General features: G+C 64.3%; 53 protein-coding genes and 1 pseudogene (1 of these 54 running past the window's edge). 38 read left to right on the forward strand and 16 right to left on the reverse strand.

Annotation, left to right across the window (positions count from 1 at the left end; genetic code table 11):
- Positions 1–961: the 5' portion of a 2-isopropylmalate synthase gene (leuA, locus tag PSEWESI4_RS11735; RefSeq protein WP_187671388.1), read on the reverse strand. The gene continues 710 nt to the left of window position 1, outside the view; the window shows 961 of its 1671 coding nt (coding positions 1–961); its start codon is at positions 959–961; its stop codon lies off the left edge, out of view.
- A 380-nt stretch (positions 962–1341) separates the two neighbouring features.
- On the opposite strand from leuA, the gene PSEWESI4_RS11740 reads away from it, so the two are divergent.
- Positions 1342–1716, forward strand: coding sequence for a DUF2946 family protein (locus PSEWESI4_RS11740; RefSeq protein WP_187671389.1), 375 nt, complete (start codon positions 1342–1344; stop codon positions 1714–1716).
- A gap of 70 nt (positions 1717–1786) precedes the next feature.
- On the forward strand, positions 1787–3874 hold the full coding sequence (locus PSEWESI4_RS11745; protein ID WP_187671390.1) for a TonB-dependent copper receptor: 2088 nt from the start codon (positions 1787–1789) through the stop codon (positions 3872–3874).
- Between the two features lie 73 nt (positions 3875–3947).
- Here PSEWESI4_RS11745 and PSEWESI4_RS11750 read toward each other — a convergent pair whose 3' ends face one another.
- Entirely contained in the window at positions 3948–5210 is a 1263-nt protein-coding gene (locus PSEWESI4_RS11750; RefSeq protein ID WP_235978921.1) for a mechanosensitive ion channel family protein, read from the reverse strand.
- Positions 5211–5366: 156 nt separating this feature from the next.
- Between PSEWESI4_RS11750 and PSEWESI4_RS11755 the strand changes: the two genes are divergently transcribed.
- The gene (locus PSEWESI4_RS11755) at positions 5367–5777 is read left to right on the forward strand and encodes a DUF6491 family protein (protein ID WP_187671392.1); all 411 of its coding nucleotides are present in this window, start codon (positions 5367–5369) and stop codon (positions 5775–5777) included.
- Positions 5778–5780: 3 nt separating this feature from the next.
- On the opposite strand, the gene PSEWESI4_RS11760 is transcribed toward PSEWESI4_RS11755, so the two are convergent.
- The 3 genes from PSEWESI4_RS11760 to PSEWESI4_RS11770 all read right to left on the reverse strand — a co-directional run bounded on the left by PSEWESI4_RS11760 (position 5781) and on the right by PSEWESI4_RS11770 (position 8584).
- Positions 5781–6599, reverse strand: a complete 819-nt coding sequence (locus tag PSEWESI4_RS11760; protein ID WP_187671393.1) for a M23 family metallopeptidase — start codon at positions 6597–6599, stop codon at positions 5781–5783.
- 224 nt (positions 6600–6823) lie between these two features.
- Positions 6824–8203 (reverse strand): exodeoxyribonuclease VII large subunit, encoded by a 1380-nt coding sequence (gene xseA, locus PSEWESI4_RS11765; RefSeq protein ID WP_187671394.1) that lies wholly within the window; start codon positions 8201–8203, stop codon positions 6824–6826.
- Between the two features lie 15 nt (positions 8204–8218).
- Entirely contained in the window at positions 8219–8584 is a 366-nt protein-coding gene (locus tag PSEWESI4_RS11770; protein ID WP_187671395.1) for a YggL 50S ribosome-binding family protein, read from the reverse strand.
- Between the two features lie 179 nt (positions 8585–8763).
- Between PSEWESI4_RS11770 and guaB the strand changes: the two genes are divergently transcribed.
- The 3 genes from guaB (at position 8764) to PSEWESI4_RS11785 (ending at position 13442) form a co-directional block, all read left to right on the forward strand.
- A complete protein-coding gene (gene guaB, locus PSEWESI4_RS11775; protein WP_187671396.1) occupies positions 8764–10233 on the forward strand; it encodes an IMP dehydrogenase in 1470 nt (489 codons plus the stop codon).
- Between the two features lie 118 nt (positions 10234–10351).
- Positions 10352–11932, forward strand: a complete 1581-nt coding sequence (gene guaA / locus PSEWESI4_RS11780) for a glutamine-hydrolyzing GMP synthase (protein WP_187671397.1) — start codon at positions 10352–10354, stop codon at positions 11930–11932.
- Between the two features lie 307 nt (positions 11933–12239).
- On the forward strand, positions 12240–13442 hold the full coding sequence (locus PSEWESI4_RS11785; RefSeq protein WP_011805741.1) for a tyrosine-type recombinase/integrase: 1203 nt from the start codon (positions 12240–12242) through the stop codon (positions 13440–13442).
- Between the two features lie 124 nt (positions 13443–13566).
- Here PSEWESI4_RS11785 and PSEWESI4_RS11790 read toward each other — a convergent pair.
- Together PSEWESI4_RS11790 and PSEWESI4_RS11795 are read right to left on the reverse strand one after the other, a co-directional pair.
- A pseudogene (locus tag PSEWESI4_RS11790) lies at positions 13567–13779 on the reverse strand (helix-turn-helix transcriptional regulator); the annotation flags it as partial.
- A gap of 79 nt (positions 13780–13858) precedes the next feature.
- Positions 13859–14839, reverse strand: a complete 981-nt coding sequence (locus PSEWESI4_RS11795) for a LuxR family transcriptional regulator (RefSeq protein WP_210768844.1) — start codon at positions 14837–14839, stop codon at positions 13859–13861.
- 91 nt (positions 14840–14930) lie between these two features.
- Between PSEWESI4_RS11795 and PSEWESI4_RS11800 the strand changes: the two genes are divergently transcribed.
- The 10 genes from PSEWESI4_RS11800 (at position 14931) to PSEWESI4_RS11845 (ending at position 22093) form a co-directional block, all read left to right on the forward strand.
- Positions 14931–15164, forward strand: a complete 234-nt coding sequence (locus PSEWESI4_RS11800) for an SPRY domain-containing protein (protein ID WP_033996783.1) — start codon at positions 14931–14933, stop codon at positions 15162–15164.
- A 3-nt stretch (positions 15165–15167) separates the two neighbouring features.
- Complete coding sequence (locus tag PSEWESI4_RS11805) at positions 15168–16046, forward strand: helicase RepA family protein (RefSeq protein ID WP_162524634.1); 879 nt, start codon at positions 15168–15170, stop codon at positions 16044–16046.
- Positions 16036–16905 carry a replication protein C, IncQ-type gene (gene repC / locus PSEWESI4_RS11810; protein WP_011805736.1) on the forward strand — a complete coding sequence of 290 codons (870 nt, stop codon included), beginning with the start codon at positions 16036–16038 and terminating at the stop codon, positions 16903–16905. The genes PSEWESI4_RS11805 and repC overlap by 11 nt, the downstream gene beginning before the upstream one ends.
- 719 nt (positions 16906–17624) lie before the next feature.
- Positions 17625–17891: a TraK family protein gene (locus PSEWESI4_RS11815; RefSeq protein WP_187671399.1), complete on the forward strand. Its 267-nt coding sequence runs from the start codon at positions 17625–17627 to the stop codon at positions 17889–17891.
- Positions 17892–18222: 331 nt separating this feature from the next.
- A complete protein-coding gene (gene traJ, locus PSEWESI4_RS11820) occupies positions 18223–18594 on the forward strand; it encodes a conjugal transfer transcriptional regulator TraJ (RefSeq protein ID WP_187671400.1) in 372 nt (123 codons plus the stop codon).
- A 265-nt stretch (positions 18595–18859) separates the two neighbouring features.
- Positions 18860–19645, forward strand: coding sequence for a P-type conjugative transfer protein TrbJ (trbJ, locus tag PSEWESI4_RS11825; protein WP_033996778.1), 786 nt, complete (start codon positions 18860–18862; stop codon positions 19643–19645).
- Between the two features lie 15 nt (positions 19646–19660).
- Positions 19661–19930: an entry exclusion lipoprotein TrbK gene (gene trbK / locus PSEWESI4_RS11830; RefSeq protein ID WP_026437069.1), complete on the forward strand. Its 270-nt coding sequence runs from the start codon at positions 19661–19663 to the stop codon at positions 19928–19930.
- Positions 19927–21525: a P-type conjugative transfer protein TrbL gene (gene trbL / locus PSEWESI4_RS11835; protein WP_187671401.1), complete on the forward strand. Its 1599-nt coding sequence runs from the start codon at positions 19927–19929 to the stop codon at positions 21523–21525. Before trbK ends, trbL begins: the two co-directional genes overlap by 4 nt.
- A complete protein-coding gene (locus tag PSEWESI4_RS11840) occupies positions 21522–21800 on the forward strand; it encodes a hypothetical protein (RefSeq protein WP_047350574.1) in 279 nt (92 codons plus the stop codon). The genes trbL and PSEWESI4_RS11840 overlap by 4 nt, the downstream gene beginning before the upstream one ends.
- Before the next feature lie 62 nt (positions 21801–21862).
- Positions 21863–22093, forward strand: a complete 231-nt coding sequence (locus PSEWESI4_RS11845) for a type I toxin-antitoxin system ptaRNA1 family toxin (RefSeq protein WP_010378963.1) — start codon at positions 21863–21865, stop codon at positions 22091–22093.
- Positions 22094–22338: 245 nt separating this feature from the next.
- On the opposite strand, the gene PSEWESI4_RS11850 is transcribed toward PSEWESI4_RS11845, so the two are convergent.
- Entirely contained in the window at positions 22339–22698 is a 360-nt protein-coding gene (locus PSEWESI4_RS11850) for a helix-turn-helix domain-containing protein (RefSeq protein WP_187671402.1), read from the reverse strand.
- Positions 22695–23063 (reverse strand): helix-turn-helix domain-containing protein, encoded by a 369-nt coding sequence (locus tag PSEWESI4_RS11855; protein ID WP_090336144.1) that lies wholly within the window; start codon positions 23061–23063, stop codon positions 22695–22697. The genes PSEWESI4_RS11850 and PSEWESI4_RS11855 overlap by 4 nt, the downstream gene beginning before the upstream one ends.
- A gap of 329 nt (positions 23064–23392) precedes the next feature.
- Here PSEWESI4_RS11855 and mads1 point away from each other — a divergent pair, with 329 nt between their 5' ends.
- The 9 genes from mads1 to tadA all read left to right on the forward strand — a co-directional run bounded on the left by mads1 (position 23393) and on the right by tadA (position 36065).
- Positions 23393–23593, forward strand: a complete 201-nt coding sequence (gene mads1, locus PSEWESI4_RS11860) for a methylation-associated defense system helix-turn-helix domain-containing protein MAD1 (protein ID WP_010378957.1) — start codon at positions 23393–23395, stop codon at positions 23591–23593.
- Positions 23594–23651: 58 nt separating this feature from the next.
- The gene (locus tag PSEWESI4_RS11865) at positions 23652–26432 is read left to right on the forward strand and encodes a class I SAM-dependent DNA methyltransferase (RefSeq protein WP_187671403.1); all 2781 of its coding nucleotides are present in this window, start codon (positions 23652–23654) and stop codon (positions 26430–26432) included.
- Between the two features lie 12 nt (positions 26433–26444).
- Entirely contained in the window at positions 26445–27479 is a 1035-nt protein-coding gene (locus PSEWESI4_RS11870) for a phospholipase D family protein (RefSeq protein WP_147308957.1), read from the forward strand.
- A 43-nt stretch (positions 27480–27522) separates the two neighbouring features.
- Entirely contained in the window at positions 27523–29580 is a 2058-nt protein-coding gene (locus PSEWESI4_RS11875; RefSeq protein ID WP_187671404.1) for a DEAD/DEAH box helicase, read from the forward strand.
- Positions 29573–30757 (forward strand): GIY-YIG nuclease family protein, encoded by a 1185-nt coding sequence (locus tag PSEWESI4_RS11880; RefSeq protein WP_187671405.1) that lies wholly within the window; start codon positions 29573–29575, stop codon positions 30755–30757. The genes PSEWESI4_RS11875 and PSEWESI4_RS11880 overlap by 8 nt, the downstream gene beginning before the upstream one ends.
- A gap of 62 nt (positions 30758–30819) precedes the next feature.
- The gene (locus PSEWESI4_RS11885; RefSeq protein ID WP_187671406.1) at positions 30820–31053 is read left to right on the forward strand and encodes a transcriptional regulator; all 234 of its coding nucleotides are present in this window, start codon (positions 30820–30822) and stop codon (positions 31051–31053) included.
- The gene (locus tag PSEWESI4_RS11890) at positions 31050–33656 is read left to right on the forward strand and encodes an AAA family ATPase (RefSeq protein WP_187671407.1); all 2607 of its coding nucleotides are present in this window, start codon (positions 31050–31052) and stop codon (positions 33654–33656) included. The genes PSEWESI4_RS11885 and PSEWESI4_RS11890 overlap by 4 nt, the downstream gene beginning before the upstream one ends.
- A gap of 446 nt (positions 33657–34102) precedes the next feature.
- A complete protein-coding gene (locus PSEWESI4_RS11895; protein ID WP_187671408.1) occupies positions 34103–35473 on the forward strand; it encodes a multicopper oxidase family protein in 1371 nt (456 codons plus the stop codon).
- A gap of 115 nt (positions 35474–35588) precedes the next feature.
- Complete coding sequence (gene tadA / locus PSEWESI4_RS11900) at positions 35589–36065, forward strand: tRNA adenosine(34) deaminase TadA (protein ID WP_187671409.1); 477 nt, start codon at positions 35589–35591, stop codon at positions 36063–36065.
- 59 nt (positions 36066–36124) lie between these two features.
- Here tadA and mltF read toward each other — a convergent pair whose 3' ends face one another.
- Positions 36125–37588 (reverse strand): membrane-bound lytic murein transglycosylase MltF, encoded by a 1464-nt coding sequence (gene mltF, locus PSEWESI4_RS11905; protein WP_187671410.1) that lies wholly within the window; start codon positions 37586–37588, stop codon positions 36125–36127.
- Positions 37589–37748: 160 nt separating this feature from the next.
- Here mltF and purL point away from each other — a divergent pair, with 160 nt between their 5' ends.
- The 3 genes from purL (at position 37749) to PSEWESI4_RS11920 (ending at position 42692) form a co-directional block, all read left to right on the forward strand.
- Positions 37749–41645, forward strand: coding sequence for a phosphoribosylformylglycinamidine synthase (gene purL / locus PSEWESI4_RS11910; protein ID WP_187671411.1), 3897 nt, complete (start codon positions 37749–37751; stop codon positions 41643–41645).
- Between the two features lie 298 nt (positions 41646–41943).
- A complete protein-coding gene (locus PSEWESI4_RS11915) occupies positions 41944–42216 on the forward strand; it encodes a CDGSH iron-sulfur domain-containing protein (protein WP_187671412.1) in 273 nt (90 codons plus the stop codon).
- A 158-nt stretch (positions 42217–42374) separates the two neighbouring features.
- Positions 42375–42692, forward strand: coding sequence for a Nif3-like dinuclear metal center hexameric protein (locus tag PSEWESI4_RS11920; RefSeq protein ID WP_187671413.1), 318 nt, complete (start codon positions 42375–42377; stop codon positions 42690–42692).
- 83 nt (positions 42693–42775) lie between these two features.
- Here the strand turns inward: PSEWESI4_RS11920 and PSEWESI4_RS11925 are convergent, their stop codons facing one another.
- Together PSEWESI4_RS11925 and PSEWESI4_RS11930 are read right to left on the reverse strand one after the other, a co-directional pair.
- Entirely contained in the window at positions 42776–43279 is a 504-nt protein-coding gene (locus tag PSEWESI4_RS11925) for a L,D-transpeptidase family protein (RefSeq protein ID WP_187671414.1), read from the reverse strand.
- A gap of 41 nt (positions 43280–43320) precedes the next feature.
- Positions 43321–43884 carry an NUDIX hydrolase gene (locus tag PSEWESI4_RS11930; protein ID WP_187671415.1) on the reverse strand — a complete coding sequence of 188 codons (564 nt, stop codon included), beginning with the start codon at positions 43882–43884 and terminating at the stop codon, positions 43321–43323.
- 171 nt (positions 43885–44055) lie between these two features.
- On the opposite strand from PSEWESI4_RS11930, the gene PSEWESI4_RS11935 reads away from it, so the two are divergent.
- The 5 genes from PSEWESI4_RS11935 to PSEWESI4_RS11955 are packed head-to-tail and all read left to right on the forward strand — an operon-like array spanning position 44056 to position 47401.
- On the forward strand, positions 44056–44658 hold the full coding sequence (locus PSEWESI4_RS11935; protein WP_187671455.1) for a CoA pyrophosphatase: 603 nt from the start codon (positions 44056–44058) through the stop codon (positions 44656–44658).
- A gap of 45 nt (positions 44659–44703) precedes the next feature.
- Entirely contained in the window at positions 44704–45228 is a 525-nt protein-coding gene (locus tag PSEWESI4_RS11940; protein ID WP_187671416.1) for a gamma carbonic anhydrase family protein, read from the forward strand.
- The gene (locus tag PSEWESI4_RS11945) at positions 45228–45419 is read left to right on the forward strand and encodes a DUF1289 domain-containing protein (protein WP_187671417.1); all 192 of its coding nucleotides are present in this window, start codon (positions 45228–45230) and stop codon (positions 45417–45419) included. Before PSEWESI4_RS11940 ends, PSEWESI4_RS11945 begins: the two co-directional genes overlap by 1 nt.
- A gap of 42 nt (positions 45420–45461) precedes the next feature.
- A complete protein-coding gene (gene purT, locus PSEWESI4_RS11950; RefSeq protein ID WP_187671418.1) occupies positions 45462–46643 on the forward strand; it encodes a formate-dependent phosphoribosylglycinamide formyltransferase in 1182 nt (393 codons plus the stop codon).
- Positions 46640–47401, forward strand: a complete 762-nt coding sequence (locus PSEWESI4_RS11955) for an SGNH/GDSL hydrolase family protein (protein WP_408004302.1) — start codon at positions 46640–46642, stop codon at positions 47399–47401. The genes purT and PSEWESI4_RS11955 overlap by 4 nt, the downstream gene beginning before the upstream one ends.
- A 41-nt stretch (positions 47402–47442) precedes the next feature.
- Here the strand turns inward: PSEWESI4_RS11955 and PSEWESI4_RS11960 are convergent, their stop codons facing one another.
- Together PSEWESI4_RS11960 and PSEWESI4_RS11965 are read right to left on the reverse strand one after the other, a co-directional pair.
- Entirely contained in the window at positions 47443–48276 is an 834-nt protein-coding gene (locus PSEWESI4_RS11960; protein ID WP_187671419.1) for a transporter associated domain-containing protein, read from the reverse strand.
- Positions 48273–49073 carry a cytochrome C assembly family protein gene (locus PSEWESI4_RS11965; RefSeq protein ID WP_187671420.1) on the reverse strand — a complete coding sequence of 267 codons (801 nt, stop codon included), beginning with the start codon at positions 49071–49073 and terminating at the stop codon, positions 48273–48275. Before PSEWESI4_RS11965 ends, PSEWESI4_RS11960 begins: the two co-directional genes overlap by 4 nt.
- A gap of 310 nt (positions 49074–49383) precedes the next feature.
- Between PSEWESI4_RS11965 and ffh the strand changes: the two genes are divergently transcribed.
- The 5 genes from ffh (at position 49384) to rplS (ending at position 52851) form a co-directional block, all read left to right on the forward strand.
- Entirely contained in the window at positions 49384–50757 is a 1374-nt protein-coding gene (gene ffh, locus PSEWESI4_RS11970; RefSeq protein WP_187671421.1) for a signal recognition particle protein, read from the forward strand.
- Between the two features lie 134 nt (positions 50758–50891).
- Positions 50892–51143, forward strand: coding sequence for a 30S ribosomal protein S16 (rpsP, locus tag PSEWESI4_RS11975; protein WP_187671422.1), 252 nt, complete (start codon positions 50892–50894; stop codon positions 51141–51143).
- Positions 51144–51148: 5 nt separating this feature from the next.
- Positions 51149–51685: a ribosome maturation factor RimM gene (gene rimM / locus PSEWESI4_RS11980; RefSeq protein WP_187671423.1), complete on the forward strand. Its 537-nt coding sequence runs from the start codon at positions 51149–51151 to the stop codon at positions 51683–51685.
- A 20-nt stretch (positions 51686–51705) separates the two neighbouring features.
- Positions 51706–52458, forward strand: coding sequence for a tRNA (guanosine(37)-N1)-methyltransferase TrmD (gene trmD, locus PSEWESI4_RS11985; protein ID WP_187671424.1), 753 nt, complete (start codon positions 51706–51708; stop codon positions 52456–52458).
- A gap of 42 nt (positions 52459–52500) precedes the next feature.
- Positions 52501–52851 carry a 50S ribosomal protein L19 gene (gene rplS, locus PSEWESI4_RS11990; RefSeq protein WP_187671425.1) on the forward strand — a complete coding sequence of 117 codons (351 nt, stop codon included), beginning with the start codon at positions 52501–52503 and terminating at the stop codon, positions 52849–52851.
- Between the two features lie 157 nt (positions 52852–53008).
- Here rplS and PSEWESI4_RS11995 read toward each other — a convergent pair whose 3' ends face one another.
- Both PSEWESI4_RS11995 and PSEWESI4_RS12000 read right to left on the reverse strand, forming a co-directional pair.
- A complete protein-coding gene (locus PSEWESI4_RS11995; RefSeq protein WP_187671426.1) occupies positions 53009–53692 on the reverse strand; it encodes a hypothetical protein in 684 nt (227 codons plus the stop codon).
- Positions 53693–53790: 98 nt separating this feature from the next.
- Positions 53791–55626, reverse strand: a complete 1836-nt coding sequence (locus PSEWESI4_RS12000; RefSeq protein WP_187671427.1) for a cation:proton antiporter — start codon at positions 55624–55626, stop codon at positions 53791–53793.
- Positions 55627–55639 lie beyond the last annotated feature (13 nt).

Consider the following 55639-nt stretch of genomic DNA (forward strand, 5'->3'; position numbering starts at 1 on the left):
CCGGCAACTGGTTGCACTCCTCGACCACCTTGCGCACGCCGTCGATGTCGGAGAAGTCCAGGCCCGGGTGCAGGCCCTGGGTGTACATGTTCAGCGCCACGGTCACCAGGTCGACGTTGCCGGTGCGTTCGCCGTTGCCGAACAGGCAGCCTTCGACGCGGTCGGCGCCGGCCATCAGGCCCAGTTCGGTGGCGGCCACGCCAGTGCCACGGTCGTTATGGGTGTGCAGGCTGACGATCACGCTGTCGCGACGGCTGATGTGGCGGCAGAACCACTCGATCTGGTCGGCGTAGACGTTCGGCGTGGCGACTTCCACGGTGGCCGGCAGGTTGAGGATGACCTTCTTCTCCGGAGTCGGTTGCCAGACGTTGAGCACGGCCTCGCAGACCTGCACGGCGAAGTCCAGTTCGGTGGAGGTGAAGATTTCCGGCGAGTACTGGAAGGTCCAGTCGGTTTCCGGCTGCTGGGCGGCCAGCTTCTTGATCAGCTTGGCGGCGTTCACCGCGATGTCGATCACACCCTGCTTGTCCTGGTTGAAGACGATGCGGCGGAACGACGGGGCGGTGGCGTTGTAGACGTGGACGATGGCTTTCCTGGCGCCTTTCAGCGACTCGAAGGTGCGGGTGATCAGGTCCTCGCGGGCCTGGGTCAGCACCTGGATGGTGGTGTCGTCGGGGATGTGGTTGCCTTCGATCAGCTCGCGGACGAAGTCGAAATCGGTCTGCGAGGCGGAGGGGAAGGCTACCTCGATCTGCTTGACGCCGACCTGCACCAGGGTCTTGAAGAAGCGCATCTTCTTCTCCGGGTCCATCGGCTCGATCAGCGACTGGTTGCCGTCGCGCAGGTCGGAGCTGCACCAGATCGGCACTTCGGTGATGGTCTTCGACGGCCAGGTGCGGTCCGGCAGGTTGATTGCGGGGAAGGCACGGTATTTGGTCGACGGGTCTTTCAACATGCTCATGGGGGAATCCTTTTTCGTCAGGCCTGGGGCGCTCGGTCGGTACGACGATGAAACAAGTATGCGCTCAGCGCCGCAGTCGGGGACTGACCAGGGTCAGGCAGGCGTGCTGCCGCAACAGGAAGAGGGTTTGCGCGTTGTGCATGGAGCAAACCCTAAGCCTTGGGGTTAAAGCTGGCAAGCATTCTCTGAAAGTTGGTGTTTTCCGTCTAAGAATCGCCTTTTAAAGTAAAAAATTTCTCTGGATCGTGCTTTTCGGGTTGATTGTTGCTCGATGAAAAAGTGCCGTGCGGCGTTGTGCCACACGAAGGTGGGCGGCGGCTCGTGCAATGATGCGGGGCATAGGCGAAGGGCCATCTTCTTCAGGGAGGCGAGAGCGGGCGATGCGGCGGCGCTACAGGCATTTGGCGGTCTCGCTTGGCTTGTTCGCCATGCTGATGGCCTATGTCGGGCCGCTGTATGCGCAATGGCGCGCGCTGGACGGCTTGGCCCTGACGCGCGTCATCGACCTGTCGGTGCTGCACTGTGGCGAGGGGCATGCGCTGCCCGATCCAGGAACCCCCGACTGGGTGGAGGACCTGTCGCAGTGCGGCTATTGCGACCTGCTGGCGAGCTCCCCGTCGTTGCCCGCGGCTCCGCCACCGGCCCTGCCGCCGCTGCCCGGCCAGTTCCCGTGCCGGCCATCGCCGTCACTCGTTCCATCCTCCGTATCGCCAGCGGCTTGCCAGCCGCGCGGCCCTCCGCCTTTCCACGCTTGAAGCTCCTGCGAATCCGTCGCGCGTTCTTCGTCGCGCGACGTTTCCTGCCATTTTCCGCGTGGAATTCGATATGCCTGTCTTCGTTCGTCCTTTCCGGGCGCAGTCGCGCCTGCCTCGTTCATTCGTTCCCTTCACTTTCCGGCGCCTGTGCTGGTCGGTCCAGGCCGCTTTGCTCGGCACCCTGGCCGCGCCGCTGCACGCCGATGAGCTTGTCGCCGACGAGTTGCAACTGACGCCGCTGGTGATCACCAGCGTGGCGCCCGAGTCGCCGCTGACCGTGGTCACCGATCCCCGCCAGCCGCGTCAGCCGGTACCGGCCAGCGACGCCGCCGACTACCTGAAGACCATTCCCGGTTTCGCCGCGGCTCGTAGCGGTGGGGTCAATGGCGATCCGGTGTTTCGTGGCCTGTTCGGTTCGCGGCTGAAGTTGCTGACCAACGGCGGCGAGATGCTCGGCGCCTGCCCTGGACGCATGGATGCGCCGAGCTCCTATATCAGCCCGGAAAGCTACGACCGCCTGACGGTGATCAAGGGCCCGCAGACCGTGCGCTGGGGCCCCGGCGCCTCGGCGGCGACGGTGCTCTTCGAGCGCGAGCCGGAGCGCTTCGAGAAACCGGACTGGCGCCTCGATGCCCGCCTGCTGGGCGGTTCCAACGGCCGTTTCGACCGTGCCCTGGATGCCGCTGCCGGTAGCCAGGAAGGCTACGTCCGGCTGCTGGCCAACCGTTCGCAGTCCGACGATTACCAGGACGGCGATGGCGACCGGGTGCCATCGCGCTTCGACAAGTGGAACACGGACGTGGTGCTCGGCTGGACCCCGGACGCCGACACCCTGTTGGAGCTGAGCGCGGGTGGTGGCGACGGCGAGGCGCGCTACGCCGGGCGCGGCATGGACGGGGCGCAGTTCAAGCGCGAAAGCCTGGGCCTGCGCCTGGTCAAGTCCCACCTCGGCGACGTGCTGGATGAGATCGAGGCGCAGGTCTACTACAACTACGCCGACCACGTGATGGACAACTACAGCCTGCGCACGCCGTCCGGCCATGGAATGATGGGCATGCCGATGGCGCATGCCGTCGACCGTCGTACCCTCGGCGGGCGTCTGTCGGCGACCTGGCGCTGGGATGGCGTCGAACTGGTCGGCGGGGTCGATGCGCAGCGCAACGAGCATCGCGGGCGCATGGGGATGGGGATCGACACCTACCGCGACCAGCCCTGGGAAAAGGACGCGGCGCTCCACAACTACGGTGCCTTCGGCGAACTGACCTGGTTCGTCGCCGAGCAGGGCCGGCTGATCGGCGGCCTGCGCCTGGACCGTGCCTCGGCCAAGGATTACCGCCAGCGTATCGGTTCCGGGGCCAACCCGAGCGCTGGCGATACCCGCAACGACACCCTGTCCAGTGGCTTCGTGCGTTACGAGCACGACCTCGCCGATTCGCCGACCACCCTGTACGCCGGCCTCGGCCATGCGCAGCGCTTCCCCGATTACTGGGAACTGTTTTCGCCGACCAACGGTCCGGCCGACACGGCCAACGCCTTCGTCGGCGTCGATCCGGAAAAGACCACCCAGCTCGACGTCGGTGCCCAGTTCCAGGGCGAGAAGCTGGATGCCTGGGTGTCCGCCTATGCCGGCGAGGTGCGCGACTACATCCTGTTCGACTATAGCGAGGGACGCTCGCGGGCGCGCAACGTCACGGCGCGGATCGCCGGTGCCGAACTGGGCGCGGGCTATCCGTTGGCGGAGAACTGGAAAGGGGAGGCGAGCCTGGCCTACGCCTGGGGCGAGAACCGCACGGATCGGCGCGCCTTGCCGCAGATTCCGCCGCTGGAGGCGCGCTTCGGCCTGACCTACGAGCGGGGCGACTGGAGTGCCGCCGGCCTGTGGCGCCTGGTGGCGGCGCAAGGGCGTATCGCCGAGGGCCAGGGTAACGTGGTTGGCAAGGACTTCGGGGAGAGTGCCGGGTTCGGTGTGCTGTCGTTCAACGGCGCCTACCGGTTGAGCGCCAACCTCAAGGTCAGCGCCGGCGTCGACAACCTGCTGGACAAGGCCTACGCCGAACACCTCAACCTGGCGGGCAATGCCGGCTTCGGCTTCGCCGCCGGAGAGCGCGTCGCCGAGCCGGGAAGGACGTTCTGGACGCGCCTGGACCTGAGTTTCTGAGGAATGCCCCGCTTGTGCGGGGCGACAACCGGATGCGGAGGCGCGGACGGGGCTGGAAAGACCGCCCCGCCGATCAGGCGGGTTCGGTCTCGTGGCGCCGGGCGCTGCTCGTCCAGGCGTGCATGTCCGCGCCGCTCGGGTGCTGGAATACCCGCAGGCCGAACTCCGGGAGGATCGCCAGCATGTGGTCGAAGATGTCCGACTGGATCGCCTCGTAGCGTCCCCAGGCGGTGGTGGCGGTGAAGCAGTACAGCTCCAGCGGCAGGCCGTCGGCGGTGGGGGCGAGCTGGCGGACCAGCAGGGTCATGTCCTGGCGGATGTCCGGGCTCTGGCGCAGGTAGTTCTCCACATAGGCGCGGAAGGTGCCCAGGTTGGTCAGCCGGCGGGTGTTGGCCGGGTCGCGGGCATAGTCGGCCAGTTGGCTGTTCCAGTCGAGCAGCTCGTTCTGCTTGCCGATCAGGTAGCTGTCGAGCAGGCGCAGGCGGTGCAGGCGATCGATCTGCCCGGCGTCGAGGAAGCGGACGCTGGTCTGATCCAGGTACAGGCTGCGCTTGATGCGCCGGCCACCGGACTCCTGCATGCCGCGCCAGTTCTTGAACGGGTCGGTGATGAAGCGCTTGGTGGGGATGGTGGTGATGGTCTTGTCCCAGTTCTGCACCTTGACCGTGTGCAGGGCGATGTCGATCACGTCACCGTCGGCGTTGAGCTGCGGCATCTCCACCCAGTCGCCGACGCGGACGATGTCGCTGGAGCTGATCTGCACGCTGGCCACCAGCGACAGCAGGGTGTCCTGGAAGATCAGCATCAGTACCGCGGCCATGGCGCCGAGGCCGGACAGCAGGATCAGCGGCGAACGGTCGATCAGGGTCGCCACCATCAAGACCGCGGCGATCGCGAACAGGGCGATCTTGACCACCTGGATATAGCCCTTGATCGGCTTCAGGTGGGCGTCCGGGCGGCGCTGGTAGAGGGTGTTGGCCAGGGTCAGCACGCCGCTGATCGCCAGGGCGATGGTCAGGATGATGAACGCGCCGCAGACGTTGCGCACCACGGTGACCGCGGCTTCCGGCAGGTCTGGAACCAGGGCGATGCCGGAGGACAGGATCAGCGCCGGGACGATGTTGGCCAGCCGGGCGATGATGTGCGACTGGGCGAGTTCCCGATCGTCTCCCAGCGGGCTGGCCTTGAGTGCCCGGTACAGGCCGCGTATCAGGATGCGCTTGACCACCCAGTTGGCGATCCAGGCGACCAGTACCAACAGGCTCAGGCTGATCAGGGTATGGAATTCGGGGTAGCGCTCGAGCCATTCCAGGGCGGCGGCATACTGTGTTTTCACGACGATCCTCACTTGCGGTGCAACATTGCTTGTGCGTTCGAGACCCGATTTTCCGGGTACCGTCGGCATGGAAAGCGACGTACCTTAACAAACGAAGATGACGTTTGGGCCGTGCGTTTTTCTGAAACTGACGGCGTACCGGCATGGAGGACCGCAATGAACGGATCGAAGCTTGCCTATCCCCTGGTGATCGTATTCGCCCTGCTTGCCGCTTGCACCGGGCGGGGACCGGCCGACGAGAGCCTGCCACTGGATGAGCGCCTGGCCCGCCTGGGCTACCAGCAGGGCGAGGCGGTGGATAGCGTGCTGCGTTATCGGATCGACGACTGGCAATACCTCGACAAGCGTCACATCGTGCTCGGCGGTGGCCCGGGGCCGGCCTACCTAGTCGAGTTCCCCACGCCGTGCCGCAACCTGGCGTTCAACAACCGTATCGCCTACAGCACCACGGCTGGAGCGCTGACCCGCCTGGACAAGATCGTCTCCACCGACGCCGGCGGCTTTCCGGAGCATTGCCTGATCGGCGAGATCTACCGGCTGGACCGGGTGAAGAAGGCCAAGGAGTGAGTCTCAGGGCTCGAACGCGCCGATGAAGATCGCCGGGTCGACCCGGGCGTCGTTCAGGCTGACGTTCCAGTGCATGTGCGGCCCCGTGGCGCGCCCGGTGGCGCCGACCCGGCCGACCACGCCGCCGCGCGGCAGTTGCTGGCCGAGTTGCACATCCACCTTGGACAGGTGGCAGAACATGCTGATCAGCCCCTGGCCGTGGTCGACGAATACCGTCCTGCCGTTGAAGAAATAGTCGCCAATCAGGATCACCTTGCCGGCCGCCGGCGACTTGATCGGCGTGCCGGCGGGCACGGCGAAGTCGAGGCCGGCGTGCGGGTTGCGTTCCTCGCCGTTGAAGAAGCGGCGCACGCCGAAACGGCTGGACAGCGGGCCGTTCACCGGCTTGTCGAACAACAGGTTGCTCGGCGTACCGGGGCTGAAGAGACGGTAGGCGCTGGTCTGCTCGGCCAGTTCGCGCTCGATGCGCTTGAGGTTGGCCGGGCTCGGGTTGACCTGCTCCTTGTTCTTCAGGGTGATGTGCTGTTCCTTGTAGCGCTTGGCGCCGACCGTGAAGCTCAGTTGGCGGCCGTCCGCCTCCAGCGTCTGGCTACCCGGCTTGATGCTCAGCGGGATGCCGACCACCGCGATCCAGCGCTTGCCGTCCTCCTTGACCACCAGCACCGGCTTGCCCTGGTAGCGCGCCTTGGGAGCGACCGGGCCGTCGCCGAGTGGCACCACGGCGACGCCACCGGGTACCGGCTTGTCCAGCAGGCGGGTGAGGAAGCCTTCGGCATGGGCGGGGAGGGCGAGGCAGAGCAGCAGGGTGGCGAGCAGGCGCATGGGGATATCCGGTTGGGGGACGCGGTTAGATACCGTTTTGTGCGTGGCTGGGCAAGTTTGGTGGTTGGAGGCGGTCGCGTTTCTTCTCCCAGGGGAAGAGGGTGTTGTCCGTGCCTCGTGCCGAATCCGCAACGCAGGGCAGCCCCCTCTCCCATCGGGAGAGGGCTGGGGTGAGGGGCGGACTTGATAACTGCACCTTACGTTTACCCATGCCCTGTAACGGTCTAATCGAGCAGCGACAGCGTCACCGGCTCCAGGTGATTGTCCTCCACCCGCACCGTCAGTTCCCCTTCGCCGAGCTTCGCACTGAGCTTCTGGCCCGGATGCGCCTGCGCGGCGCTGCGGATCGCCTGGCCGCGTTCGTCGAGCAGGATGCTGTAGCCACGGCCAAGGGTCGCCAGCGGGCTGACCAGGTGGAGATTCTGTGCCAGCCCTTCGAGGCGTTGGCGCTGCTGGCGCAGTTGCATTTGTGCGGCGCGCGGCAGGCGCGTGGCCAGGGCGTCCAGGCGCTGGCGCAGCAGGCCGAGCAGGCGGCCGGGATGCTGGGCGGCGAGCCGGGCGTCCAGGCGGGCAAGTTGTTCCTGGCGGGCGCTCAGGCGCTGCTGGAAGGCGCGGCGCAGGCGCAGGTCGAGATCGTCGAGGCGCTGGGCGTGCTGGCGCAGGCGCTCGCCGGGATGGCGCAGGCGCCGGGTCGTGCCTTCCAGGCGCAGGCGCTCGCGGGCCAGATGGTCGCGCATGCGCAGCAGCAGGCGGCGCTTCAGGCTGTCCAGGCGCTGTTGCAGGTCGGAGTTGTCCGGCGCCAGCAGTTCGGCGGCGGCCGAAGGCGTCGGTGCGCGCACGTCGGCGACGAAGTCGCTGATCGACACATCGGTCTCGTGACCGACCGCGCTGATGATCGGCGTCCGGCAGGCGGCCACGGCTCGCGCCACCGCTTCCTCGTTGAAGCACCAGAGGTCCTCCAGCGAGCCGCCGCCACGGGCCAGGATCAGCGCGTCGAAGCCGCCTGCGTCGGCCAGTTGCAGGGCGCGGACGATCTGAGCGGTGGCCTCGCGGCCCTGCACGGCGGTGGGGATCAGGGTCAGCCGTACCTGCGGGGCGCGACGGCGGAACACGCTGATGATGTCGCGGATCACCGCGCCGGTGGGCGAGCTGACGATGCCGATGCGCTGCGGGTGGGCGGGCAGCGCCTGCTTGCGTTCGGTGGCGAACAGGCCCTCGGCGGCCAGTTTTTCCTTCAGCGCCTCGAACGCCAGGCGCAGGGCGCCGTCACCGGCCGGCTCGACATTGTCGAGGATCAACTGGAAGTCGCCGCGCCCTTCGAACAGCGAGACCTTGCCGCGCACCCGCACCGCCAGGCCGTCCTTGAGCGCCTGGCGCACCCGCGTGGCGTGCTGGCGGAACAGCGCGCAGCGCACCTGGGCCTGGCTGTCCTTGAGGGTGAAATAGATGTGCCCGGAGGCCGGGCGGGCGAGGTTGGAAATCTCGCCCTCCACCCACACCTGGGCGAACACGTCCTCCAGCAGCAGGCGGGCGCGGCCGTTTAGCTGGCTGACGCTGAGGACTTCGCGGTCGAGCCCCAGGCGGGCGAAGGGATCGTTGAGCATGCGTGGCCCGCCGGGTCATTCCCAGCCGTAGTGGGCGTCGAACAGCTCGCTGGTCTCCACGCTGGCGACTTCGGGACGGGCCAGCAGCCAGTCGTTGATGGCCTTGCGGTCGTCCTCGCTCGGCGAGCGATAGCGCTGGTCGGCGACCAGGGTGCCATCCAGCCACTGCGGGTCGAAACCGCCGATGAAGCAGAGCTGGCGGGTCTCGACGGTATCGATGAAGGCATCGAGGAGGGCGTCCAGCGTCGGCTCGTCGAGCGGGGCCTTGAAGGTCGCCTTGAGTTCGAAGGCGTATTCCTGGAACTCGCCGAGATAGAGCTTCTTGCGCAGGCGGCGTTTCATGCGGCGCAGGCGTTCTTCGCTGGCGATCGGGTTGACCATGGTCGGGATTCTCCGGAAAAGGGCGGCAGGGACTGCCTTGGCCGGCCATTATTCCCTTCCGGCGCCTTGCCCGCCATCTGTTTGCTGTCCGGCGGGAAATACCGGCTGGCTCGTTGAGCGCGGAGGGTGGGCTGGGTATAATGCCGCGCTTCTTATTTTTCCCTCCCGGGAGCCCCGCCATGCTGCGTATCAGCCAAGAAGCCCTGACTTTCGACGATGTCCTCCTCATCCCCGGTTACTCCAACGTCCTGCCGAAGGACGTCAGTCTCAAGACTCAGCTGACCCGTGGCATCACCCTGAACCTGCCGCTGCTCTCCGCGGCGATGGATACCGTCACCGAAGCGCGCCTGGCCATCGCCATGGCCCAGGAAGGCGGCATCGGCATCATCCACAAGAACATGACCGTCGAGCAGCAGGCCGCCGAGGTGCGCAAGGTCAAGAAGTTCGAGGCCGGCGTGGTCAAGGACCCGATCACCATCGACGCCGACGCCACCGTGCGCGACCTGTTCGAACTGACCCGCCAGCACAACATCTCCGGCGTGCCGGTGCTTTCCGAGGGCGACCTGGTGGGCATCGTCACTTCCCGTGACGTGCGCTTCGAGAACCGCCTGGACGCCAAGGTGCGCGAGGTGATGACGCCCAAGGAGCGCCTAGTCACCGTCAAGGAAGGCGCGGACAAGGAAACCGTGCGCGCCCTGCTGCACAAGCACCGCATCGAGAAGGTGCTGATCGTTGACGATGCTTTCAGCCTGCGCGGCATGATGACCGTCAAGGACATCGAGAAGGCCAAGGCCTACCCGCTGGCCAGCAAGGACGACCAGGGCCGCCTGCGTGTCGGCGCGGCGGTGGGCACCGGCGCCGATACCCCGGACCGGGTGACCGCGCTGGTCGCCGCCGGTGTCGACGTGATCATCGTCGACACCGCCCATGGCCACTCCCAGGGCGTGATCGACCGCGTTCGCTGGGTCAAGCAGACCTACCCGGAAGTGCAGGTGATCGGTGGCAACATCGCCACCGGCGCAGCCGCCAAGGCGCTGGTCGAGGCCGGTGCGGACGGCGTCAAGGTCGGTATCGGCCCGGGCTCGATCTGCACCACCCGCATCGTCGCCGGTGTCGGCGTCCCGCAGATCACCGCCGTCGCCAACGTTGCCGCCGCACTGGCCGGCACCGGCGTCCCGCTGATCGCCGATGGCGGCATCCGTTTCTCCGGCGACCTGGCCAAGGCCATCGTCGCCGGTGCCTACTGCGTGATGATCGGCTCCATGCTGGCCGGCACCGAAGAGGCGCCGGGCGAGGTCGAGCTGTTCCAGGGCCGTTCCTACAAGGCCTACCGTGGCATGGGCTCGCTGGGAGCCATGGCCCAGGCGCAAGGCTCGTCCGACCGCTACTTCCAGGATTCCTCGGCTGGCGCCGAGAAGCTGGTGCCGGAAGGCATCGAAGGTCGCGTGCCGTACAAGGGCGCGATGAGCGCCATCGTCCACCAGTTGATGGGCGGCCTGCGCGCCTCCATGGGCTACACCGGCTGCGCCAGCATCGAGGAGATGCGCACCAAGCCGGAGTTCGTGCGCATCACCGGCGCCGGCATGGCCGAGTCGCATGTGCATGATGTGCAGATCACCAAGGAAGCGCCGAACTACCGCGTCGGCTGAGCTGCGCTCTGCCGACTAGCTGCAAGCCTCAAGCTGCAAGCGACAAGCCGACGCCGTTCCTACTTGCGGCTTGAAGCTTGTGGTTTGCAGCTCAACTTTCTCCAGCGAGAGCCCCAGCATGTCCCACCCCGATATCCACGCCCACCGCATCCTGATCCTCGACTTCGGCTCCCAGTACACTCAGTTGATCGCCCGCCGCGTGCGCGAGATCGGCGTGTACTGCGAGCTGCACCCGTTCGACATGAGCGATGACGACATCCGCGCCTTCGCTCCGCGCGGCATCATCCTCGCCGGCGGGCCGGAGTCGGTGCACGAGGCCGACAGCCCGCGCGCGCCGCAGGCGGTGTTCGACCTCGGCGTGCCGCTGCTGGGCATCTGCTATGGCATGCAGACCATGGCCGAGCAGCTAGGCGGCAAGGTCGAGGGTTCCAGCCTGCGCGAGTTCGGCTATGCGCGCGTCGACGTGGTCGGCAAGAGCCGCCTGCTCGACGGCATCGAGGATCACGTGGACGCCGACGGTGTGCTCGGTCTCGATGTGTGGATGAGCCACGGCGACAAGGTCACCGGGTTGCCGGAAGGTTTCCACATCCTCGCCAGCACCCCGAGCTGCCCGATCGGCGCCATGGCCGACGATGCGCGTGGCTACTACGGCGTGCAGTTCCACCCGGAAGTCACCCACACCAAGCAGGGCGGCCGCATCCTCTCGCGCTTCGTGCTGGACATCTGCGGTTGCGCGGCGCTGTGGACGCCGTCCAACATCGTCGAGGACGCCATCGCCCAGGTGCGCGCCCAGGTCGGTTCGGCCAACGTGCTGCTCGGCCTGTCCGGCGGCGTGGATTCCTCGGTGGTTGCCGCGCTGCTGCACCGGGCCATCGGCGACCAACTGACCTGCGTGTTCGTCGACAACGGTCTGCTGCGCCTGCACGAAGGCGACCAGGTGATGGCCATGTTCGCCGAGAACATGGGTGTCAAGGTGATCCGTGCCGACGCCGAGGCGCAGTTCCTCACCAACCTCGAAGGCGAGGCGGACCCGGAGAAGAAGCGCAAGATCATCGGCCGCACCTTCATCGACGTGTTCGATGCCGAAGCCAGCAAGCTGGACAACATCCAGTTCCTCGCCCAGGGCACCATCTACCCGGACGTGATCGAATCGGCCGGCGCGAAGAGCGGCAAGGCCCACGTGATCAAGTCGCACCACAACGTCGGCGGCCTGCCGGAAGAGATGAACCTCAAGCTGGTCGAACCGCTGCGCGAGCTGTTCAAGGACGAAGTGCGCAAGATCGGCCTGGAACTGGGCCTGCCCTACGACATGGTCTACCGCCACCCGTTCCCCGGCCCGGGCCTCGGTGTGCGCATCCTCGGCGAGGTGAAGAAGGAGTACGCCGACCTGCTGCGCCGTGCCGACCACATCTTCATCGAGGAGCTGCGCAAGGCCGACTGGTACCACAAGGTGAGCCAGGCCTTCGTGGTGTTCCAGCCGGTGAAATCGGTCGGCGTGGTCGGCGACGGCCGCCGCTACGCCTGGGTCGTCGCCCTGCGCGCGGTGGAAACCGTGGACTTCATGACCGCCCGCTGGGCGCACCTGCCCTACGAGCTGCTGGAAACCGTCAGCAGCCGGATCATCAACGAAATCGACGGCATCTCCCGCGTCACCTACGACGTGTCGAGCAAGCCGCCTGCCACCATCGAGTGGGAGTGATTCGGCGTCTGGCACCGGTTGGCATCTAGTAGCACGAAAGCACACCTAAGCCCGCGTCATTGCGGGCTTTTTTGTGATCTCGTTCGGCACCGCCTGGCAACATTTGGCATCGCCAAGCACCGTTTTTTCATGGCATGATGGATGGCATTGAATGCTTCTATGCCATGAGAAGTCGCCGATACCATGCAACCACCTTGCGAATGTTCATGGTATCGAATTTGCGTAACACGATGATTTAATGGATGTTTTACGCCAGGGCGGGCCGGTCTTCGGATCATGGTATTTGAGCTGAATCAGGGCGAGAACCATGTTGACCGATACCAAGCTGCGCAACCTCAAGCCGAAGGACAAGCTCTACAAGGTGAATGACCGTGACGGCCTCTATGTAGCCGTCACGGCCGCCGGAGCGATCTCGTTCCGCTACAACTACTCGATCCACGGTAGGCAGGAGACCATCACCTTCGGCCGCTACGGTGTCGGCGGGATCACCCTGGCGGAAGCCCGCGAGCGGTTGGGCGAGGCCAAGAAGATGATCGCGGCCGGGAAGTCGCCGGCCAAGGAAAAGGCGCGGGACAAGGCCCGCGTCAAGGACGCGGAGACGTTCGGGGCCTGGGCGGAAAAGTGGCTGCGCGGCTACCAGATGGCCGACTCCACCCGCGACATGCGCCGCTCGGTCTACGAGCGCGAGCTGAAGCCAAAGTTCGGCAATCAGAAGCTGGTGGAGATCACCCACGAAGACCTGCGCGCGCTGACCGATGCCATCGTCGAGCGCGGCGCGCCGGCGACGGCCGTGCATGTCCGCGAGGTGGTGCTCCAGGTCTTTCGCTGGGCCATCGAGCGCGGCCAGAAGGTCGAGAACCCGGCCGAGCTGGTGCGCCCGACGACCATTGCCAAGTTCGAGCCGCGCGACCGAGCGCTGACGCCCGACGAGATCGGCCTGATGTACCAGTACATGGAGCGCATCGGCACAGCGCCATCCATTCGGGCGGCGGCCAAGCTGCTGCTGTTGACGATGGTGCGCAAGAGCGAGCTGACCAACGCGACCTGGAGCGAGATCAATTTCAGCGACGCGCTTTGGACGATCCCGAAGGAGCGGATGAAGCGGCGCAATCCGCATCTGGTGTTCCTGTCCCGGCAGGCGCTGGACATCTTCATTGCCCTGAAAACCTTCGCGGGGGGATCGGACTACGTGCTTCCGTCGCGGTATGACTCGGACTTACCGATGAGCAGCGCCACGCTCAACCAGGTGCTGACGCTGACGTATCGGCTGGCGCAGAAGGAAGGGAAGTCGCTCGCCAAGTTCGGGCCGCATGACTTGCGGCGCACGGCCAGTACGTTGCTGCATGAGGCCGGCTACAACACGGACTGGATCGAGAAGTGCCTGGCGCACGAACAGCGGGGCGTCAGGGCCGTCTACAACAAGGCCGAGTACCGCGAGCAGCGCACGGCGATGTTGCAGGACTGGGCGGACATGATCGATGAATGGACGCTGAGACGGCCGAAGGCGTAAGTCAGAGGAGGGCGGGTTCAGCAGCGCCGCCCGAGCATCGAGGTGTGGCTTCGCGCGTCATTGACACTTGGGGGGCGCGGCGTTTTAGCGGCCAAAAAGTGGCGGCTTCGACCGACTGGGTGAAGCCTGGCCGCATCGCCTGAGTGCCCGACGACTTCCGCGCCTCGATCCATTCCTCGACCTCGGCCAAGTCCCAGGCAACGTTTCGGCTGGTGAGTGCGATCCGGCGCGGAAACTCCCCGCGCTGCTCCATGTTGAAGATCGTGCGCTCAGACAGCGGGATCATTGCCAGTAGCTTCTTCCGATTGATGAGCGTCTTGCTTGTCGTTGCCTGCATCCCCTGGCCTCTTTCAGTCACTTGCGAACATGTGCCTGATGGTGCCTGGCAATGCGGATTGTTTCGTCCTATTAGTTGGTCAATTAGGTTGACGCCGTGAGCGCGGCTTTGTACTCAAGCGGAACATCGCGGGGATCGCCGCCAGCGCCTTCGATACCGCTTGGCGCTCGATGCCGAGCTTTCGCGCAATCTCCGACTGATTGAGTCCAGACCGCTGGAGCATCAGCATCTGCTTTTTGCGATCCGATAGCTTCGAGTCCACCATCAGCCGTGCTTGATTGCGCAGCTCTGCCTTGTCCGCCGGCTGTAAGGTCTGGCCTGCGACATAGTGGAAGAAGTAGCTGTCAACCAGTTGATCGCCCGATTTCACTTGGGCAGTGGCCGGCTTCGCGCATTGCTGGTTGAGTCTCGCCAGTTCGAGGTCGAATTGCGCGAGGGATCGCCTTGCTTGTCTGTAGACAGGGTTCCATGCGCCGCTCGGCAATTTAGGCCGGTGATCCAGGCAATACAGGCTGCTTAGTCGAAGCTTTTCCTCTGGATCGTCCGCCTTCGGATCATCGCTCCCGCCGGCGAATGAGGTCAGCTCGGCGAGTGATCCGCAGAACCGGCAGAACCCCTGGAGGCGTTCGCCATTCAGTCGGGTGTCGCGCACCTTTGACTTCGTCGGCCGTTTGCAGGCGCAGTTCCATACAAGCCCGATCAACGATTCGAGTGTTGCAACAAACCGCCGATCTCTTGGCGTCTGCCTATCCTCCGTTTTGATGAACTGGCGCAGCAACTGCCGCTGCATGCGAACCATCGCATCAAGTCCAACCAGTCGAATGATTCCGCTGAAGCTCACCCCTGTTCCTGCTCCGGGGATATGGCCCAAGTAGCGTTGTGGCAGCGTCGCCGTGTACGCAGCCACGGCGGGGTCAATGAGTTCCTGTAACAGCCCAACGATGGGGTAGCGCCGCGAGGAGGCGGAATACGGCCGCCAGCGATCCTCAAACTGCCCGATGGCTTCCGAGACAGTGGGATCGCAGCCTTCCCAGATGACAATGGTTGGATCATTCTTCATGTCAACCATTTTGGACAACTAATAAGATGTAGGCAACCCCCAATAACGCCTAACCTTCGTAGCAATTCAGTTGATAACGGAGGTTTACGCAATGACGATAGAAGACACGCTACTGCAACGCTTCGGCCCGCTGCTGAGCATGGCACAACTCGCCTCCGTCCTGGATCGATCACCGGATGGCCTGCGGGTCAGCTTGCGCACGACGAGCGAATGGGCGGGGCGAATCAACAAGGCTCGCTTGAAGATCGGTCGGCGCGTCTACTTTCGAACCTCGCAGATCGCCGAGGTGCTGAGCGACGAATCCCTGTACGGAACGGGGAACTGAGTCGTGGCGATTGATGTCCTGGCGGCGTTCGAGTGCGAACCGCCGGTGCTGGACTTCATATGGCCGGGCTTCCTCGCGGGAACCGTCGGCGCGCTCGTCGCCCCAGGGGCCACGGGCAAGAGCTTCTGGGCGCTGGAAGCGGCCATGAGCATCGCATGCAGCGTTGCCGGCGGCGACCTCGTGGGCCTGGCCCCCGCACACACCGGGCGCGTGGTCTATCTGGCCGGGGAAGACCCGCCGCCCGCGCTTGTCCGGCGCATTCACGCCATCGGCCAGCACCTCGGGCATACAGCCCGCCAAGCCATCGCCGAGAACCTCGTGCTTGAGCCGATCATGGGCAAGCGCCTGAACGTCATGGACGAGGCTCACTTGCGCCGCGTCATCGAGTACAGCGCCGGGGCGAGGCTGATCGTGCTGGACACCCTGAGCCGCATCCACGCCCTCGATGAGAACAGCAACGGCAACATGGCCCACCTCGTGGCCGTGCTGGAGCAGGTCGCGGCTACCACGGGCGCATCCGTGCTCTACCTGCACCACGTCAGCAAAGGAAGCGCCCGCGAAGGGCAGACCGACCAGCAGCAGGCCGCGCGTGGCGCGTCCGCGCTGATCGACAACGCCAGGTGGTGCGGTTACGTCGCCCGCATGACTGAGGACGAGGCGAAGCGCCTCAGCGACCGCGCCCATGACCGGCAACCCATCGGCGATGAGCGGCGCGGCTTCTTCGTGCGTTTCGGCGTCAGCAAGCAGAACTACGACGCCACGCCGCTTGATCGCTGGTACATGCGGCACGCCGGCGGCGTGCTGGTGCCGGTGGAGCTGTATGAGGCCAGCCGGAATGAGGAAAAGGGACGTGACGGTCGGAGGCGAGGCGATGGCTTTTGACCTCACCCATGCCAGGCACGATCCAATGCACTGCTTGGTCCCCGGCTTGTTCCGCAGTCTCAAGCGCGGCGAACGGAAGAAGCTCAAGCTCGATGTGACGTATCACTACGCCGAAAATGAACTAGCGCGGTTCGTCGGATTCGAGCCTCTTGGTGCTGATGACATGCGGCTGCTGCAAGGTCTTGTGGCTCTTGGAGGGCCGAAGGGCATCATCCTGACGCCAGAGCCAACAGCGGACTTGCCGAAGCAACTCCGTCTATTCCTTGAGCCGAAGTTCGACGCGGTAGGGCAGGATGCGCTGGTCGTGAGAGAGAGTATGACCAGCCTGCTAGGCGAAATCGGCTTGACCGATGGCGGCGACAATATCAGGGCGATCAAGGCGAGCTTGCTGCGCATGGCAAACGTGACGGTGGTCGTCACCAAGGGGAGCAGGCAAAGGTCTTTTCACCTGATGAGCTACGCCTTCGACGAGGAGGACGGACGGCTATTCGTCGCGCTGAATCCTCAGATTGCAGAGGCGATTCTTGGGCGTCGCCCGTATACCCGCATCGAGATGGCCGAGGTGCGGGCGCTACAGACTGACCCGGCCCGTCTGATTCACCAGCGGCTATGCGGCTGGATCGATCCGGGAAAAGCCGGGCGTGTGGAACTGGATACCCTTTCCGGTTATGTCTGGCCGGACCAGGCGAACGCCGAGGCCATGAAGAAGCGCCGCCAGAAGGCCCGCAAGGCTCTGGCCGAGCTTGCCACCGTGGGATGGAAGGTCAGCGAGTATGCGGCAGGGAAGTGGGAAATTGGCAGGCCGAAGCCCGTAGTAACGTTCCCCAAGCTCCGTAGCAACGTTCCCCTTCACCCGTAGCAACGTTCCCCGCCTCAAACCGGAAAACAGAGCAACGGCGCGGGCTTGCGGCTAGTCCGCAAATTCCATCCATGATCTTCCAAGATCATCCACTAGGCGCGGCACTTGCCGCCGCCCTTTAGGGCGACGCCAAGTCCTTGCCGATGGTCGGCCTGCGGCCGAGTTGTACGCCAGAAGGGCGGTCAGCTCCGGTCAGTTCTTTTTAGCGGCTAAAACGCTGCGCCCCTCAAGTGTCAATAGGCAGGTGTTGTATGTTGTATGTTGTAGCGCGCTACAACATACAACAGTTCAATTCGATGCCCTGGCCACGTCATGAGATCGGCCTTTCTTTCCCGCGCTACGTCGAGCTGCAGCATCGTCATCTCCGGCGAGGCTGGCCATGTCCGGGCCATGGTCGACCATCGCCACGTCCGACGATGCACCGAGGGCCCCATCGCCAGTTCTGACGATGACGGCCGCCGGCGCTGGAGCTCGCATCGCCACTTCTGACGATGCGATCCTCTCTTTGACACTTGAGGGGCCGAGCGGCGGGGAATCTCCCGGCCTACTCCCCTCTTGGCGTTCAATCTTCCGTGCTGACTGAGCGCCATCCCTGTTTCGATGGGCGTGCCTGTGTCATCGGCTCCATGTCAACCATTTCGGCCAATTATTGGAATGTTGTGTAGGCCAGCACTCCGTAACCTTCGGAGTAGTTCAGTTGATAACGGAGGTTTACGGACATGGCGACGACAGAAAGCAGCTACCCCGAGGAGCTGGCCGCACGGCTGGCTCTTCAGCAGAAGACCTCGCAAACAAAGCGCAGGGACTACCTGGCCGCTTTCATGGCGGTGCGCTCGGACGTGAAGGAAGCGATGGAGGCCGGCTACGCGCTCAAGATCATCTGGGAGCACCTGCGCGAGGTCGGGCGCATCCCTTTCCGGTATGAGACGTTCCTGAAGTACGTTCGCCAGCACATCACCAATGCGCGGCCTGGCTCCATGGGGTAGGGTACGAAGTAAGCAAAGTTCCATGCTCAATCGCTGCAAGCGCATGGCTGAAACGCTGTTACCGGCCTCTTGGATCGCTGCAAGCACGCGGACATTGGCAATTTCCGTTGGTTTTCCCGCTGCTGGCGCGCTGTTGCGAAGCAACGGTGCGGTTACAGCGCGAAGTTCGATGAGTCATACGAGGCAAAAACAACGCCGTAAGGCGGGCAGGATGTGTGAAGTAGGCCCACCGGCAAGCCGGTTGTCCTTCTTCACTGTCCCTTATTCGCGCGGGGCGCTCAACGGGCATCCTGCTCTGCGAGGCTGCCGGCTACCGCCGGTTGGAGGACACATGGGTGACGAGAATCGAATCACCAGGAAGGGCAGCCCGCCGATCAAGGTGTACTGCCTTCCAGAAGAACGCGAACTGATTGAGGCGAACGCCAAGATGGCGGGGATCAGCGTGGCGCGCTATCTGCGCGACGTAGGACAGGGCTACCAGGTCAAGGGAGTCATGGACTACCACTACGTGCGCGAGCTGGTGCGGGTGAATGGCGACCTTGGCCGGCTGGGCGGATTGCTCAAGCTCTGGCTGACCGACGATCCGCGCACTGCCCGTTTCGGCGATGCAACGATCCTCGCCCTGTTGGCTCGGATCGAAGCTACTCAGGATGAAATGAGTCGGCTAATGAAATCCGTGATGCAGCCGAGGGCCGACCGTTGAGAGTTATAGCGGCTAAATTTCCGTGTGCCGGACGCGACACGAGGCGCTTCCAGGCCGCCGGCCTGAGCGTTATCAACTCTCGGGAGGACGCATAGGGCCAGGGACACCCCGTAAGGGCCGAGAGCAGAACCACCGAAGCCCGGGCCTCAGTGCCAAGGGCGATACCGATTAGCTAGTGGCGTAGCTCTTCGATGAAACCTTGCCGTGGGCAAGCGCGAGCTTGGTCAAGGCATTGCCTTTCTTTCATCGAATGGAGATTGCGACCATGAAGCACGTCCGTTTTTTAGCGGCTAAAACCGCGCTCGCCGCCGCTCTGGCCGGCAGCATCATCGTCACCCCGGCGCAGGCCGGCATCCCCGTCATCGACGGCGGCAACCTGGTGCAGAACGTCATGACCGCCATTGAGTCGGTGGCGCAGACGCTCAAGCAGATCGAGCAGTACCAGACCCAATTGCAGCAGTACGAAAACATGCTGCAAAACACCATGGCTCCGGCCGCCTATATCTGGGACCAGGCGCAGTCCACCATCAACGGACTGATGGCCGCCACCGACACGCTGAACTACTACCGGAATCAGCTCGGCAGCATCGATGCGTACCTGGGCAAGTTCCAGGATGTGGCCTATTACCGTGGTTCGCCTTGCTTCTCGGCCGCTGGGTGCTCGGATGCCGAGCGCGCCGCGATGGAGCAAAACCGCAGCCTGGCGAGCGAGAGTCAGAAGAAGGCGAACGACGCGCTTTTCAAGGGCCTGGAGCAACAGCAGCGCAACCTTTCCGCCGATGCTCGCCAGCTCGAACGGCTCCAGTCCGCCGCGCAGGGCGCGACCGGGCAGATGCAGGCCATCGGCTACGCCAACCAGCTCGCCGCCAACCAGGCAAACCAGCTTCTGCAAATCCGTGGCCTGCTGATCGCACAGCAGAACGCCGCGACGGCCAGGATGCAGGCGCAGGCCGACCTAGAGGCGCAACAGCAGGCCGCCGGCGCGACTTCCCGGGAGTCCAGGATCGAGCGGACGGCCAACCCGAGAAACTGGCTCGAACTGACCCGCTGACGGAGGCCCTGCACCATGAAGAAAACGATGCTGCTTACCGGCCTCGTGGTGGTGCTGGTGGCTGGTTGCGACAACAAGCCGGCCATCCCGCCCATGCCCGAGGTCAATGACACCAATTGCCAGATCGAGGCGATCAAGAAGATCGAGGACAGGGCCACGCGCGAGAAATTCGCCGGGCTGTGCTCGCGCCGGTCGCCGGCCGCCGGCGGCATTGCGCCGACCGAGAAGCCCATGAACTGGCTCGAACTGGCCGACCCGAAAGATCAGAAGGAGGCGAAGCCATGAAAACACTGCACAAGGCGGCGCTGATCGGCGTCGCCCTCGCGCTTTACTCCACCGCCGCATCGGCCCAACTCACCAATCAGGGGATGCTTGACCAGGTGGTGACGGAGTTCGCCACGCGAGCCACGTCCTGGCAGACGGTGGTGATGAATGCCGCGATGTTCCTGTTCTGGACGCTGGGCACGATCTCGCTGGTTTTCACCTTCGGCTTCATGGCGCTGCGCAAGGCCGACATTGGCGAGTTCTTCGCCGAGTTCATCAGGTTCATCCTGTTCTTCGGCTTCTTCCTCTGGCTGTTGCGCTATGGCCCGACTTTCGCCAACTCGATCATCCAGTCACTGGCCCGACTTGGTGAGCAAGCGTCCGGGGTGGCATCGGTGACACCCTCGGGCATCGTGGATATTGGCTTCATGATCTTGAAGCAGGCATTCAGGAACTCGTCGATCTGGTCGCCCGTGGATAGCTTCATCGGTGTGGCCTTGAGCGTCGGCATCCTGATCCTGCTGGCCGTTGTCGCCGTGAATATGTTGCTGCTTCTCGTGTCGGCCTGGCTGCTGATGTACGCCGGAATCTTCTTCCTCGGCTTCGGTGGCTCGCGTTGGACTTCCGACATGGCGATCAACTACTACAAGACCGTGCTGGGCGTGGCCGCGCAGATCATGACGATGGTGCTCCTGGTCGGCATCGGGAACGACCTGCTTTCCAGCTTCTACGCCAGGATGAACACCGGCACCCTGAACTTTGAAGAGCTGGGCGTGATGCTGGTGTTCTGCGTGGCGTTGCTCATGCTGGTCAATCGTGTGCCCCCGCTTGTCGCCGGCATCATCACCGGCTCGGGGATCGGTGGCGCTGGCGGCATTGGCAACTTCGGTGCAGGTGCCGCCATCGGTGCGGCTATGGGCGCGGCGAGTATGGTCGCCGGAGCGGCCAGCGTGGCTGGCGCGGCCGTGATGGGCGGTGCGGCCTCGGCCGCCGGCGGCATGTCGGCGATTAAGGCGGCGTTCGAGAAAGCAGGGGCTAGCGCCGGTGGCGAATCGGGCGGAGTGCCCATGTTTGGTGGTGGTGCTGGCGGTGATTCCGATGCTGGACCGTTCGCGCAGGCGGCGGGCTTTGGTGGCGGCGGTTCCAGTGCCGGCACAAGTACGCCGCTCGGCCAGGCGGCTGGCTTTTACAGCTCTGGAAGCTCCAGCAGTTCGGGCGGCAGCGGCGGCGAATCGAGGGGCGGCGACAAAGCCGGCTCCAGCTCGAAGGGTAGCGGCGATGGCGGCGGCTCGAAGGCCGGCGGCGGCAGCGACGCTGGCGGCCAAGCCGGCCGAGGTGCGGGAGGCCTTGTCGCTGCGACGGCTGCGAACCTGGTGCAAGGCATTGGCGACGTTGCGAAGGCCAAGGCGGCCAGCATCCGCGACGCCGCCGCCGAACGCATCGCCGACACCACCGGCGGGAAGATCGCCGCCGCGATCCGGGCGAGCAGCCAGACAGACCGGGCAGTCGAGGATGTGCCCAGCTTCGGCGGCAACAGCCTGGCAGGGGCCGATTCGGCTGCTGCTGATCCTGATGATGAAGTAGCCGCGTTCGCCAACCGCGACAAGGAGGTATGACGATGACGCCGAGAGGATTTTTCGACTGCCTGGACGTTGCCGCTGCCGAGCAGCGCCAGGCGCAGGCGGTTGAGGTTGAGCCGGTCGACGATCAATCGACTGATGCAGACCCGGCGGCAGAAGTTGCGGCCTTTGTTGATCGACCTGCTCCGCCCGTCATTGAGGCCACCAAGCTGGCGGCCAGGTCGGGCGGCTACGCCAGCAGCTACGGCAGCAGCGCGAGAAGCACGCCGCTGGCCGAGGCCGCTGGCTTCTACGGCACCGGCAGCCGATAAGCGCGTCGGCCGGCGTGGGGCCGGCCGACACTTCCACAACCCACCTGTTAGAGAGGTGAATCATGGCAACCCTGAATCCTACCAATGCAACGCAGGCCGTTCATCATGCAGCCGTGCAACTCGCCGCGCTCGACTGGCTAGACCAGGACGCGGCGCGGCAGCTCGGGCCGCTCGCCGAGGCCGTGGCGAACGCTTTCATGGTCGTGTTTTATCAGGCAGAGACGGGCCAGGCGACACCTGCCGACTTTCGCGAGGCCCTGGACGCGGTGCGGCAGTCACTCGGCGCCGCGTAGGCACGCGCACCAGGAGCAGCAAGGGCGGCCATTGGCCGCCCTTGTCATTTCCGGGCCTGCATCGTCAAAGGTGACGATGTGCGCTGGCGTGCTCGAGCATCGCCAGATCGGACGATGACGGCCGCTCTGGCCTTCTCCCTTGGCGTGGATCTCGCATCGTCGTTTCTAGCGATGAGATCCAGCGCACCAGAACGGCGCACGTCGAGCTGCAGCACCGCCAGGAATGGCGATGCTGGCCAGCTCTCCTACTCGATGCCGTGCATGGCCTTCGCCCGCGCTGCGACGGCCTGTGCGTGTTCGATATAGGCCGGGTCGGCTGTGGCCTCGGCTTCGGCCAGGAAGGTGCTGATCGCCTCGGCCGAGGTCAGCGTCTCGGCCGGGTCGAAAGGCGTCAGCTCACGGCCAACGGCCGGCGCATCCACCCATTCGCGTTGTTCCTGCGGCAGTGGATGCACGCCGGCGGCTTCGGCCTCGGCCAGCAGCTCGGCCAGGGTGTAGCGCACCTGGTCAGGCGTGACGGCGCGGGCCGGATCGGCCTTCAAGGCGTCATAGGCCGGGCCGACCTTCTCATGCAGCCAGTTTTCCAGGTTCTTCGAGCCTGTCATCGGCTGGCCTCATCAAGCATGGATGCCAGCCGCTCCAGGTCATTGACCGATTGCGAGCGAAAGCGGCCGGTCAGCAGCTCGTGCAGCGCGGCCGGCGTCAATCCGAGAAGCGTAGCCGCTTGCTCGGTCGACAACTGTTGCGCCTTGATGGCCTCGCCGATCTTGGTGACGAGTCGGGTCTTGACCAGCATTTCGCCGGCGTCGGGATAGCCCAGGTCGGCATAGACGTTGGCGCTGCCCTGCTGAATGTTCGGGGTGTCGTCAGCGTTCAGGTCGGCCAGCAGCTCGGCGACTGTGGCGAACCGCCCCGAGACACGGCCGGCGCGGCTGTCTGCAATTGCTTCCTCGGTTTCCTTCCTGCCCATCGCACACCTCACGCTGATTTGCCTAGCCCGTCTCATCCACATGAGGCCACAGAGAGCGCGGCTGTGAAGGCCAAAGAGTACTACGTTGCGTGTTTTCCCCGGAAGAAGACACGCCGACCACCTTCTTGGCGTAAACCATCTACGACCAGGTGGCTAAAGCACATGGCATTGCCATCGAGCCGGTGCCGCGAACCGGCCGCAACGCATGGCACCGGCCGAATCTATGGCTTCGCGCACATGAGATTTGGGGTTCATTTGGACGGACCAGATGGTAAACTTGACCAAACTTTGGAAGACTTCGCCGCGTGACACCAAGTGAGCCGCCTGACATGAACCAACCTGATAGTGAAATTCTCACGCTGGACGAAGTGGCGGTCTACCTCAAGGCAGGGAAGAAGACCGTTTACCGGCTGGCCCAGCAGGGGGAGATACCGGGGTTCAAGCTGGGCGGCACCTGGCGGTTTCGTCGCAGCGAGTTGGATCGCTGGATTGCCGCGCAGATAGCCGAGAAAACGCAGGACAAGACATGAGCGCCCCGCAGAACGACAGCAGCCAGGTGTCCAGTCCCCAAGGGGGGGCTGCACGCCCATGAACGCCGTAGAAATCGAACAGGCCATCACAGACCTTGCGGAGCAGCCCTTTGACCCCGCAGAGTTCCCCTACGCTTTCCTTGAAGCCTTTGGCAACAAGGCGACGACCATCAAACGCCTGCGCGCGGGGGCATCGAACAAGTCCGACCTCGGTGGTGTTCTCCAAACCAGCAACATCCACATCCTGACCTGCGACGTAGGGCGGGTGACGCAGATGCTGGCCGCCCTCAAGTCCAGCCCGGCGACGGCCAAGGCCAAGGCGAAGTTCATCCTCGCCACGGACGGCACGGACTTCGAGGCCGAAGACCTGACCAGCGGCGAGACCGTCGCCTGCGCCTTCAAGGACTTTCCTGACCACTTCGGCTTCTTCCTGCCGCTGGCGGGCATCAGCACCGTCCGCCAGATTAGCGAAAACGCCTTCGACATCCGGGCCACCAGCCGCCTGAACCGCCTGTACGTCGAACTGCTGAAAGACAACCCGGCCTGGGGCACAGCGGAGCGCCGCCACGACATGAACAAGCTCATGGCGCGGCTGATCTTCTGCTTCTTCGCCGAGGACACCGATATCTTTGGCGGTAGGGGCAAGTTCACCGAGACCGTCGCGCGGATGAGTGCGGGGGATTCGACCAATACGCACGAGGTCATCGCCACGCTGTTCCGAACCATGAACACCAAGCGTGAAGACCGGGCGGCCGCCGGGCTTCCCCGGTGGGCCAATATCGACGATTTCCCCTACGTCAACGGGCAGTTGTTCTCTGGCGGCGACGAAGTGCCGCGATTCAGCAAGATCGCCCGGTCCTACCTGCTGCACGTCGGCGGGCTGGACTGGACCAAGATCAACCCGGACATCTTCGGATCGATGATCCAGGCCGTTGCCGAGGACGAGGAACGCGGCGAGCTGGGGATGCACTACACCAGTGTTCCCAACATCCTGAAGGTGCTGAACCCGCTGTTTCTCGACGACCTGCGTGCAAAGCTAGAAGAGGCGGGTGACAACCCGCGCACCTTGCTCAACCTGCGCAAGCGCATCGCCAAGATCAGAGTTTTCGACCCGGCCTGCGGTTCGGGTAACTTCCTTGTTATCGCCTACAAGGAGATGCGTGCCATCGAGGCAGAGATCAACAAGCGGCGCGGCGAACCAGATCGCGCGTCTGACATCCCGCTCACCAACTTTCGCGGGATTGAGCTGCGCGACTTCCCGGCGGAGATTGCCCGCCTTGCGCTGGTCATCGCCGAGTACCAGTGCGACGTGCTGTACCGAGGCCAGAAGCTGGCCCTGGCCGAGTTCTTGCCCCTGCGCAATGAGAACTGGATTACCTGCGGCAACGCGCTGCGTCTTGATTGGTTGAGCGTTTGCCCGCCGACTGGAACGGGGGTGAAGTTGCAGGCGGACGACCTGTTCAGCTCGCCGTTGGACCAAGCCCAGATCGACTTCGAGAACGAAGGGGGCGAAACATATATTTGTGGCAACCCGCCGTATCTGGGAAGCAAGTGGCAGTCAGACGAACAGAAGGGCGAGCTTAAGGCGATCTTCGAACGCATTGGTGTCGCGTGGAAATCTCTGGATTACGTTGCCGGGTGGTTCATGAAGGCTGCAGCATATGGCGAGCGCACTAATGCGGCCACTGCCTTTGTTTCCACCAACTCAATCTGCCAAGGCTTGCAGGTTCCTATTTTGTGGCCTGCAATTTTTAACACCGGACACCAGATCGTATTCGCGCACACATCCTTCAAGTGGACCAATCTCGCAAGCAATAACGCTGGTGTGACTGTGGCCATCGTGGGTATTTCATCCACGCCACAACCTATTAAAAGGTTGTTCTCCGTGAGTGAGGATGGCTCCGTGCAGGAGCGGCAAGTTGACTATATCAATGCCTACCTTGTGCCGGGGCGCGTCAACTCGGTGGAGCAGGAGCGTCGACCGATTTCATCTGTATCGCCCATGCTGTTTGGCAACATGCCGCGTGATGGTGGTGCATTTGTTTTGGACGGCGAGGAACGAGCACGTGTGCTGATGCAGCACCCCGAACTCGAACGCTTCGTTCGCCCGTACATGGGCTCTGAACAGATGATCCAGGGAAAACCTCGGTGGTGCCTGTGGATTGAGGACGACGATGCGCCTTATGCGCAGCAACACCCCTACCTGAAGACGGTGTTGGACCAAGTACGGGATTTTCGCCTATCAAGTGCTGCCAGTTCTACCCGCGACTTCGCGGCACGGCCTCATCGCTTCGTCCAAATTGCCGGTACCGCTAAGCAGCATTCGCTTGTCGTGGCGAAAGTCTCGTCCGAGCGCCGACCATACCTACCGGTGGACCTTTTAGACGGCAGCGTGATCGTTAGCGATCTCTTGTTCGCGCTGTATGACGCGCCGCTATGGAACTTGGCGGTATTGGCGTCACGACTTCATCTCGTGTGGATTGCAACCGTGTGCGGAAAAATGAAAACCGACTTCCGGTATTCGAACACCATCGGCTGGAATACCTTCCCACTGCCTAAGTTGACAGAGAAGAATATCGATGACCTCACCAGATGCGCACAAGAGATCCTGCTAGCGCGTGAGCGCCACTACCCGCAGACTCTTGCCGAACTCTATGCGCCTGACGCAATGCCGACCGATCTACTTCGCGCACATGAGCGTAACGATGAAGTTGTGGAGAGAATCTATATAGGTCGCTTATTCAAGAATGACACGGAGCGCCTTGAAAAACTCTTTGAGCTCTATTCACGCATGTCCGGTCAAGCGGGTGCCGGGCGGCGCCGAGTCAAACGAGCGTAATTTGGGGGCATCTTGAATCTTTCGACTTTCCTACACCGCGACGCGAACGCACCGACCACGATATCGGAGATCCGACGCATCCATGAAGAGATCGCGGCCACCGACTTCCTTGGGCTGTACGCCTATGCGACCCAGTCTGGCGCCGCCTTGTTCGATTTGACGTTTGCCGGAAATTTCTGGGCAGATACACCTTCGCGATGGCTCTTTGGCATTGACTATGGTCGCACTCAGCCGCAAGCCCTTCGATTGTTGTGTTCGCGACCGAACGTGGACGTCAGGATTCACGATGGGATGTATGTTTTAGACCAAAGCGGTTTTGTCCCCCGGCGCGATTTTCACGCCAAGATGGCCATGCTGCTGAACCAAGAGGCCGAGCGGTCTGGTGCAGTTGTTGGTTCCGGAAACTTTTCGTCGAATGGCCTTCGCAAGAGCGTCGAAGCCGGTGCCTCCGTTATCACGCATGGCATCAACGAGTTCGACGTAGTGCTCCGTCCCACCCTCGTAGCAGCCGAACTTCTATGGGAACAGGCCACACCTGTTGCCGATATCTTGGATGTTTACGAGGAGCGATGGAGTACCTCCTTTTTTCGGCGAGTCGTTGAGAACCAGCCCAACGTCGAAGTCGACCATGCTGCGACACCTGTCTTCTGGATCGAAGCAGGGTATGTCACTAAGAATCGCGGGCCTCACCGCCCAGGTAACCAGATCGACTTTCCTCGGGGAATGTCCAGATATTTTGGGTTTAACCCTCCGGCCGACCTGCCGGCCAACTCCGTCATCGGGCAGGTTGTCTTTGAAACTCCGACTGGCGAACCCGTAGCGAATAACCTCCGTCTAGGGAACAACATGATGGAGAAGATCTCGCTGCCTATCCCGGAAACGCATGGTTTCGACATCTACGATGGCAAGGTCCTTTTGTTCCAACGAGCCGAAGGCCGATTCGTCATGAGGGCATTAGAGGCGGACGATTTCGAAACATCTTTCGGTGACCGTCTGGCGGAGGTTCGTGTCATGAACAGCGGCAGGCGTTATGGCCATATCACATGACAGCAAAGCCGGCACAACGCAGCACCGAAGCGAGACCTTCCTCATGAACAACATCAAACCTCGGAGCGTCCCCTCCGTATCTGTTTCGTATGCGCGTAACGGTGCATCAACCAAGGCTAATGCGCTCGGTATGCGTCCGATGCAGGAGCGGGCCTATGACAAGCGGGGCGAGCAGTACCTGCTCATCAAGTCGCCGCCCGCTTCGGGTAAGAGTCGCGCCCTGATGTTCGTGGCGCTCGACAAATTGCAGAACCAGGGCTTGAGGCAAGCCATCATCGTCGTGCCCGAGAAGTCCATCGGGGCCAGCTTCAACGATGAGCCGCTGTCAAAGTACGGCTTCTGGGCTGATTGGCACGTCGAGCCAAAGTGGAACTTGTGCAATGCGCCAGGCAACGACAACGGCGGTAAGGTCAAGTCCCTCGGCGCGTTCCTAGAAGGCGACGACAAGGTGTTGGTCTGCACGCACGCCACTTTCCGATTCGCGGTCGATGCCTATGGCATCGAGGCGTTCGACGACCGTCTGATCGCCGTCGATGAGTTTCATCACGTTTCGGCCAACCCCGACAACAAGCTGGGCACGCACCTGGGCCAGTTCATCGCGCGAGACAAGACGCACATCGTCGCCATGACCGGCTCCTACTTCCGGGGCGACGCGGAGGCCGTCCTCGCTCCGCACGACGAGTCGAAATTCGATACCGTTACCTACACCTACTACGAACAGCTCAACGGCTACGAGTACCTCAAGCAACTCGACATCGGCTACTTCTTCTACAGTGGGCCTTATGTCGATGACATTCTCAATGTCCTCGACCCTGCTGAAAAGACCATCGTCCACATCCCCAACGTCAATTCGCGCGAAAGCACGAAGGACAAGATGCGCGAGGTAGAGCACATCATCGAGGCGCTGGGTGAGTGGCGGGGCATCGACCCCGCCACCGGCTTCCAACTCGTCAAGCGCCCCGATGGCAGTGTGTTGCGCATCGCTGATCTGGTCGATGACGATGCCTCGAAGCGCGACCGGGTATCCGCCGCGTTGAAAGACCCGGCGCAGAAGAACAACCGCGACCATGTGGACATCATCATTGCGCTGGGCATGGCAAAGGAAGGCTTCGACTGGATTTGGTGCGAACACGCGCTGACCGTGGGATACCGCGCCAGTCTGACCGAGATCGTGCAGATCATTGGTCGCGCCACCCGCGACGCACCAGGCAAGACCCGCGCAAGGTTCACCAACCTGATCGCCGAGCCGGATGCGACCGAGGAAGCGGTCACCGAGGCCATCAACGATACGCTGAAGGCCATCGCGGCAAGCCTGCTGATGGAGCAGGTTCTTGCGCCGCGCTTCGAGTTCAAGCCCAAGAACCCCGACAGCGGCCCGACGCCGGGCTTTACCTATGGCGAGGGCGGCTATGACCCAGACCGTTGCAACATCGGTGTCAATGAGCAGACAGGGGCCTACCAGATCGAGATCAAGGGCCTCGCCGAACCCAAGAGCAAAGAGGCAGCGCGCATCTGCCAGGAAGACTTGAACGAGGTGATCGCGGCTTTCGTGCAGGACAAGCACACCATCGAGCGTGGCTTGTTCGACGAAGAGCTGGTTCCCGAGGAACTCACGCAGGTTCGCATGGGCAAGATCATCAAGGACAAATATCCCGAGCTTGACGCTGAAGATCAGGAGGCTGTACGCCAGCACGCCATCGCCGCCCTCAACCTCACGCAGCAGGCCAAGCGGCTTGTCACCGAAGGCGAGAGCGACGGATCGCCCAACACCGCCCTGATCGACGGGGTGCGCCGCTTCGCGATGGACGTGCGCGAGCTGGACATTGACCTCATCGACCGCATCAACCCCTTTGGCGAAGCCTACGCCATCCTCGCGAAGACCATGAGCGAGGACAGCTTGAAGCAGGTCGCGGCGGCCATCTCGGCCAAGCGCACCTCGATCACGCCTGAGGATGCCAAAGTGATCGCCAAGCGCGCGGTTGAGTTCAAACGCGAGAGTGGGAGGGCTCCATCGGTTACCTCGCAGGACGCCTGGGAAAAGCACCTTGCCGAAGGCGCGGCCGCCTTCATGCGTTTCAGGGCGGAGGGACGCTATGAGTAACTCCGATCTTGACGACCTGGCGGCAGAGCTGGCCGAGTTCGCTCCGCCTGAGAAGAGAAATGGCCGCCCAGCCAGCGAGGAGCGTGTCATTGCTGGCTTCGAGGAAGTCCAACGCTTCACAGAGCAGCACGGGCGTGCGCCGCAGCATGGCGAAGACCGTGACATATTCGAGCGCCTATATGCCGTTCGACTCGACCGTCTACGCGCGCTCCCAGATTGCCGCGCCTTGCTTGAGCCGCTAGACCATCAGGGCTTGCTTGCTGGGGCACCGACCGTTGCCGCTTCGGCGGACGAAACTATCGACATCGACGACCTGGCTGCCGAACTGGCGGATGTTCCCGGCGCGGACGACATCACGGTCTTGCGCCATGTCCGTACCAGCGCCGAAAAGCGCGCCGCCGAGGAGATCGCGGATCGCAAGCCCTGCGAGGACTTCGAGACCTTCCGGCCCTTGTTCGAGCGCGTGCAAGCGGAAGTCAAAACCGGTATGCGCCAGTCCCAGCCCATCGAAGCGGGCCGCCGTGCGATTGAAGTCGGGGACTTTTTCGTTCTCGACGGCCTTACTCTCTACGTCGCCGAGGTCGGCGAGCCGTTGAAAACCACCGCTGGGGAAGTGGACCGCCGCCTGCGCCTCATCTTCTCCAACGGCACCGAAAGCAATCTGCTGCTGCGCTCGCTCCAGCGAGCGTTCTACAACGACCCCGCCGCGCGGCGGCTGGCCTCGCCCGAGAGCGGGCAACTCTCTTTCGGCGGTGAGCTTGAGGCCGATGATGTCGAAAGCGGCACGATCTACGTCCTGCGCTCCCTGTCCGATCATCCCTATGTTGCGCAGCACCGCGACATCATTCACAAGATGGGCGTGACCGGGGGCAGGGTGGAGACGCGCATTGCCAACGCCGAACACGACTCCACCTACCTGCTGGCGAAGGTCGAAGTGGTAGCGACCTACAAGCTCGCGGGCATCAACCGCACACGGATGGAGAGCCTGTTCCACAGGCTGTTCGCGCCCGCGCGGTTGAACATCACCATCAACGACCGCTTCGGTCACCCCGTGCAGCCCGAGGAATGGTTTCTCGTTCCGCTGTTCGTGATCGACGAGGCCGTCGCGCGCATCAAGGATGGCAGCATCACCGGCTACATCTACGATCCCAGCGCCGCGAAGCTAGTGAAGGCATAGGACAGCCCAAATGCATGAATAGCCCTGGCCGCCTGCCAGGATGAACGCCAGGAGGAAGCAGCATGACGAAGCGGTATCAGGAAGACCAGGCCGAGCCGTTTTTCATCACCGAGGACGTGGCGGCCGAGTTGACCTCCGCTGGCTACGAGTTCGTGCCGCCGGGCCATGCGCGAACGGCGAGCATCCGCGATCTGTTCGGCTGGCAGGCCGGCGAGACGCTATCCGAGGCCGTGAGCAGGCGCCTGGAGAAGGCTGGTGCAGGTAGCGGGTGCGAACTGAGAGGCGAAGGTGTATGACGACGGAAGCAGAGGCGCTCGCCAACATCCTTGCGTGGTCTGCTGATAGTCCCGGCTGGCAGCGCGACGCACTGCGCCGGCTTGCAGCGCAAGCGGCCCTGGAGCCGGCCGAGATCGACGAGCTGGCTTCCATCTGCAAGGGTGACAACCCGGCGGTCCCGCTGGAAGCGGGGCATCTTCGCGGCCCTAATCGCGATCAGGGGGAAGTCTATCTGCGGCAGGTGCATGGAGTCCGGCATGTCAACGCCCTGGCTCCCGACCAACGGCTGACGCTCCACCGTGTCGGTTTGACGATCATCTATGGCGACAACGGATCGGGAAAATCCGGCTACGCGCGGATTCTCAAGAAGGTATGTCGCGCCCGTATGCCTGGCCGAGCCGAGGAAATCGCGCCCGACATCTATGACGCTGCGCCAGGCACGCCGAGCGCCACGATCGAATACGCGATCAGCGGCCAGAACCGCACTTGCGCTTGGCAGCTTGGACAGGCCGCCGACACCGCGCTTTCAGGCATCAGCGTGTTCGATTCCCGCACCGCGAACGTCCATGTTGACGATACGAATGACGTGGCTTACACGCCGTTTCCGCTCAAACTTCTGGGTGCGCTGGCGCAGCTCTGTAAGTCGGTCAAGGACAAGCTGGCGGCCGAGATTGCGCAGATAAAGGCGCAAACGCCCGAGGCGATCAGGGCGCCGGCATGCAGCAGGGACACAGCGGTTGGCAAGCTCATGGCCCGGCTCACCACCAACACTGCGCCGGCGACAGTCGAAGCGTTGGCAACGCTCACGCAAGCAGAGCAAGACCGATTGGCGCAGCTCACGTCGGACCTGGCAGGTGATCCGGCTCGCGCGGCGCGCCAGCTTGCGGCGATGAAGGCCAAGGTTGACGGGCACATTGCGCGCCTGGATCGGCTATTTGCTTCAATCAGCGACGATACCGCCAATAACCTGCGCCGCCTTGCCGTTGATAGCGATGCCACGCGCCGGGCGGCAGAAGCTGCTTCCAGTGCGCTTTTCCGCGACGAACCGTTGCCGCAGATTGGGTCGGAGGTTTGGCAGGCGCTATGGGCCAGTGCCCGAGCATTTTCTGACGCGGAAGCCTATCCCGAACGGCGATTCCCCGTCACAGACCCCGGCAGCGTATGCGTGCTTTGCCAGCAGGAATTGACGCCCGTCGCCGCTGATCGGCTCAATCGCTTCGAGGCTTTTGTGCGCGACGACAGCCAACAACGTGCCGAGGCTGCGCGCCTCGCATACGACAGGGCGCTGGCAATGTTCAAGGGTGAGGCTGTTTCGTTGGCCGAGCTGGCGAACATTGTGGCAACCGTCCGCGACGAACTGCGCCAGGATGCCTTGGCCATGGAGATCAGGGGCGCGACCCTGCGCGCCCTGTGGCGTCATCGCCAGATCAGGCGACGCCACGCAAATCCAAGCACCGCTATTGACGTACCCGTTACGGAATATTCGCGTCAGGCGCTGGTCGATCAAGCAGCGGGCATTGAGACTCGGGTGAACGCCCTTGCCGCGGAGGCTGGCTCTCCAGCTCGCGCCGCCTTGCTTGGAGAAAAGGCCGAGCTTGTAGATCGGCAATGGCTTGGTGGCATCAAAGCCGATGTTCTCGCCGAAATCGAACGCCAGAAGAAAATCGCACGGCTTGAGGCGGCACAGCGGGACACTGCTACCAACCGCGTCACCACTAAGAGCACCGAGATCGCTCAGGCTTTGGTGACGGACGCGCTACGCGCGCAATTTGCTCGCGAGGTGGCGAGCTTCGAGATTGCTGGCCTCGCTGTGGAGCTTCGCCAGCAAAACAGCGTTCAGGGCATCCCTCGCTTCAAGGTCGCACTTACACGGAAGCCCACGGCTGCGGTGGGACAGGTCTTGAGCGAAGGGGAGCATCGCTGCGTTGCCTTGGCCGCGTTCATGGCCGAACTCGCCACCACCGAAAACAAGTCCGGCATCGTCTTTGACGATCCCGTTTCCTCGCTTGACCACATGCACCGGGAGGCCGTAGCCAAGCGGCTGGTGGCTGAGGCCGCGCACCGCCAGGTCATCGTCTTCACGCATGATCTTGCGTTCCTGTTCGAGCTGAATCGCGCGGCGGATGATGCTCAGCCCAAGCCGCCGGTGGCGATTAGCTCCATCAGCCGGGGGGCTGACAAGGCAGGCTTCTGCCGCAGCGAGCCGCCATTCAAAGCGCGTCGGGTCAGTGACATCACCACAAGTCTGAGCAATCAGCTTGCGGGTGAACGCTACCATTTCGAGCAGGGCAATCTCGACGAGTGGCGCAAGTCCGTCAAATCCATCGCCGCGACGTTGCGCGATACGTGGGAGATCGCGGTTGAAGAAGCTGTCGGGCACGTCATCCGGCGACTGTCCAACGAAGTGAAGACGCCTGGCTTGGTCAAGCTGACCGCGATCACGGTTCCCGACTGCGAGGCCATGCGGGACGGATTTGGTCGCTGTTCCGAGCTGCTGCACAGCGCCGCCGCTGCGTTGAACCGTCCTCTGCCGAGGCCAGAAGCACTGACGGCCGAGATCGATGCCTTGGCGGCCTGGGCGGACAGCCTTCGGCAGCGTCAGAGTGCTGCGAGGTTGCCCTGAATCCTTGGCGTCATCCAGGTGCTGTGGAGCTGAGCGTGGTATTGTTCATGGCACTTATAGAGATGCCTTTTGTAATGCGTTGATTTATATGGTTGTTTTTTGACTATTTATGATAGAGTGGGTGATCTGAATCAGGGGCAGCTTCGGCTGCCCCTGGCGTTTCCACCACTCGCTTACGTAGGAGTCAGCTTGCTGGCGATCATCCGGGGACAGAATGCTCCAGATCGCCAGCAAGCTGGCTCCTACGCCAAGAGCAGGTGCGGCGTTCTGTCGGCTCGCTTGTTCCGGCCTTAAGTGAGAAAATCTCTCATCTTTGCCGGTGTTCGCTGGATTCCCGCGTGCGCGGGAATGACGTCGCCCCGTCATCCCCGCGAACGCGGGGACCCAATGAAATGTGGGAATCCAATGGAAACCGGCAGCTCACTTATCAGCGATGGAACACAGCAATGGCATTCACCCGCAGACAAGTGCTCGCCGGCCTGGCCGGTCTCGGTGTGGTCGGCCTCGGCGCCGGCGGTGCCCGCTACTGGCTGGGACGGCCGCTGCATGCCACCACCCACGACTACGAGCTGATCGCCGCGCCTCTCGATCTCGAACTGGTGCCGGGCCACATGACCCCGGCCTGGGCCTACGGCGGACAGGCGCCGGGTGTCGAGCTGCGTTCGCGGCAGGGCGACTGGCTGCGGGTGCGCTTCATCAACAAGCTGGACGAGCCGACGACCATCCACTGGCACGGCATCCGCCTGCCGCTGGAGATGGACGGCGTCCCCTACGTGTCGCAACTGCCGGTGCTGCCCGGCGAGTATTTCGACTACGTGTTCAAGACCGAGGATGCCGGCAGCTTCTGGTATCACCCGCACGTTTCCAGTGCCCACCAGTTGGGGCGTGGCCTGGTCGGTCCGCTGGTGGTCGAGGAGCGCGAGCCGAGTGGTTTTCGCCACGAGCGTTCGTTGAGCCTGAAGACCTGGCACGTCGATCAGCAGGGGGCGTTCACCCCGTTCCTGGTGCCGCGCGAAGCGGCGCGCGAGGGCACGCGGGGGCGGTTGACGACGATCAACGCCAGGCCCAATCCCACCCTGGCGCTGCCCGCTGGCCAGGTGGTGCGCCTGCGCCTGTTCAACCTCGACAATACGGTGACCTACCGCCTCAACATGCCCGGCGCCGACGTGCGTATCTATGCCCTCGATGGCCATCCCATCGAGCCACGACCGCTGGGCAAGGAGTACTGGCTGGGGCCGGGGATGCGCATCGACCTGGCCATCAAGGTGCCGGAAGAAGGGCGGGAGCTGCCCTTGCGCAACGGCCCGCTACGCCTGGCGACCCTGAAAAGCGTGGCTTCCAGCGAGGCGCCCGACGACTGGCCGCCGGCGCTGCCCGCCAATCCGGTGGCCGAGCCGGACCTGTCCATCGCCGAGACCCTGAGCTTCCGCTTCGAGTGGGCCGCCACCCTGGTGGACAACATCGCCCAGGGTGGCAGCTACAAGTACTGGCAGATCAACGGCCAGGCCTGGGACATCAACGACAAGACCTGCACCGACCGGCCCATCGCGACCTTGAAGCTCGGTGGGCACTACATCTTCGAACTGCGCAACATGGCCCAGTACCAGCACCCGATCCACCTGCACGGCATGGCCTTCAAGGTGCTGGGCTCGGACCGCAAGGACATCGTCCCGTACTTCACCGACACCTACCTGCTGGGCAAGAACGAGACCGCGCGCATCGCGCTGGTGGCCGATAATCCCGGTGTGTGGATGTTCCATTGTCATGTGATCGATCATATGGAAACGGGGCTGATGGCGGCCATCGCGGTGGTCTAGGTCGCGGCGTTCGCAGGGTGGATGTCGCTTTTCGCATCCACCGGCTTGTTTGGTGGAAAACGCTTCGCGGTTTTCTACCCTACGGCAGGTGCCAGACGATATTCATGGGTAGGTAATGAGCAGAATTCAGGTCATCGACCGTTCGCGAGACGAGCATTTCATGCGCGAAGCGCTGGCGTTGGCGCGCGAAGGGGCGGAGCTGGGCGAGGTCCCGGTGGGCGCGGTGCTGGTGCAGGATGGCCAGGTGGTCGGCCGGGGCTTCAATTGCCCGATTTCCCGCCGCGACCCCAGTGCCCACGCCGAGATGGTGGCCATCCGCGCCGCTGCTGCGGCGCTGGACAACTATCGCCTGCCGGGCAGCACCCTGTACGTGACCCTGGAGCCGTGCAGCATGTGCGCCGGGCTGATCGTCCATTCGCGTATCCAGCGCGTGGTCTACGGCGCCACCGAGCCCAAGGCCGGGGTGGCGGTCAGTCGCGGGCAGTTCTTCGAACAGGCGTTCCTCAATCACCGGGTGCTGGTCGAGGGCGGGGTGCTGGCGGAGGAGTGCGGGGCGATCCTGAGTGCTTTCTTCAAGGCCCGCCGGGGATAGCTGGCCGTAGGGTGGGTTTCAGCCCACCGATGAGCCATCCCTGCGATCACAGGTCGTGATCAAAGCGGCGGCGCATCCTCTTCGGCCGGCTTGCGCTTGTCGATGCCGGGGACGTGCAGGCCGCTCTCGGCGATCTCGCCGCCTTCCAGTTGCGGCTGGGTCACCCAGGTGAGGATGTCGTAGTAGCGGCGCACGTTGCGCACGAAGTGCACGGTCTCGCCGCCGCGCGCATAGCCGTAGCGGGTCTTGCTGTACCACTGCTTCTGCGACAGGCGCGGGAGCATCTTGCTCACGTCCAGCCACTTGTTCGGGTTCAGCCCTTCGGCCTCGGCCAGCTTGCGGGCGTCGCCGAGGTGGGCGATGCCGATGTTGTAGGCGGCCAGGGCGAACCAGGTGCGGTCCGGTTCCTCGATGTCGTCGGTCAGCCCCTGCTTGACCAGGGCGAAGTACTTGCCGCCGCCGAAGATGCTCTGCTTCGGGTCCAGGCGGTTGGCGACGCCCATCGCCTGGGCGGTGTTCTGAGTCAGCATCATCAGGCCGCGCACGCCGGTCTTCGAGGTGGCTTCCGGTTGCCAGAGGGATTCCTGGTAGCCCACCGCGGCGAGCAGGCGCCAATCGATCTGGGTGTCCTGGGCGGCCTGGCGGAAGTGCTTCTCGTAGCGCGGCAGGCGCTGCTGCAGGTGCTTGGCGAAGGTGTAGGCGCCCACGTAGCCGAGCACGTCGACATGGCCGTAGTAGCGTTCCTTGAGGCGCTGCAGGGTGCCGTTCTTCTGGGCGCGGGCGAGGAAGTCGTTGATCGCGTCGAGCAGGCTGTTGTCCTCGCCGCTGGTCACCGCCCAGCTCAGGCTGCTGGAGTCGCCGAAATCGAAGGCCACCCGCACGTTGGGGAAGTACACCTGGTTCATCGCCAGCTCGTTGGAGTCCACCAGGGTCAGGTCGATCTGCCCCTCGTCGACCATGCGCAGCAGGTCGACCACCTCCACGGCGTCGGATTCCTCGAACTTCAGCTCGGGCAGCCGGACCTGCATCTCACGCAGTTGCTCGGCGTGGCTGCTGCCCTTGAGCACCAGGATGCGCTGGCCGACCATGCCTTCCGGGCGGGTGGGGCGGCGCTGGCCGCTGCGATAGATGACCTGCGGGGTGACTTCCAGGTAGGGGGTGGAAAAGCGTGCCTGCTGCTGGCGCTGCTGGCTGGCCACCAGGCCGGCAGCAGCGAGTTCCGGGCCGTCCGGCTGGTTGAGGCGGGAAAACAGGTCGTCGAGGTTGTCGGCGGTCTCGATCCGCAGTTCGACGCCCAGGTCGTCGGCGAAACGCTTGGCCAGTTCGTATTCGAAGCCGGTTTCGCCGTTGCGGTCCTGGAAATAGGTGGCCGGGCTGTTACGGGTGACCACGCGTAGTACGCCCTCCTTCTGTACCCGTTCGAGGCTGCTGGGTTCGTCCACGCAGCCGGAGAACAGCAGAAGGATTCCGAGAGACAACAGCCAGCGCACGTAGCGCTTGCGGAACACAGTCTGGGCGAGCATCGCCGCAGTATACGCAATGCATTGGGGTCTCCATATCTCGACAGGGACGTCCTTCTCTGATAGCGCTGGTCCGCCAGCGCCCGCCACGGGTGCCTTGGCAGGCGCTTTGAGCTAGAATGCACGGCCTTCGAACTCCCCCTTCTCCGAGGCTGTCCCGACGATGTTGATCCTGCGCGGCGCTCCCGCCCTTTCTGCCTTCCGCCACGGCAAACTGCTCGAGCAATTGACCCAGAAGGTCGGCTCCGTCAGTGGCGTGTATGCCGAATTCGCCCACTTCGCCGAGGTCACGGGTGTCCTCACGGAAGACGAGCAGGGCGTGCTGGCGCGCCTGCTCAAGTACGGCCCGAGCGTGCCGGTGCAGGAGCCCAGCGGCCGGCTGTTCCTGGTGGTGCCGCGCTTCGGGACCATCTCGCCCTGGTCGAGCAAGGCCACCGACATCGCCCACAACTGCGGCCTGGCGAAGATCGAGCGCCTGGAGCGGGGGATCGCCTACTACGTCAGCGGTGAGTTCGACGACGTGGCCGCCGCGCTGATCGCCCAGGCCCTGCACGATCGCATGACCCAACTGGTGCTGGACAGCCTGGAGCAGGCCGAAGGCCTGTTCAGCCATGCCCAGCCCAAGCCGCTGACCATCGTCGACGTGCTCGGCGGTGGCCGCGCCGCGCTGGAGCGCGCCAACCTCGACCTCGGCCTGGCGCTGGCCGAGGACGAGATCGACTACCTGGTGAAGAGCTTCGGCGACCTGGGGCGCAATCCCCACGACGTCGAGCTGATGATGTTCGCCCAGGCCAACTCCGAGCACTGCCGGCACAAGATCTTCAACGCCAGTTGGGACATCGACGGTCAGGCCCAGGAGAAATCCCTGTTCGGCATGATCAAGAACACCTACGAGATGCATCGCGAGGGCGTGCTGTCCGCCTACAAGGACAACGCCGCCGTGATGAGCGGTTTCGTCGCCGGCCGCTTCTATCCCGATCCCGAAACCCGCCGGTACGGCGCGGTCGAGGAGCCGGTGCACATCCTGATGAAGGTCGAGACCCACAACCACCCGACCGCCATCGCCCCGTTCCCCGGCGCCTCCACCGGTTCCGGCGGCGAGATCCGCGACGAGGGCGCCACCGGCCGTGGCGCCAAGCCAAAGGCCGGGTTGACCGGCTTCACCGTCTCCAACCTGAACATCCCCGGCTTCGAACAGCCCTGGGAGAAGCCCTACGGCAAGCCCGAGCGCATCGTCAGCGCGCTGGACATCATGGTCGAGGGCCCGCTGGGCGGCGCCGCGTTCAACAACGAATTCGGCCGTCCCAACCTGAACGGCTACTTCCGCACCTTCGAGCAGGCGGTGGGCAGCCCGCGCGGCCAGGAAGTGCGCGGCTACCACAAGCCGATCATGCTCGCCGGCGGCATGGGCAACATCCGCGCGGAGCATGTCCAGAAAGGTGAAATCTCGGTCGGCGCCAAGCTGGTCGTGCTCGGCGGCCCGGCCATGCTGATCGGCCTGGGTGGCGGTGCCGCCTCGTCGATGGCCACCGGCGCCAGCGCCGCCGACCTCGACTTCGCCTCGGTACAGCGCGAGAACCCGGAAATGGAGCGTCGTTGCCAGGAAGTGATCGACCGCTGCTGGCAACTGGGCGACAGGAACCCGATCAAGTTCATCCACGACGTCGGCGCCGGCGGTATCTCCAACGCCCTGCCCGAACTGATCAACGATGGCGGCCGTGGCGGTCGCTTCGAGCTGCGCGCGGTGCCCAACGACGAGCCAGGCATGAGCCCGCTGGAAATCTGGTGCAACGAGTCGCAGGAACGCTACGTGCTGTCCGTCGACGTTGCCGATTTCGACGCCTTCAAGGCCATCTGCGAACGCGAGCGCTGCCCCTTCGCGGTGGTCGGCGAGGCCACCGAGGAGCGCCACCTGACCGTCGCCGACAGCCACTTCGGCAACAAGCCGGTGGACATGCCGCTCGAAGTGCTGCTCGGCAAGCCGCCGCGCATGCATCGTTCGGTGACCCGCGAGGCCGAGCAGGGCGATGACTTCGCCGGCGCCGGGATCGACATCGCCGAGGCGGTATCCCGCGTGCTGCGCCATCCGGCGGTGGCCAGCAAGAGCTTCCTGATCACCATCGGCGACCGCACCATCACCGGCCTGGTGGCCCGCGACCAGATGGTCGGCCCCTGGCAGGTGCCAGTGGCCGACTGCGCGGTGACCGCCACCAGCTTCGACGTCTACACCGGCGAAGCCATGGCCATGGGCGAGCGTACCCCGCTGGCCCTGCTGGACGCCCCGGCATCCGGGCGCATGGCGGTCGGCGAGACCGTCACCAACCTGGCGGCCGCACGCATCGAGAAGATTTCCGACATCAAGCTGTCCGCCAACTGGATGGCCGCCGCCGGCCACCCGGGCGAGGACGCGCGCCTGTACGACACCGTCAAGGCGGTGGGCATGGAGCTGTGCCCGGCGCTCGGCATCACCATCCCGGTGGGCAAGGACTCCATGTCGATGAAGACCCGCTGGCAGGATGCCGAGGGCGAGAAGAGCGTTACCGCGCCGCTGTCGCTGGTGGTCTCCGGCTTCGCGCCGGTCACCGACATCCGCAAGAGCCTCACGCCGCAGTTGCGCCTGGACAAGGGCGAGACCGACCTGATCCTGATCGACCTCGGTCGCGGCCAGAACCGCCTGGGTGGCTCGATCCTCGCGCAGACCTACGGCCAGATCGGCCGCCAGGCGCCGGACGTCGACGACGCCGAGGACCTCAAGGCGTTCTTCGCGGTGATCCAGGGGTTGAATGCCGATGGTCACCTGCTGGCCTACCACGATCGTTCCGACGGCGGCCTGCTTGCCACCGTGCTGGAAATGGCCTTCGCCGGCCATTGCGGTCTCGACCTCAACCTCGACGGCCTGGCCGATTCGGCCGAAGAGGTCGCTTCCGTGCTGTTCAGCGAGGAGCTGGGCGCGGTGATCCAGGTGCACCAGGATGCCACCCCGGAAGTGCTGGCCCAGTTCAGCGGCGCTGGCCTGGGCGATTGCGTGTCGGTGATCGGTCAGCCGGTCAACGGTGCCGAGGTGGTGATCAGTTTCGAGGGGCTGCCGGTGTTCACCGGCGAGCGCCGCCTGCTGCAGCGCCAGTGGAGCGAGACCAGCTACCGCATCCAGCGCCTGCGCGACAATGCCGATTGCGCCGACCAGGAATTCGACACGCTGCTCGACGAAGACAATCCGGGCCTGAGCATCAAGCTCAGCTTCGACGTCAACCAGGATATCGCCGCGCCGTTCATCAAGAAGAACGTGCGTCCGCAGGTGGCGGTGCTGCGCGAGCAGGGCGTCAACGGCCAGGTGGAAATGGCCGCGGCGTTCGACCGCGCCGGTTTCGCCGCCATCGACGTGCACATGAGCGACATCCTCGCCGGCCGCGTCGATCTGGAGGAGTTCAAGGGCCTGGTGGCCTGTGGCGGCTTCTCCTACGGCGACGTGCTCGGCGCCGGCGAGGGCTGGGCCAAGTCGGTGCTGTTCAACAGCCGCGCCCGGGATGCCTTCCAGGCCTTCTTCGAGCGCCGCGACAGCTTCGCCCTCGGCGTGTGCAACGGTTGCCAGATGATGTCCAACCTGCACGAGCTGATCCCCGGCAGCGAGTTCTGGCCGCACTTCGTGCGCAACCGCTCGGAGCAGTTCGAGGCGCGCGTGGCGATGGTCCAGGTGCAGGAGTCGGCGTCGATCTTCCTGCAAGGCATGGCTGGTTCGCGCATGCCGATCGCCATCGCCCACGGCGAGGGACATGCCGAGTTCGAGAGCGAGGAAGCCCTGCTCGAGGCCGACCTGTCCGGTTGCGTGTCGCTGCGCTTCGTCGACAACTACGGCAAGGTCACCGAGAACTACCCGGCCAACCCCAACGGCTCGCCGCGCGGGATCACCGGCCTGACCACCCGCGACGGCCGCGTGACCATCATGATGCCCCACCCCGAGCGGGTGTTCCGCGCCGTGCAGAACTCCTGGCGCCCGGACGAGTGGCAAGAGGACGGCGGCTGGCTGCGGATGTTCCGCAACGCCCGCGTCTGGGTGGACTGAAAGCGGGCCGAAGGCCCATCTGATGACCCTCTCCCATTCATGGGAGAGGGTGCCCGAAGGGCGGGAGAGGGCAAGCGGGCCGGCGAAAGGGGCCAAACCATTCCCTGGGTGTAGGCTCGATCTGTAAGCAGTGCCCTCTGTAGGAGCGACCAACTGCAACATTTAATGCAGACATAGCCCTCTCATAAATGGGGCGATGCCCGAAGCGCCGATCCAGCCAAGCACGGCGTAGTTACCCCGTAGGAGCGGCCCATGGCCGCGATCCGCGGTTCCAGACAACCTTCGAAGGGCAACCCCCATGCCCGACCCATCTTCCTCGCCGATCCTCCCCGAAGTCCGCCTGGTTCATCCCGGCGAAATCCTGTGCCTGTGCGGCTGTGGCCGTTGCCCGCAGCGTCCCGACAGTTCCCCCGATTGCCCGCAGGCCCTGCGCCTGACCATCGCACGCGAGCAACGCCTGCTGCTGTGCCGCTGCGGGTATTCGGCGAGCCTGCCCTATTGCGATGGCAGCCACTCGCCGCCGGCTCCTGGCTGGCGAGCGAAATGGCGACGATTCTGGTTTGGAGCTTGATCTGGTTTATTCCTAAACGCTCTATGCAAGCGGAAACACCTGCCAGCTTTTCCAGTCCAACGCCTGCGTTGTGATGTGCTCGGTGGTAGATGTTGGCATATTGCCATTATCCTGTGCCCAGCCAGAACAGTCTGTCGCCCATCGTTACGGAGACCTTGATGTACAAGCTGTGCTTCTATGTGCCGGAGTCCCATCTGGATGCGGTTAAAAGCGCGATCTTCGAGGCCGGTGGCGGCCGGATCGGCAACTATGACAGTTGCTGTTGGCAGGTGCTGGGACAGGGGCAGTTCCGGCCGTTGCAAGGCAGCCAGCCGTTCCTCGGCCAGACCGGCCAGGTGGAGCGGGTGGCGGAATGGAAGGTCGAGTTGGTGGTGGCCGACGAACTGATCCACGCCGCGGTCAAGGCGCTACGCAAGGCCCACCCTTACGAGACCCCGGCCTTCGAGGTCTGGCGGTTGTCGGATCTGCTGTTTTAGGGAGCGGCAAGCTTCAAGCTTCATCAGCGATGGTCGCAGCGTGCTTTTTCTTGAAGCTTGTGGCTTGAAGCTTGCCGCTGCTTTTACGGCCGAATCTCGATCAACGTCCCGTCCTTGACCAGGTTCCAGACCTCTCGCATGTCGGTGTTCTTCATGGCGATGCAGCCTTCGGTCCAGTCCAGGCTGCTGAAATACCACTCCGGGTATTCGTCATCGATCGGTGTGCCGTGGATCATGATCATGCCGCCGGGCTGGACGCCGGCCTCGCGGGCCTGGTGCTGGTCGCGGATGTTGGGGTAGGAGATGTGCATGGACAGGTTGTACTTGTCGCTGGTCTTGCGCCAGTCGATCCAGTAGAAGCCCTCCGGCGTGCGCTTGTCGCCCTCGCGCTGCTTGTGGCCCACCGGCTGCTTGCCCAGCGAGACCCGGTAGCTCTTCAGCACGGTGCCTTTGCCCATCAGGTGCAGTTTGCGCTCGGACTTGACCACCAGGACCTTGTCGACGCGCTGACCGTCCAGAGTCGGCGTGGCGTTGGCATGGCTCCAGGCGGCAAAGGACAAACAGAGTACGGCTAGCAACCAGCGCATCGTTACAACTTCCCCGGATCTTCGATGGATCGCCTTGGCGATCAGGTGTTCTTGTGCTGTTTATAGTGCGTGCGCAGCGCTTCGAGTGGTTCGTTGCGCACGGGGTAGGTCTGCGCTACCCGGTCGGCGAAGTAGCATTCTAAGGTACGCCCGACGGTCGGAAAAGCCAGCTCCGACCAAGGAATCTCGTTCTCCCGGAACAGTCGAACCTCCAGGCTTTCCTCGCCGGCGGAGAAATCCAGGTCGACCAGCCGGGCGCGGAAGAACACGTAGACCTGGCTGATGTGCGGCAGGTCGAACAGGGTATAGAGGTCGAGGTCGCTGACCCGCGCCCGGGCTTCCTCCATGGTTTCGCGCGAGGCGGCCTCGATCATGGTCTCGCTGTTCTCCATGAAGCCGGCCGGCAGCGTCCAGTAGCCGCGGCGTGGCTCGATGGCGCGCTTGCAGAGCAGCACCTGGTCCTCCCACACCGCCAGGCAGCCGGCGACGATGCGTGGGTTCTGGTAGTGCACGGTGTTGCAGTGGGTGCAGACATGGCGCAGGCGGTTGTCGCCGGGCGGGATGTGCTGGCTCAGCGGCCCACCGCACAGGCTGCAGAATTTCATGCCGTTTCCTCTCGACTGGTTGGCCCATCTTGGCGCGCGGCCGGGCACCCCGCAAGCATCGGCAGGGCGTCCCGGCACCTCGGGGAATACTGCGACCAAGCGGCGCAGGGCTTGGGTGGCCCACTTTTTTCATGCCATGATGCCGGACAGAAGAAACGATAGAGAATGTTCATGCTCGATGAGCTGGTCCAACGTGTGCGCGGTCACCGGCCACGTACCCTGGAGAGCGACCAGGGATTTCCCGAAGCGGCCGTACTGGTGCCCATTACCCGCAGCGACGACCCGGAGCTGGTGCTGACCCTGCGCGCCAGCGGCCTGTCGACCCATGGCGGCGAGGTGGCCTTCCCCGGCGGGCGGCGCGATCCGGAGGATCGCGACCTGGTGCATACCGCCCTGCGCGAGGCACAGGAAGAGGTCGGCCTGCCGCCCGGCCTGGTGGAAGTGGTCGGCACCCTGAGTCCGCTGGTGTCGCGCTATGGCATCAAGGTGACGCCGATCGTCGGCCTCGTCCCGGATTTCGTCGAATACCAGCCCAACGACGGCGAGATCGCCGCGGTATTCTCGGTGCCGCTGGAGTTCTTCCGCCAGGACCCGCGCGAGGTCACCCACCGCATCGATTACCAGGGGCATAGCTGGTACGTGCCGAGCTACCGCTATGGCGAGTTCCGTATCTGGGGTCTGACCGCGATCATGGTGGTCGAGCTGGTCAACCTGCTGTTCGACGCCGACATCTCCCTGCATGAGCCGCCGCCCTCTTTCATAAAGCTGAGCTGATACCGATCGGCTGGCACGATAACGACGCCTGATGAGGACACCCCGATGAAATACCGCCTGGGCAACGCCCGTGTCGAAACCCATCCGGATAGCTGGATCGCCCCCGATGCTTCGGTGATCGGCAAGGTCAGGCTGGAAGCCGGTGCCAGCGTGTGGTTCGGCGCCGTGCTGCGCGGCGACAACGAACTGATCCTGATCGGCGAGAACAGCAACGTGCAGGACGGCACCGTCATGCACACCGACATGGGCTACCCGCTGACCCTCGGCAAGGGCGTCACCGTCGGGCACAACGTGATGATGCACGGCTGCACGGTCGACGATTACAGCCTGATCGGCATCAATGCGGTGATCCTCAACGGCGCGAAGATCGGCAAGTACTGCATCATCGGCGCCAACTCGCTGATCCCCGAAGGCAGGGAGATTCCCGACGGCTCCCTGGTGATGGGTTCGCCGGGCAAGGTGGTGCGAGAGCTCACCGACGCGCAGAAGAAGATGCTCGAAGCCAGTGCCGCCCACTACGTGCACAACGCCCAGCGCTACGCCCGCGACCTGCAGCCGGACGAAGATTGATGGAGCGGCGCGAGCGCCCGGTCGCCTCGCCCTGCGTGTCGATCTGCGCGCTGGACGAGGATGACATCTGTACCGGCTGCCAGCGCACGGTGGCGGAAATCACCCGCTGGGGCCGGATGGACAACGACGAGCGGCGCGAGGTATTGAAGCGCTGCCATGAGCGGGCCAGGGTCAAGGGCCTGCTTCACTGATCCGCACGGCGATCCATCGCCACGACTTTCGAGGAAATCCCCATGCCCCGTATCGGAACCCCCCTGTCGCCGAGCGCGACCCGCGTCCTGCTGTGTGGCTCAGGCGAGCTGGGCAAGGAGGTGGTGATCGAATTGCAGCGCCTCGGTGTCGAGGTGATCGCCGTCGACCGCTACGCCGATGCCCCGGCCATGCAGGTGGCACACCGCAGCCACGTGATCGACATGCTCGACGGCGCCGCCCTGCGCGCGGTGATCGAGCGGGAGCGGCCGCATTACATCGTTCCGGAGATCGAGGCGATCGCCACCGACGCCCTGGTCGAGCTGGAGGCCGAAGGCTTCACCGTGATCCCCACCGCCCGCGCCGCGCAACTGACCATGAACCGCGAGGGCATCCGCCGCCTGGCCGCCGAAGAGCTGGAACTGCCGACCTCGCCCTATCACTTCGCCGACTCCTTCGAAGACTACAGCCGCGCGGTCGAGGATCTCGGCTTCCCCTGCGTGGTCAAGCCGATCATGAGCTCCTCCGGCAAGGGGCAGAGCCTGCTGCGTGGCCCGGATGACGTGCGGAAGGCCTGGGATTACGCCCAGGAAGGCGGCCGTGCCGGTCGCGGGCGGGTGATCGTCGAGGGCTTCATCGATTTCGACTACGAGATCACCCTGCTCACCGTGCGCCACGTCGGCGGCACCACCTTCTGCGCGCCGATCGGTCATCGCCAGGAGAAGGGCGACTACCAGGAGTCCTGGCAGCCCCAGGCGATGAGCCCGAAGGCGCTGGCCGAGTCCGAGCGCATCGCGAAGGCGGTCACCGAGGCGCTTGGCGGCCGTGGCCTGTTCGGCGTCGAGCTGTTCGTCAAGGGCGACCAGGTGTGGTTCAGCGAAGTTTCGCCGCGTCCGCACGATACCGGGCTGGTCACCCTGATTTCCCAGGATCTCTCGGAGTTCGCCCTGCACGCGCGGGCGATCCTCGGCCTGCCGATCCCGGCGATCCGCCAGTTCGGCCCTTCGGCCTCGGCGGTGATCCTGGTCGAAGGCCACTCGCAGCAAACCGCATTCGCCAACCTCGGCGCCGCGCTGAGCGAGCCGGATACCGCGCTGCGCCTGTTCGGCAAGCCGGAGGTCGCCGGCCAGCGGCGCATGGGCGTGGCCCTGGCCCGTGACGAGTCGGTCGATCTGGCGCGGGCGAAAGCCACCCGCTCGGCGCAGGCGGTCGGCGTCGAGCTGTGAACGCCTGGCGCGGCCTGGCCTGGTGGGCGGTTGCGCTACCGTTGATGCCTGTGCTGCTGCCGCTGGCGCTGCGCACCAGATGCACGGCACTGAGACTGGAGCCGGCGGCCGGCGATGCGCATGGCCTGGCCGCGGCCGAACTGCCCGGTCAGCCGCTCGACCTGTTGCTGCTGGGCGAATCGACCGTCGCCGGCGTCGGCGCATCCTGCCTGGACCAGGCCCTGGCCGGGCAACTGGCCGCCGCGCTTGCCCGGCGCCTGGGGCGTCCGGTGCTCTGGCGGGCGCTGGGCGAGAACGGCATCACTGCCGGGGAGGCCTGCCAGCGTCTGCTGCCGTTGGCGCAGGAGCGTTTCGACCTGGCGGTTCTGGTGTTCGGCGTCAACGACACCACGCATTTCACTTCGGTTGCCGACTGGCGTGCGGCCTTGCGGCGGCTGATCGGGCATTTCCAGGGGCAGGGCACCCAGGTGGTGTGCACGGCGGTGCCGCCCTTGCAGCATTTCCATGCCTTGCCCTGGCTGCTGCGCCGCCTGCTCGGCTGGCGCGCCGCGCTGATGGATGAGCATCTGCGCAACCAGGCGCTGGAGTCGGCGGTGACCTACTGTGGCGTGGCCATCAGCATGCAGCGGGATCTCCTGGCCATCGATGGCTACCACCCCTCGGCGCTTGGTTATCGGGTCTGGGGCGAAAGCCTGGCCGAGGTGCTGGGGAGTCGGGTGGGGGACCCAATAAACACTGCACAAGGCCCAGCGCCCTAGGCGTAGGAGCGGCCCATGGCCGCGATGGCCCGCGGCGGCCGCTACCTGGCCGGTTCCTGCAGGCTGGCACGCCAGGCGCGTACGCGCAGCACTCGGTTCTCGCTGGTTTCCAGGGTTTCCAGGCGATAGGGCCCGATCTTCAGGCACACGCAGTTCTCGGGGATCTGTTCGAGGGCTTCGGTGATCAGGCCGTTGAGCGTCTTCGGGCCGTCGCAGGGCAATTGCCAGCCCAGCGCACGGTTCAGTTCACGCAGGTGGATGGAGCCATCCAGGCTGTAGCGGCCGTCGTCTTCGATCTGGATCGCCGGGTTCGGGCCGAGTTCGTCGAGATTGCCGAACTCGCCGATCAACTCGCGGAAGATGTCTTCCAGGCTGACCAGGCCGAGCACCTCGCCGTATTCGTCGACCACGATCGCGATGCGCCGTTTTTCCTTCTGGAAGTTGACCAGTTGGGTGAGCAGCGGCGTGCTTTCCGGCACGAAGTAGGCATCCTTGCTGGCGGCCAGCAGGCTGGCGCCGTCCAGGTCGTCGCGGCCGAGCAACGGGGCGATCTGGCGAACGTGCAGCAGGCCTTCGATGTGGTTGATGTCGCCACGGTACAGCGGAAGGCGGGTATGGGTGGCGTTGCACAGTTGTTCGAGGATGCGTGCCGGTTCCGCGCCGATGTCGATGCCCTGGATCTCGCTGCGCGGCACCATGATCGACTTGATGCGCACCTGCCGGAACGCCTGGAGCAGCGGTGGCGAGGGTTCGTCGTGCGCCTCGGCGGACTGCTCGCTGCGGCGTGGCGCTCGACGCCGCCCGAGGCTCATCGCGAGGGCGGTGAGCAGGGCAAGCAACAGGCCAAGCAGCAGGCCGCTAGCGAAGCTGTTCATATATGCAGGATGAATTCACGCACCAGTTTGCTGCCGAAGTAGGCCAGCATCAGCAGGCAGAAGCCCGCCAGCGTCCAGCGGATCGCCTTGTGGCCGCGCCAGCCGCGCTGGTGGCGGCCCCACAGCAGCACGCCGAAGATCACCCAGGCCACGCAGGCCAGCAGGGTCTTGTGCACCAGGTGCTGGGCGAACAGGTCGTCGAGGAACAGCCAGCCGGACAGCAGCGACAGCGACAGCAGCACCCAGCCGCCCCACAGGAAGCCGAACAGCAGGCTTTCCATGGTCTGCAGCGGCGGGAAGTTGCGGATCAGCCCGGACGGATGCTTGTGCTTGAGCTGATGGTCCTGCAGCAGCAACAGCAGCGACTGGAACATGGCGATGGTCAGCAGGCCGTAGGCGAGGATCGACAGCAGGATGTGGGCGAGGATGCCCGGATGCTCGTTGATACCCTGCGTCGTGCCGGCCGGTGCGAACGTCGCCAGCAGCACGGTCAGGCAGCCCAGCGGGAAGAGCAGCAGGAGCAGGTTCGCCACCGGGATGCGGACGACGGCCAGCAGGGTAAGGGCGATCACCGCCGCGGCGATCAGGCTGGCGGCGTTGAAGAAGTCGAGGACCAGTCCGCTCGGGGTGATCAGTTGCGCGAACAGGCTGACGGCATGGGCCAGCAGGGCGAGCGCGCCGAGCGGGAGCAGGATGCGCATGTCCGGCGTCTTGCGCGTGGTCAGGCGCTGGGACTGATAGGCGGTGGCGGCCGCATACAGTGCGGCGGCGATGAGGCTGGGCAACAGAGGCTGCATAAATCCTTGTAAGACGGGGCCCGAAAGGGGCTGAGTGTGGCATACAAAGGGGTTTTCACGAAAGACCGGGGAGGGCGGCCAGCCCTTCGATGGAAAAGCGCCGGAGGCTGGAAGGCCGGACGAATGGCGCGGCGTTGTCGTTCGACTGCCTGCTTTTCGTCAAGCCTCCAGCCTTCCAGCGCTTTTATCGTCTTTATCGTCTGTCTATCGATCCGGAGCGGCAGTGTCCGTGTCGGGGCCTCTCCGCTATAATCCGCCGCCTGCTACAAGCCCACGTTCCCGGCTCGCCCGGAGCTCGAAAGGATCGCGCATGTTTGAAAATCTCACCGACCGCCTCTCGCATACGCTGCGTACCGTCACCGGCAAGGCCAAGCTGACCGAGGACAACATCAAGGACACCCTGCGCGAAGTGCGCATGGCCTTGCTCGAGGCCGACGTCGCCCTGCCGGTGGTCAAGGACTTCGTCAACAAGGTGAAGGAGCGCGCGGTCGGTGCCGAGGTGTCGAAGAGCCTGACCCCGGGCCAGGCATTCGTGAAGATCGTCCGTGCCGAGCTCGAAGAGCTGATGGGCGCCGCCAACGAGGACCTGGCGCTGAACGCCGCGCCGCCGGCCGTGGTGCTGATGGCCGGTCTGCAGGGCGCGGGCAAGACCACCACCGTCGGCAAGCTGGCGCGCTTCCTCAAGGAGCGCAAGAAGAAGAGCGTGCTGGTGGTGTCGGCCGACGTCTACCGCCCTGCGGCGATCAAGCAGTTGGAAACCCTGGCCGGCGACATCGGCGTGACCTTCTTCCCTTCGGACATCAGCCAGCAGCCGGTGGCCATCGCCGAGGCGGCGATCAGGGAGGCCAAGCTCAAGTTCATCGACGTGGTGATCCTCGACACCGCTGGCCGCCTGCACGTCGACGCCGAGATGATGGCCGAGATCCAGGCGCTGCATGCCGCGGTCAAGCCGGTGGAGACCCTGTTCGTGGTCGACGCCATGACCGGCCAGGACGCCGCCAATACCGCCAAGGCCTTCGGCGACGCGCTGCCGCTGACCGGCGTGGTGCTCACCAAGGTGGACGGCGACGCCCGTGGCGGCGCGGCGCTCTCGGTGCGCCACATCACCGGCAAGCCGATCAAGTTCATCGGCATGGGCGAGAAGAGCGAAGCGCTCGAACCCTTCTATCCGGACCGCATCGCCTCGCGCATCCTCGGCATGGGCGACGTGCTCAGCCTGATCGAGAAGGCCGAGCAGACCCTCGACCGCGAGAAGGCCGAGAAGCTGACCAAGAAGCTCAAGAAGGGCAAGGGCTTCGACCTCGAGGATTTCCGCGACCAGTTGCAGCAGATGAAGAACATGGGCGGCCTCGGCGGCCTGATGGACAAGCTGCCGCAGCTCGGCGGCGTCAACCTGGCGCAGATGGGCGGCGCCCAGGGCGTTGCCGAGAAGCAGTTCAAGCAGATGGAAGCCATCATCAACTCCATGACCCCGGCCGAGCGCCGCGATCCGGAGATCATCAGCGGCTCGCGCAAGCGGCGCATCGCCCTTGGTTCCGGCACCCAGGTGCAGGATGTCGGCCGGCTGATCAAGCAGCACAAGCAGATGCAGAAGATGATGAAGAAATTCACCGCCAAGGGCGGCATGGCCAAGATGATGCGCGGCCTGGGCGGCATGTTCCCCGGCGGTATGCCCAAGGTTTGAGACGCCGCTGGACAGGTGGCTGAAAAATGGGTTTGCAAAAGGCCGGATACCCCTTAGAATATGCGGCCTTTCGGGCCCCGTGTCCGGCTTGATTGACCAGATTTGCTAGTACCGACTACAGGAACGATGTTCACATGGTAACTATCCGTCTTGCTCGCGGCGGCTCCAAAAAGCGCCCGTTCTACCACCTGACCGTGACCAACAGCCGCAACGCGCGCGATGGTCGCTTCGTCGAGCGCATCGGCTTCTTCAACCCGGTTGCCGCTGGTAGTGAAGTGCGTCTGTCCGTCGACCAGGAGCGCGCCAACTACTGGCTGAGCCAGGGCGCCCAGCCGTCCGAGCGCGTTGCCCAGTTGCTCAAGGAAGCTGCCAAGGCCGCAGCCTGAGCAGTATGAGCGCGACGCCTGCCCCGGCCGATGATCTGATCGTCATCGGCAAGATCGTTTCGGTGCACGGCGTGCGTGGCGAGGTGAAGGTCTATTCCTTTACCGACCCGATCGACAACCTGCTGGACTATCGCCACTGGACGCTAAGGCGCGAGGGCGAGACCCGTCAGGTTGAGCAAGTCAGGGGACGGTTGCAGGGTAAGGTCCTGGTGGCCAAGCTCGACGGCCTCGACGACCGTGAGGAAGCGCGAGCTTTCGCCGGTTTCGAGATCTGCGTCCCGCGCGGCGAGCTGCCGCAACTGGCCGAAGGCGAGTACTACTGGTACCAGCTGGAAGGTCTCAAGGTCATCGATCAGGCCGGGCAGTTGCTCGGACGCATCGATCACCTCCTGGAGACCGGCTCGAACGATGTCATGGTGGTCAAGCCCTGCACGGGCAGCCTGGACGATCGCGAGCGCTTGCTGCCCTACACGGAGCAGTGCGTTCTGAGTATCGACCTGGCAGCCGGTGAGATGAGGGTGGACTGGGATGCGGATTTCTGAAACCCGGGTTAGTACGCAACATGCCTAGCCTGCGCGTCGAAGTCATCACCCTGTTCCCCGAGATGTTTGCCGCCATCAGCGAATATGGAATCACCAGCCGTGCGGTGAAGCAGGGATTGTTGCAGTTGACCTGCTGGAACCCGCGGAGCTACACCACGGATCGTCATCACACGGTCGACGACCGGCCGTTCGGCGGCGGTCCCGGCATGGTGATGAAGATCAAGCCGCTCGAAGACGCACTGCTTGATGCCAGGCAGGCGGTCGAGGGGCCGGCGAAGGTGATCTACCTGTCGCCGCAGGGCCGCAAGCTGACCCAGTCGGCGGTCCGTGAACTGGCGAAGGAGGAGGCGCTGATCCTCATCGCTGGACGTTATGAAGGCATCGACGAGCGCTTTATCGAGGCGCATGTCGATGAGGAATGGTCGATTGGCGACTACGTGCTGTCCGGCGGTGAATTGCCGGCCATGGTGCTGATCGACGCGGTGACGCGTTTGCTGCCCGGTGCATTGGGCCATGCGAATTCTGCCGAGGAGGACTCGTTTACCGACGGCCTGCTCGACTGTCCGCACTACACCCGACCTGAGGTGTATGCGGGGCAACGTGTTCCTGAGGTGCTGCTTGGCGGCAACCATGAACACATCCGGCGTTGGCGTTTGCAGCAGTCCTTGGGAAGGACCTACGAACGGCGCGCCGATCTTCTGGATTGCCGCTCGCTTTCTGGAGAAGAACAAGAGCTGTTGGCGGAATACCTCCGTCAGCGGGACGATAGTTAACGTATCGATGGCAGGCCAGAGGCCGGCCTTAGGAGCACAGAGATGACCAACAAGATCATTCAGCAACTCGAAGCTGAACAGATGAGCAAAGAGATCCCGGCTTTCGCCCCTGGCGACACCGTGATCGTGCAAGTGAAAGTGAAGGAAGGCGACCGTTCGCGTCTGCAGGCCTTCGAAGGCGTGGTCATCGGCAAGCGCAACCGCGGCCTGAACAGCGCCTTCACCGTGCGCAAGATCTCCAGCGGCGTGGGCGTCGAGCGTACCTTCCAGACCTACTCTCCGCTGGTCGACAGCATCAGCGTCAAGCGCCGCGGCGACGTGCGCAAGGCCAAGCTGTACTACCTGCGCGACCTGTCCGGCAAAGCCGCCCGCATCAAGGAAAAACTGGTCTGATCGACCTTTTCCCGCGGGAATCGAAAAAAGCAGCCTTCGGGCTGCTTTTTTCATGCCTGCGGAATGTGGTTCGGAGGCGGCCCGGCCCGTTCCACATCCCGCAAAGCTGAAGGTTTCTGCGCCTCCTGCATGCCATTCATGGATGGGGAGTCGTCCTTCAGGGCCTCAGGCTGATCCTCAGGCTGGCCCGCGACAGGTCGATGTCGTGCAGGCTCAGGCTGCCGAGGCGTTGTTGCGGCGCGCTGTCGGCGACGCGGATGTTGTCGAAGCGCAGTTCGCCGATGGAACTGGGCAGGCGCACGTTCAGCGAGCCGTCGGCGTTGAGCTGCGGCGCGGCCTTGCTGGTGTCGTAGCGCACATCCCGTAGCGAGGTTTCCGCCTCCAGGCTGTCCAGCACCGGCATCACCAGCTTGGTCAACTGTTTCACGGTGGCCAGGCCGTCGCCGCTTTCGGCCTGGAGAAACAGGCTTTGCAACGCGTCGTCCAGGCCCTGGGCGCTGACGTTGCGCATCTCCCGGTCGCTGAGTGGATCGAGGTTGCCCGGGCTTGCCTGGCGGGTCGGCGAGCCGTTGCTGGGTTGCAGGCGCTGGATATCGGCGCTGGCCAGTTGGAACGGGCTGAGCAGGGCGGCCACCAGGGTGGCGGCCAGACGCAGGTTGCTCTGCTTCTTCAGCGCCTGCTTGAGTTGGCGTTCGCTCAGAATGCCCTGTTCGACAAGGATCTCCCCGAGGCGCTTGCCGCCCTGTGTCTGCAGGCGGATGGCCGCGTCCAGTTGGGTGTGATCGATCAGCCCTTTGTTGAGCAGGATCTGGCCAAGGCGGGAATTCTGATGATTGGGCATGGGGCGTCCGAACGCTGAAATTGATGGCTACATGGCATCATGATGGGTCGCGCAATCCTGGATGTCACCCGACCAAAGATAGGGTGACGGCATGCTTGTCACGCTTCGGCCGTCTTTGCCGATAAGTGGTCGCACGCCACTTCCGGCTCGACCAGCGCCACCAGCACCCAGCCGGGTTGCGGTTCGAGGGCGAACCCGGGAGTGACCACATGCACCCAGCCTTCGGCGGTGCGGGCGAACAGCAGGTTGGCCCGCTCGCCGTGCAGCGCCTGGTAGTCCGCCCAGCCGAAGCCCTTGGTCAACGTGGTGGTGTACAGCTCGGCGCCCTGGCTCAGGCGGTTGGCCAACTGAGTGTAGGTCAGTGGCTGGCTGCCGAACGACTGGCCGCGATGCTCCAGGCTGGTGCGGTGCTTGTCGCCGAGACGGCTTTCCAGGCTGCTGGCCAGGCTGTACAGGCGGTGCCGGCCGAACTCGTGGCGGAAGCGCATGCACGCCAGGGCGTTCAGTTCGCCAGCCGGGGAGAGGGCCAGCAAGCAGCCGAGGCCGACCAGGTCGAGATGGGCATCGGCATGTTGCGAGGCCGGGTTGCCGAAGTAGGTGGGCAGGTTGTCCATGCGCGCGGCGCTGATGTTCTCCCAGCTCGAGTCGGTGAGCAGCACACGGCATCCGAGCTGTTGCAAGGCTACGGCCACTGCGCGCGCCGCCCGGTTCGCGCCGACGATCAGGAAGCCGCTCGGCGCTGGTTCGGCGACCTTGAGGAGGCGCGCAAGCGGTCGCGCGGTGGCGCTCTGCAGGATCACCGTGCCGATGATCACCGCGAAAGTCAGCGGCACCAGCAGGTGGGCGTTGGCGTGTCCGGACTCGTGCAGGCGCACGGCGAAGATTGCCGACACCGCGGCGGCGACGATGCCGCGCGGGGCGATCCAGGACAACAGCAGGCGTTCGCGCCAGCCGAGCCCCGAGCCGAAGGTGGAGAGCGCGACGCAAAGTGGCCGGGCGACGAACTGGATCACCGCCAGCAGGAGCAGCACCGCCGGGCCGAGGGCCAGCAAGGCCTGCAGGTCGAGGCGCGCGGCGAGCAGGATGAACAGGGCGGAGATCAGCAGCACGCTGAGGTTTTCCTTGAAATGCAGGATCGGCTCGACGTCCACGCCTTTCAGGTTGGCCAGGCACATGCCCATCACCGTCACCGCCAGCAGGCCGGACTCGTGCACCGTGAGGTTGGCGGCGATGAACACGCCGAGCACCACCGCCAGCGCCGCCAGGTTGTGCAGGTACTCGGGCAGCCAGTGGCGGCGCAGCAACTGGCCGAACAGCCAGCCGCCGGCCAGGCCGAAGGCGATGCCGCAGAGGATCACCCCGGCGAAGATCCGCAGGCTGAGCAGCAGGCCGGTGGCCTGGTCGCTGGCGACGATGTAGCTGTACACCACCACGGCGAGCAGGGCGCCGATCGGGTCGATGACGATGCCTTCCCAGCGCAGGATGTTGGCGATCGACGCCTTCGGCCTGACGACCCGCAGCATCGGCGCGATCACCGTAGGGCCGGTGACCAGGGTCAGGGTGCCGAACAGCACCGCCATCGGCCAGGGGAAGTCCAGCAGGTAATGGGTGGCCACGGCGATCACCGCGCCGGTGGCCAGCGCGCCGAGGGTGACCAGGCGCCGCACCACGCTGCCGATCTCGTGCCACTCGCCGAAGCGCAGGGTCAGGCTGCCTTCGAACAGGATCAGCGCCACGGCCAGCGACACCAGCGGGAACAGCAGGGGACCGAACAGCGCCTGGGGGTCGAGCCAGCCGAGGATCGGCCCGGCGAGGATGCCGCTCAGCAGGAGGAACAGGATCGCCGGAAGGCGCAGGCGCCAGGCCAGCCACTGGCAGGCGAGGGCGGCGGCGCCGATGCCGCCGATGGCGAGGAATATCTGCTGTTCGTTCATGGAATTCCTTTTT

Source organism: Zestomonas carbonaria, assembly GCF_904061905.1.
Lineage (GTDB): Bacteria > Pseudomonadota > Gammaproteobacteria > Pseudomonadales > Pseudomonadaceae > Aquipseudomonas > Aquipseudomonas carbonaria.

Excerpts from the sequence above, each read along its gene's own strand:
- PSEWESI4_RS11740 (WP_187671389.1), top strand. The coding sequence starts at position 1,342 with ATGCGGCGGCGCTACAGGCATTTGGCGGTCTCGCTTGGCTTGTTCGCC.
- PSEWESI4_RS11745 (WP_187671390.1), top strand. The coding sequence starts at position 1,787 with ATGCCTGTCTTCGTTCGTCCTTTCCGGGCGCAGTCGCGCCTGCCTCGT.
- PSEWESI4_RS11755 (WP_187671392.1), top strand. The coding sequence starts at position 5,367 with ATGAACGGATCGAAGCTTGCCTATCCCCTGGTGATCGTATTCGCCCTG.
- PSEWESI4_RS11760 (WP_187671393.1), bottom strand. The coding sequence starts at position 6,599 with ATGCGCCTGCTCGCCACCCTGCTGCTCTGCCTCGCCCTCCCCGCCCAT.
- xseA (WP_187671394.1), bottom strand. The coding sequence starts at position 8,203 with ATGCTCAACGATCCCTTCGCCCGCCTGGGGCTCGACCGCGAAGTCCTC.
- PSEWESI4_RS11770 (WP_187671395.1), bottom strand. The coding sequence starts at position 8,584 with ATGGTCAACCCGATCGCCAGCGAAGAACGCCTGCGCCGCATGAAACGC.
- guaB (WP_187671396.1), top strand. The coding sequence starts at position 8,764 with ATGCTGCGTATCAGCCAAGAAGCCCTGACTTTCGACGATGTCCTCCTC.
- guaA (WP_187671397.1), top strand. The coding sequence starts at position 10,352 with ATGTCCCACCCCGATATCCACGCCCACCGCATCCTGATCCTCGACTTC.
- PSEWESI4_RS11785 (WP_011805741.1), top strand. The coding sequence starts at position 12,240 with ATGTTGACCGATACCAAGCTGCGCAACCTCAAGCCGAAGGACAAGCTC.
- PSEWESI4_RS11795 (WP_210768844.1), bottom strand. The coding sequence starts at position 14,839 with ATGAAGAATGATCCAACCATTGTCATCTGGGAAGGCTGCGATCCCACT.
- PSEWESI4_RS11800 (WP_033996783.1), top strand. The coding sequence starts at position 14,931 with ATGACGATAGAAGACACGCTACTGCAACGCTTCGGCCCGCTGCTGAGC.
- repC (WP_011805736.1), top strand. The coding sequence starts at position 16,036 with ATGGCTTTTGACCTCACCCATGCCAGGCACGATCCAATGCACTGCTTG.
- PSEWESI4_RS11815 (WP_187671399.1), top strand. The coding sequence starts at position 17,625 with ATGGCGACGACAGAAAGCAGCTACCCCGAGGAGCTGGCCGCACGGCTG.
- traJ (WP_187671400.1), top strand. The coding sequence starts at position 18,223 with ATGGGTGACGAGAATCGAATCACCAGGAAGGGCAGCCCGCCGATCAAG.
- trbJ (WP_033996778.1), top strand. The coding sequence starts at position 18,860 with ATGAAGCACGTCCGTTTTTTAGCGGCTAAAACCGCGCTCGCCGCCGCT.
- trbK (WP_026437069.1), top strand. The coding sequence starts at position 19,661 with ATGAAGAAAACGATGCTGCTTACCGGCCTCGTGGTGGTGCTGGTGGCT.
- trbL (WP_187671401.1), top strand. The coding sequence starts at position 19,927 with ATGAAAACACTGCACAAGGCGGCGCTGATCGGCGTCGCCCTCGCGCTT.
- PSEWESI4_RS11840 (WP_047350574.1), top strand. The coding sequence starts at position 21,522 with ATGACGATGACGCCGAGAGGATTTTTCGACTGCCTGGACGTTGCCGCT.
- PSEWESI4_RS11845 (WP_010378963.1), top strand. The coding sequence starts at position 21,863 with ATGGCAACCCTGAATCCTACCAATGCAACGCAGGCCGTTCATCATGCA.
- PSEWESI4_RS11850 (WP_187671402.1), bottom strand. The coding sequence starts at position 22,698 with ATGACAGGCTCGAAGAACCTGGAAAACTGGCTGCATGAGAAGGTCGGC.
- PSEWESI4_RS11855 (WP_090336144.1), bottom strand. The coding sequence starts at position 23,063 with ATGGGCAGGAAGGAAACCGAGGAAGCAATTGCAGACAGCCGCGCCGGC.
- mads1 (WP_010378957.1), top strand. The coding sequence starts at position 23,393 with ATGAACCAACCTGATAGTGAAATTCTCACGCTGGACGAAGTGGCGGTC.
- PSEWESI4_RS11865 (WP_187671403.1), top strand. The coding sequence starts at position 23,652 with ATGAACGCCGTAGAAATCGAACAGGCCATCACAGACCTTGCGGAGCAG.
- PSEWESI4_RS11875 (WP_187671404.1), top strand. The coding sequence starts at position 27,523 with ATGAACAACATCAAACCTCGGAGCGTCCCCTCCGTATCTGTTTCGTAT.
- PSEWESI4_RS11880 (WP_187671405.1), top strand. The coding sequence starts at position 29,573 with ATGAGTAACTCCGATCTTGACGACCTGGCGGCAGAGCTGGCCGAGTTC.
- PSEWESI4_RS11885 (WP_187671406.1), top strand. The coding sequence starts at position 30,820 with ATGACGAAGCGGTATCAGGAAGACCAGGCCGAGCCGTTTTTCATCACC.
- PSEWESI4_RS11890 (WP_187671407.1), top strand. The coding sequence starts at position 31,050 with ATGACGACGGAAGCAGAGGCGCTCGCCAACATCCTTGCGTGGTCTGCT.
- PSEWESI4_RS11895 (WP_187671408.1), top strand. The coding sequence starts at position 34,103 with ATGGCATTCACCCGCAGACAAGTGCTCGCCGGCCTGGCCGGTCTCGGT.
- tadA (WP_187671409.1), top strand. The coding sequence starts at position 35,589 with ATGAGCAGAATTCAGGTCATCGACCGTTCGCGAGACGAGCATTTCATG.
- mltF (WP_187671410.1), bottom strand. The coding sequence starts at position 37,588 with ATGCTCGCCCAGACTGTGTTCCGCAAGCGCTACGTGCGCTGGCTGTTG.
- purL (WP_187671411.1), top strand. The coding sequence starts at position 37,749 with ATGTTGATCCTGCGCGGCGCTCCCGCCCTTTCTGCCTTCCGCCACGGC.
- PSEWESI4_RS11915 (WP_187671412.1), top strand. The coding sequence starts at position 41,944 with ATGCCCGACCCATCTTCCTCGCCGATCCTCCCCGAAGTCCGCCTGGTT.
- PSEWESI4_RS11920 (WP_187671413.1), top strand. The coding sequence starts at position 42,375 with ATGTACAAGCTGTGCTTCTATGTGCCGGAGTCCCATCTGGATGCGGTT.
- PSEWESI4_RS11925 (WP_187671414.1), bottom strand. The coding sequence starts at position 43,279 with ATGCGCTGGTTGCTAGCCGTACTCTGTTTGTCCTTTGCCGCCTGGAGC.
- PSEWESI4_RS11930 (WP_187671415.1), bottom strand. The coding sequence starts at position 43,884 with ATGAAATTCTGCAGCCTGTGCGGTGGGCCGCTGAGCCAGCACATCCCG.
- PSEWESI4_RS11935 (WP_187671455.1), top strand. The coding sequence starts at position 44,056 with ATGCTCGATGAGCTGGTCCAACGTGTGCGCGGTCACCGGCCACGTACC.
- PSEWESI4_RS11940 (WP_187671416.1), top strand. The coding sequence starts at position 44,704 with ATGAAATACCGCCTGGGCAACGCCCGTGTCGAAACCCATCCGGATAGC.
- PSEWESI4_RS11945 (WP_187671417.1), top strand. The coding sequence starts at position 45,228 with ATGGAGCGGCGCGAGCGCCCGGTCGCCTCGCCCTGCGTGTCGATCTGC.
- purT (WP_187671418.1), top strand. The coding sequence starts at position 45,462 with ATGCCCCGTATCGGAACCCCCCTGTCGCCGAGCGCGACCCGCGTCCTG.
- PSEWESI4_RS11960 (WP_187671419.1), bottom strand. The coding sequence starts at position 48,276 with ATGAACAGCTTCGCTAGCGGCCTGCTGCTTGGCCTGTTGCTTGCCCTG.
- PSEWESI4_RS11965 (WP_187671420.1), bottom strand. The coding sequence starts at position 49,073 with ATGCAGCCTCTGTTGCCCAGCCTCATCGCCGCCGCACTGTATGCGGCC.
- ffh (WP_187671421.1), top strand. The coding sequence starts at position 49,384 with ATGTTTGAAAATCTCACCGACCGCCTCTCGCATACGCTGCGTACCGTC.
- rpsP (WP_187671422.1), top strand. The coding sequence starts at position 50,892 with ATGGTAACTATCCGTCTTGCTCGCGGCGGCTCCAAAAAGCGCCCGTTC.
- rimM (WP_187671423.1), top strand. The coding sequence starts at position 51,149 with ATGAGCGCGACGCCTGCCCCGGCCGATGATCTGATCGTCATCGGCAAG.
- trmD (WP_187671424.1), top strand. The coding sequence starts at position 51,706 with ATGCCTAGCCTGCGCGTCGAAGTCATCACCCTGTTCCCCGAGATGTTT.
- rplS (WP_187671425.1), top strand. The coding sequence starts at position 52,501 with ATGACCAACAAGATCATTCAGCAACTCGAAGCTGAACAGATGAGCAAA.
- PSEWESI4_RS11995 (WP_187671426.1), bottom strand. The coding sequence starts at position 53,692 with ATGCCCAATCATCAGAATTCCCGCCTTGGCCAGATCCTGCTCAACAAA.
- PSEWESI4_RS12000 (WP_187671427.1), bottom strand. The coding sequence starts at position 55,626 with ATGAACGAACAGCAGATATTCCTCGCCATCGGCGGCATCGGCGCCGCC.